Here is a 56601-nt window from a genome sequence, read left to right as displayed (position 1 = left end):
CTCGGACCTCGAAGCCGGCCCGCTCACGGGACAGACCGCCGGGGCCCAGCGCCGACAGGCGGCGCTTGTGGGTCAGGCCCGAGAGCGGGTTGTTCTGGTCCATGAACTGCGACAGCTGGCTGGTGCCGAAGAACTCCTTGATGGAGGCGACGACCGGCCGGATGTTGATCAGGGTCTGCGGCGTGATCGCCTCGACGTCCTGGGTGGTCATGCGCTCGCGGACGACGCGCTCCATACGAGCCAGACCCGTGCGGACCTGGTTCTGGATGAGCTCGCCGACGTTGCGCAGACGACGGTTGCCGAAGTGGTCGATGTCGTCGGTCTCGACCACGATCGAACGGCCGGACTCGCCGATCGTCTCGGTCTCGCCGGCGTGCAGCTTGACCAGGTACTTGATCGTGGCGATGACGTCGTCGGTGGTGAGCACGCCGGCGTCGAGCGGCTCGTCGGCGCCGAGCTTCTTGTTCACCTTGTAGCGGCCGACCTTGGCGAGGTCGTAGCGCTTGGGGTTGAAGTAGAGGTTCTCGAGCAGCGTCTGAGCGGCCTCACGGGTCGGCGGCTCGCCCGGGCGCAGCTTGCGGTAGATGTCGAGCAGCGCGTCGTCCTGACCCTGGGTGTGGTCCTTCTCCAGGGTGGCGCGCATGGACTCGTACTCGCCGAACTCCTCGAGGATCTGCTCGGTGGTCCAGCCGAGAGCCTTCAGGAGGACGGTGACGGACTGCTTGCGCTTGCGGTCGATGCGGACGCCGACCATGTCGCGCTTGTCGATCTCCATCTCCAGCCAGGCACCCCGGGAAGGGATGATCTTGGCGGAGAAGATGTCCTTGTCGGACGTCTTGTCGATGGAGGAGTCGAAGTAGACACCGGGGGAGCGGACAAGCTGCGACACGACGACACGCTCGGTGCCGTTGATGACGAAGGTGCCCTTGTTGGTCATGAGCGGGAAGTCGCCCATGAAGACCGTCTGAGACTTGATCTCTCCGGTCTCGTTGTTCGTGAACTCGGCAGTGACGAACAGCGGAGCCGCGTACGTGAAGTCGCGCTCCTTGCACTCGTCGACGGAGTTCTTCGCCGGCTCGAAACGGTGGTCGCGGAAGGTCAGCGACATCGACCCGGAGAAGTCCTCGATCGGCGAGATCTCCTCGAAGATCTCTTCCAGACCGGACTTGGTGGGGACGTCCTGTCCACTCTCAAGCGCCGACTCGACGCGAGACTTCCAGGCGGCGTTGCCGAGAAGCCAGTCAAAGCTCTCGGTCTGCAGCGCCAGGAGGTTCGGAACCTCGAGGGGCTCCTTGATCTTTGCAAAGGAGATGCGCAGCGGGGCGGTGCTGGCACCGTTGTTCGTATTGGTCGAGGCGTTGCGCGAGGCGGCCAAGAGGGGGTCCTTCCGAGGGCTCGGACTCACTACGCGCGTACCGGTCCCAGCAGACACAGAAGACAAGCCCCCCGAATCCAACCGAAAAGGCCAGGTCAGGGTGGATCAATCAAGTGTGCTCAAGCGTGGGCATGTCCCTGGCGACGGGCAGGGGACAGCTAACAGGCAGCGCAAAGGGTCAGTGTAGCCACTCGGCTCACTGATGTCCAGACCAGGTTTCCGGAAACCGGCAACAGGCCTTCCCCATGTCGTTAAACCCTGCGTCCAACGCTGCCGCTCTCGTGCACAGAGCGCGTATCAGTACTGCCCTCTTCGTAGTCGATCCATGCCTCGGATCTCGGATCGAGGCGGCCGACCTCTCGACGGGTCTGAGAATTGCGCGCCGCGACCCGTTCGTCAAGGCCCCCTGCTCCGAGCGGATCATCTCCGGACCCTGCGTCGGGGCAACGATGATCACCCTACTCCCCAACGAGACCAGGGCAAGTCAGGCACTGCGAATACGCCAAAGGGCGACCACCCTTACGGGTGATCGCCCTCGGCTGAGGCCTCAGGAAGGCCTCAGAGGTGTTACTTGACCTCGACGGCCGCACCGGCGCCCTTGAGGGCCTCGGCGGCCTTCTCGGCGGCGTCCTTGGCGACCTTCTCGAGGACCGGCTTCGGGGCGCCGTCCACGAGGTCCTTGGCCTCCTTCAGACCCAGGGAGGTCAGCTCACGCACGACCTTGATGACCTGGATCTTCTTGTCGCCCGCACCGGTGAGGATGACGTCGAACTCGTCCTTCTCCTCCTCGGCCTCGGCAACGGCACCCGGGCCGGCCGGGCCGGCAACGGCGACGGCCGCGGCGGCGGTGACGTCGAACTTCTCCTCGAAGGCCTTCACGAACTCGGAGAGCTCGATGAGGGTCATCTCCTCGAACTGGGCGAGGAGGTCGTCCTGAGAGAGCTTCGCCATGATGGGCGATCCTTCCACTAATTCGGCAGGTGCCGATGTGTCTATAGAGGCGGGCGTAACGGCCCGCTACGACCCGCGCACTAGGCGGCGCGGATCAATGCGCGAGCCGAATTACTCGGCACCGCCCTGCTCGGCGAGCTTGACGCGAAGCGCTTCCGCGGTGCGGACGAACTTCGACGGCAGCGCCTGGAAGAGCGAGGCAGCCTGGGACTGCTTGCCCTTGAACGCGCCGGCCAGCTTGCTGAGCAGAACCTCGCGGGACTCGAGGTCCGCAAGCTTCTTGATGTCATCGGCGGAGAGCGCCTTACCATCAAGGACACCCGCCTTGATGATCAGGTTGGGGTTGTCCTTGGCGAAGTCACGCAGGCTCTTCGCCGACTCCACCGGGTCACCGGTGATGAAGGCGACCGCGGTCGGACCAGCGAAGTGCTCGTCCAGCGCGGTGATCCCGGCCTGGTTGGCCGCAATCTTGGTCAGCGTGTTCTTCACCACGGCGTACTGGGCGTTCTCACCAAGGGAGCGACGCAGCGTCTTGAGCTGCGCGACGGTGAGACCCCGGTACTCGGTCAGCACGGCGGCGTTGGAGCTCTGGAACGCGTCCTTGAGCTCGGCCACCGATGCAGCCTTGTTGGGCGTCGGCATGGTGCGTTCGCCTCCTTCCGGGTGATGAGGACCGCTCAGAAGGGGCTGGAAAGACGAAACGCCCCGGCGCAGGCGCCAGGGCGTGGCTCAACCGGAACGAATTCCGGGAACCTTCCACAGTCACCTGCGCGGGTCGTCCGCATCCAGCGGATCCTTCGGCCACCGCACCCTTGCGAGCACGGCAACGACCAGCGGTCTTTGGCTTCCGGGGAAGACTACGTGAAGGGTTCCGGTCGAGGCAAATCGGTCAGCGGCCGGTCACTGGCGAAGGCCGGGCAGCCCGGCGTCCCGCAGCGTCTTGTCGGCCTCCTCCAGGTCCTTGTCGGCCTGTGCGAGGTCCTTGTCGACCTGTTCGAGGTCGGCATCGACGCCGTTCATCACGGCGTCGAAGGTGACGACCTGGTCGGCCGGCGGGGGCTGGACGGCGGCGGCCTTGCCGAAGTCGGAGAACTTCGCCGTGGTCTTCGACGTGCCCTTGCCGTCCGTGCTGGAGCTGTCGACGCGGACCGGGTAGCCGTCCGCTCCGATCCAGAGGTCCACCTCGAAGGCGGTGATGTGCTTCACGGCCTCGTGGAGGTACTGGCGGTTCTTCTCCTCCATGGCCCTGGTGGACTCGTCCGCCATGAGCAGGTCCGCGTTGGTGAAGCTGCCCTTGTAGTGCTGGGCGTCGACGCCGTCGGTCTTCTCCGCCCCGACGTGCGCGAGCTTCTCCTGGCCGAGCAGGATCGCGAGGTACTCGGCCGGATCCTGGTTCAGCCGGACCCCCGGCTTGCCGTCCTGGGACAGGTCCATCTGCATCCAGGCCTTGCCCTTGAGGGGCTTGGCCAGCTGGCTGTAGATGGTGTCGCCCATCATGATCGAGCGGGTGTCGGGCTTGCCCTCACCCCTGTCCTTGAGCATCACGTCGTGGGCGGCCGGATACCAGCCCTTCGTACCGGACTCGCGGACGGTCCTGCCGTCGGTCCCGGTGGTGGCCACGTCCGCCTTGGCGAACCTGGCGGCCACCGTCTTCAGGTAGGACGCCTTCACGGCCTCCACGGGGTTGTGCGCCTTCGCGTCGGCCCCCTTGCCCCCGTCGGCCCCGCCGCAGGCCGTGAGGCCGCCCACCAGAAGTGCGGTACCGGCCATCGCCACGCCGGCCCGGGTCCGGACAGCGCTGTTCATCTGCTTCTCCCCCATGAATGATTGCTGCGCGCCGCGCCGCCGCCGTGGATCGGCGGCGGCGCGGCGGTACTGCGGTCGTACGGTGCTGCTGCGGCGGCGGTCAGGCGGAGCCCTCGCCGCCCTTCATCATCTCGGCGAGGTCCATGACCTGCTCGGCCGGCGGCGCGGTGACCTCGACGGGCTTGTTCACGTCCAGGAACTTGATGGTGATGTCCATCGGGCCGGAGGTGCCGGTGCCCCTGGTGCGGACCTGCTTCGCCTGGTCGTTCTCGTCGATCCAGAGGTCCATGGTCAGGGTCTTGATGCCCTGGGCCTCCAGTGCCGCGATGTTCTTCTCTTGGCGCTCCTTGGCCTCCGGGGTGGCGGCGGCGCTGCGGGCCCGCAGCTCGTCGACCGAGACGGTGCCGCTCAGGTGCGTCGTCTTCTGGCCGTCCACGGTCTCCTCGCCGACCGTCTTGAGGTCCTTGGCGGCGCTCAGGCTGTCGGCCGTGTCGGCCGGGTTCTGGCCCTGCTGGGAGGATCCGAGCGAGTCCAGCTGCTTGGCCTGCTCCGGGGCCAGGGCCTTGAGGTCGAACTTCAGCCACTTGCCCTCGGCGCCCATGAACATGGCCCCGTCGATGAGGCGGATGTCCACCTTCTCGCCCGGCTTCTCGGGCGAGTCCATCGTCATCGACATGGCCACCGTCGGCTTGATCCGCATGGCGGCCTCGCCGGTGATCTTCTGGCCCGCCGCCTCGCCCGCGATGGAGTAGCGCAGGGAGGTGATCTCCTCGGACTTCTTCTTCGTCTTCTCCAGGTACGCGGCCGGCGTGACCTCCGCCGGCTTCTCCGCGGCCTTGGCCGGTGCGGACGCCCCCGTGTCCTTCTTCGCGCCGTCGCCGTTCTCGCAGGCCGTGGCACCTCCGGCGAGCAGGAGGGCGGCCAGGACGGCCACGACGGTCTTCTTGCGGTATGCGTTCATGCGTTCCCCACCCCGTGTTTTGGTGCAGCGCATGGTCTCCGGCGCTCGTCGCCTACGGCGCTGCCCGTACGACTGTACGACCCGGCGTCGACAGCGGACGCACAGGACTGGCACAGGCGCCTCACGGGGAACGGAAAAACGGGCCCCTCGCCGCCCGTGAAGGGGGCGAGGGGCCCGTTCAGTCACTCGGTGAGCCGTGAGGCTCAGCCCAGTCAGACTGCGGCCGGGTCTTCCTCGACGAGGAGGTTCCGGGTGCGGTTCGGGTCCAGCTGGATGCCGGGGCCCATGGTGGTGCTCAGGGCGGCCTTCTTCAGGTACCGGCCCTTGGCGGCGGACGGCTTCAGACGAAGGATCTCGTCCAGGGCCGCGCCGTAGTTCTCGACGAGCTGCTCATCGGAGAAGGAGACCTTGCCGATGATGAAGTGCAGGTTCGAGTGCTTGTCGACGCGGAACTCGATCTTGCCACCCTTGATCTCGGTGACAGCCTTCGCGACGTCCATCGTGACGGTGCCGGTCTTCGGGTTCGGCATGAGGCCACGGGGACCGAGCACGCGGCCGAGGCGGCCGACCTTGCCCATGAGGTCCGGGGTGGCCACGACAGCGTCGAACTCGTTCAGGCGGTTGCCCTTGGCGATCTCGTTGATCAGCTCGTCGTCGCCGACAATGTCGGCGCCGGCGGCTTCCGCGGCCGCTGCACGGTCACCGGTCGCGAAGACCAGGACCCGGGCGGTCTTGCCGGTGCCGTGCGGGAGGTTCACGGTGCCGCGGACCATCTGGTCGGCCTTGCGCGGGTCGACACCCAGGCGGAAGGCGATCTCGACGGTGCTGTCGAACTTGGTGGCGGAGGTCTCCTTGGCGAGACGGACGGCCTCGAGCGGGGCGTAGAGCTTGTCCCGGTCGACCTTGGCGTCCGCAGCGCGGAGAGTCTTGCTGCGCTTCACTTCTGCTCCTGTGTTGTGGCTTCAGGCATGGAGTCGTGGTGCGGACCAGCGCTTGGTCCTACCACTGATGGTGCGAGGGGGGCTGGATCAGCCTTCGACGGTGACGCCCATCGAACGCGCGGTGCCGGCGATGATCTTGACGGCCGCGTCGATGTCGTTGGCGTTCAGGTCGGGCATCTTCAGCTCGGCGATCTCCTTGACCTGGGCAGCCGTGAGCTTGGCGACCTTGGTCTTGTGGGGCTCGCCGGAGCCCTTCTCGATGCCCGCGTGCTTCAGGATGAGGCGCGCCGCCGGCGGAGTCTTGGTGATGAAGGTGAAGGAGCGGTCCTCGTAGACCGTGATCTCCACCGGCACGACCATGCCACGCTGCGACTCGGTCGCGGCGTTGTAGGCCTTGCAGAACTCCATGATGTTGACGCCGTGCTGACCGAGCGCGGGGCCGACCGGCGGAGCCGGGTTGGCCGCACCGGCCTTGATCTGGAGCTTGATAAGCCCCGTGACCTTCTTCTTCTTGGGAGGCATTGCTCTCTCCGGGTCCTAGTGAGAGTTTTCAGCCGCCGATCCGGTCATCCGGATGGAGGCATACCGCACCACGATAACGGGTATCAGTGCGGGGCTAAAAACCGAGCAGGTCAGACCGCCCTCGAGGGGTGGTCTGACCTGTCCGGAAGCTGTGGCTCAGAAGCCGTGATCCAGGGGGTGGATCAGTTCTTCTGGATCTGGTCGAAGCTGAGCTCGACCGGGGTCTCGCGGCCGAAGATCTCGACGAGGCCCTTGACCTTCTTCGAGTCGGGGTTGATCTCGTTGATGGTCGCCTGGAGCGTGGCGAACGGGCCGTCGGTGACGGTGACCGAGTCGCCGACCTCGAAGTCCAGGACCTCGATGGTGCGCTTGACGGCGGGCGCGGGCAGGCCGGCCTCTTCCGCGGCGGCCTTGGCGGCCTTCTCCTGCGCCTCCGGGGCGAGCATCTTGACGATCTCGTCCAGGGTCAGCGGGTACGGGTCGTACGCGTTGCCCACGAAGCCGGTGACGCCCGGGGTGTTGCGGACGACGCCCCAGGACTCGTTCGTCAGATCCATGCGGACGAGAACGTAGCCGGGCAGCTTGTTCTGCCGGACGTTCTTGCGCTCGCCGTTCTTGATCTGGACGATCTCTTCCTCGGGCACCTCGGCCTGGTAGATGAACTCCTCGACGTTCAGCGAGACGGCGCGCTGCTCCAGGTTGGCCTTCACGCGCTTCTCGTAGCCGGCGTAGGTGTGGATCACGTACCACTCGCCGGGGAGGAGGCGCAGCTCCTCGCGCAGGGCCTGGATCGGGTCCACCGGCTCGGCGGGCTCGGCCTCTTCGGCCTCCTCCGCGGTCTCGGCGTCGTCGTCGGCGGCCTCTTCGAGCTCGGTGTCGGCCTCGACCTCGTCCGTCTCGACCTCGTCCGCCTCGTCGTCGGAGACGTGCAGCGCGGCCTCCTCGGCGGCGTCATCCGCCTCGACGTCGGCGAGCTCGGCCTCGTCGGGGTCCACAGCGTCTGCCGCCTCGACGATGTCGAGCTCGTCCTCGACGGACTCGACGGAGTCGTGGCTCGCGTTCAGGTTCGGGTCAGACACGGTGGCTGCTTCTTCCTGGATACAAAAGGTGGTGGAACATGCGAAAACGGGCGACACCCATCAAGGCGCCGCCCTCCGCGGGGATCAGCCGAAGACGAACTTGATGGCTTTTTCGAACCCAAAGTCAATCACGGTCACCAGACCGATCATGATGACCACGAAGACAATCACCACGGTGGTGTACGTCGTGAGCTGGTTGCGAGTGGGCCAGACAACCTTGCGGAGTTCCGCGACAATCTGGCGGTAGAAAAGCGCGAGGCGGCCCAGAGGGCCCTTCTTGCCGCGCTTGCCGCCCTTGCGGGCCTTCTTCTCGCGCGTCTCGTCCTCGGCGTCAGGCATGTCGATGGAGCCCAGGGCGTCCGTCACGTCTCTCACCTGAATCCGGGTCGTGGCCGTACCGCGCCCGGTTGCGCCGCACGGCGTTGCATCTAAGTACGTACCTGCGCACACACGTCCGAGAAGGAGTGTGGAGCAGGGCCGGAGGGACTCGAACCCCCAACCGCTGGTTTTGGAGACCAGTGCTCTACCAATTGAGCTACGACCCTTTGCGTCCCCCAACCTACCGCATCCGGGCGAGTGCACGGAGTGCTCACGCTTTGCAGCGGCTGGCGAGGTCCAACGACAGGTGAGTGTACGTGAACTGGGCCGTGACGTCGAACAGCACCCGGCCTGACATGCTCCAGTCCGTTCACTGAAACGGTGTGCGGCGCTTCTGCGCGGTCTGGGACGATTGCTCGTATGACCTCTGCAACGCCTTCCTCCGAGCGCCGGGTGTCCGCCCGTATCGGCGCCATTTCCGAGTCCGCCACCCTCGCCGTGGACGCCAAGGCCAAGGCCCTCAAGGCCGCCGGGCGCCCGGTGATCGGCTTCGGTGCGGGCGAGCCCGACTTCCCGACCCCGGACTACATCGTCGAGGCCGCGGTCGAGGCCTGCCGCAACCCCAAGTACCACCGCTACACGCCGGCCGGCGGTCTGCCGGAGCTGAAGGCCGCCATCGCCGCCAAGACGCTGCGCGACTCCGGCTACGAGGTCGAGGCGTCGCAGGTCCTGGTGACCAACGGCGGCAAGCAGGCGATCTACGAGGCCTTCGCGGCCGTCCTGGACCCGGGTGACGAGGTCATCGTCCCGGCCCCTTACTGGACCACCTACCCGGAGTCGATCCGTCTCGCCGGCGGTGTCCCGGTCGAGGTCGTCGCCGACGAGACCACCGGTTACCGGGTCTCCGTCGAGCAGCTGGAGGCCGCGCGCACCGAGCGCACCAAGGTCGTCCTCTTCGTCTCCCCGTCCAACCCGACCGGTTCGGTCTACAGCGAGGCCGACGCGAAGGCGATCGGCGAGTGGGCCGCCGAGCACGGCCTGTGGGTGCTGACGGACGAGATCTACGAGCACCTGGTCTACGGCGACGCGAAGTTCACCTCGCTGCCGGTCCTGGTTCCAGCCCTGCGCGACAAGTGCATCATCGTGAACGGCGTCGCCAAGACGTACGCGATGACCGGCTGGCGCGTGGGCTGGGTCATCGCCCCGCAGGACGTCATCAAGGCGGCGACCAACCTGCAGTCGCACGCCACCTCCAACGTCTCCAACGTGGCCCAGGTCGCCGCGCTGGCTGCCGTCTCGGGCAACCTGGACGCGGTCGCCGAGATGCGCAAGGCCTTCGACCGCCGCCGCCAGACGATGGTCAGGATGCTGAACGAGATCGACGGCGTCTTCTGCCCGACCCCCGAGGGCGCGTTCTACGCGTACCCGTCGGTGAAGGAGCTCATCGGCAAGGAGATCCGCGGCAAGCGCCCGCAGTCCTCCGTCGAGCTGGCCGCCCTGATCCTGGACGAGGTCGAGGTCGCGGTCGTCCCGGGCGAGGCCTTCGGCACCCCCGGCTACCTGCGCCTCTCGTACGCCCTGGGCGACGAGGACCTGGTCGAGGGCGTGTCCCGCATCCAGAAGCTCCTGGCCGAGGCCAAGGCCTAGGCCTAGGGCGGCCCGCAGCACGAACTGGGCGGCGGCACCCCGCGGGGTGCCGCCGCCCAGGCGTGTGCGGACCCGCGGGCTCACCCGGCCCCGCCGGCGTTTGAGGCGCGGGTCCGGACAACACCCGGAAGGCCCCGCGCAGCGGTTCCGGCGACCGGTCACACGTTCGCGCAAGGCCCCGATCGGTAAAACCCCCTCCCGCCGGGCGCAGCGGTACGGCAGGATCACCAGATGGAGCACGTACGCGATCTCACGCTTCTGCCGAAGGCCCACCTCCACCTGCACTTCACCGGGTCGATGCGACCATCGACCCTCCTGGAGCTCGCCGACAAGTACGGCGTGCGCCTTCCCGACGCCCTGACCGCCGGGGAGCCGCCCAAGCTGCGCGCCACCGATGAGCGCGGCTGGTTCCGCTTCCAACGGCTCTACGACGCCGCCCGCTCCTGCCTGCGCGAGCCCGACGACATCCGGCGCCTGGTCCGCGAGGCCGCGGAGGAGGACGTCCGGGACGGCAGCGGCTGGCTGGAGATCCAGGTGGATCCCACCTCCTACGCCCCCCTGCTCGGCGGGATGATCCCGGCCGTCGAGATCATCCTCGACGCCGTCGACGCGGCCTCCCGCGAGACCGGTCTCGGCATGCGGGTGCTCATCGCCGCCAACCGCATGAAGCACCCCCTCGACGCCCGCACCCTGGCCCGGCTCGCCGTGCGCTACGCCGACCGCGGCGTCGTCGGTTTCGGCCTCTCCAACGACGAGCGGCGCGGCATGGCCCGCGACTTCGACCGGGCCTTCGCCATCGCCCGCGACGGCGGCCTCCTCGCGGCCCCGCACGGCGGCGAGCTCACCGGCCCGTCCTCGGTCCGCGACTGCCTCGACGACCTGCACGCCGCCCGCATCGGCCACGGCGTACGGGCCGCGGAGGATCCCCGGCTGCTGAAGCGGCTCGCCGACCGGCAGATCACCTGCGAGGTCTGCCCGGCGTCCAACGTCGCCCTGGGCGTGTACGAGCGGCCCGAGGACATCCCGCTGCGCACGCTGTTCGAGGCCGGGGTGCCGATGGCGCTGGGCGCGGACGACCCGCTGCTCTTCGGGTCACGGCTCGCGGCGCAGTACGAGATCGCCCGCCGCCACCACGGTTTCACCGACGCGGAGCTCGCCGAGCTGGCCCGCCAGTCGGTGCGCGGGAGCGCCGCGCCGGACGATGTGCAGGCCAAGCTGCTGGCCGGGATCGACCAGTGGCTCACCGGGTGAGCCGCAGGTCTCCCTCGTAGCAGTCGGCGCGCACCCGGCGGCCGTTCGGGAAGCCGATCTCCAGGTGGGTGCGCCCCTGCTCGGGCAGCGCGAACTCGGCGACCGAGGAGACCGTCTCGCCCAGGTGCCGCAGGAAGGGGTGGTCGCCGAGGTCCTCGCCGACCTCGATGCGGCCCCACTCCCCCATGTCGTAGGGCGCGTGGGGCGGGGCGGACTCGACGATGAGGCACTGGTCGGAGCCGGTGGTGATCCGGATGGTGTCGCCGACGCTGTCGATCAGCCAGACGTCGAGGGGGGACTCGGAGCGTTCGCCGTCACTGACGTGCCAGGACGCGACGACCCTGCTGAGCGTGCGACCCACGAGCCGAGTGGGGTCCGTACCGGCCCCGTGACGGGGACAGAGCATGGGCGGCCGGAGCTCCTCAGATGCTGACGCCGACCGTCACCGGCTCGTTGACGAGGGTGACGCCGAAAGCCGCGTGGACGCCCGCGACCACCTCGCGGGCCAGGGTGAGGAGGTCCTCGGTGGTGGCCTCGCCGCGGTTGGTGAGGGCGAGGGTGTGCTTGGTGGAGATGCGTGCCGGGCCGGTGCCGTAGCCCTTGGTGAAGCCGGCCCTGTCGATGAGCCAGGCGGCGCTGGTCTTCGTACGGCCGTCGCCGGCGGGGTACGCGGGCGGGGCGGTGTCGGGGCCGAGGCGGTCCTGGACGCGGGCGAGGAAGGCGGCGTAGGCCTCCTCGGTCAGGATCGGGTTGTGGAAGAAGGAGCCGGCCGACCAGGTGTCGTGGTCGGCGGGGTCGAGGACCATGCCCTTGCCGGCGCGCAGTCGCAGCACGGTCTCGCGGGCGGTGGCGGCGGGGACCCGGTCGCCGGCCTCGACGCCGAGGGCGCGGGCGGTCTCGGGGTACTTGATCGGCGCGGAGAGGCCGCCGGCGTCCTCCAGTGCGAAGCGCACGCGCAGGACGACGTAGCGGTCGGGCTGGTCCTTGAAGGTGCTGTGGCGGTACCGGAAGGCGCACTCGGCGGCGGTCAGGGTGACCGTTTCGCCGGTGGTGCGGTCGTAGGCGACGACCTCGGTGATGGTGTCGCAGACCTCCTGGCCGTACGCCCCGACGTTCTGGATCGGGGTGGCGCCGGCCGAGCCGGGGATGCCCGCGAGGCATTCGATGCCGGCGAGGCCGGCCTCCACGGTGCGGGCGACGGCGTCGCTCCAGTTCTCGCCGGCGGCGAGCTCCAGCCGCGTCCCGTCCAGGTGGAAGCCGGTGGTCGCGATGCGCAGGGCGGTGCCGTCGAAGCCGCGGTCGCCGATGACCAGGTTGCTGCCGCCGCCGATGACCAGGAGCGGGGTGCCGCTCTCGTCCGCGGCGCGGACGGCGGCGACCACCTCGGCGTCGGTGGTCGCGGTGACCAGGCGGGCGGCGGGACCACCGAGACGGAAGGTGGTCAGCGGGGCGAGGGGGGCGTCGTGGAGTTCCTGCACGTGGACAAGAGTACGGTCCGTGCCCCTCGCATCCCTGCGGGGCCACGGACCGTCCTCGCTCGTCCCCCGTGCCGGCGGGGTCAGCGGCCCGTCTTCTGCTCGGAGAGGCGGCGCTCGGCCTCGGCCCAGCCGAGGGGCAGCTCGGTGGCGGGCACGGTCCAGTGGGTGAAGACGGATTCCCGCATGTACGCCGCGGCGGCGCGGGAGCTGGTGCGGTGGGGCTCGCTGCGGGCGAAGCGGTACAGCGCGTCCCGGTCCTCCCATGCGGAGAGGGTGAGGAAGGTGCGGCGCAGGACCCGGGCCCGCAGGGCGACACCGTGGGCCCCGGGGGCCCGGCGCATCTGGCGGATGATGCCGGGCGCCTTGAGGAGGAACCTGACGGCGCCGGTGAGGGTGGCGGTCTCGAAGCGGGAGGCCATGACGTGGACCTCGGCTCCGGGGGCGGCCGGAGTGGGCGTGGACCAGGGGATGTCGGGCATGACGTGCTCTCCTTCCGTGGTGCGGCTAAGGGGCTTCTCGTCGGTCGGGCCGGATCAGGGAGCGGCGGTCATCGGACGGCCGGGACCTTGTCCGCGGGCCCGGCCGCGACGGCGGCGGCGGGGACCGCCGCGGGGGCGGCCGCGTCCTTGGCCTTGCGGGGCACGAGGAGGGCCAGGGCGGCGGCGAGGGCGACCGCGCCGGCGCCGATCCACAGGGCGGGGACGGTGCCGTCGGTGAAGGCCTGCGGGGATTCGTAGCCGCCCTGGGCGGAGAAGACCGAGGCCAGGACGGCGACACCGAGGGCTCCGCCGACCTCGCGCAGGGCGTTGTTCGTGCCGGAGGCCTTGCCCTGGTCGGCAGGGCTCACGGTGGACATCAGGACGTTGGCCGCCGGGGCGAAGTAGAGGGCCATGCCGATGCCGCTGAGGATCAGCGGCGGCAGCTGCGCGGCGTACGAGACGTCCGTGTTCAGGATCGCGGCGAACCAGCCGAGGCCGAGTGCCTGGAACGCCAGGCCGGCGGCGACCACGGGGCGGCCGCCGATGCGGTCGGAGAGGATCCCGGCCAGCGGGGCCACGATCATCGGCATGCCGGTCCAGGGGAGCATGCGCAGGCCGGCTTCGGTGGGCGAGTAGCCGACGACGCCTTGGAGGAACTGGCTGAGCAGGAAGATCGAGCCGAACATGCCGAGGAACATCAGCAGGCTGGCCAGGTTGATCCCCAGGAAGCCGCGGTCACGGAAGAGCCGCATCGGGAGCATGGGGTTGGCGTGGGTGAAGCCGTGGCGGACGAAGCCGGCGACGAGGGCGGTGCCGACGATCAGGCCGGTGAGGACGGGGGCGCTGGTCCAGCCCTCGGAGTTGGCGTTGACCAGGGCGTAGACGATGCCGAAGAGGCCGCCGCTGATGAGCAGGGTGCCGGGGAGGTCGAGGCGGGCGCCCGGGGCGGTGGACTCGGCGAGGCGCAGGCGGGCGAGCGGTATGAGGGCCAGGCCTATGGGCACGTTGAGCCAGAAGATCCACTGCCAGGAGATGTGCTCGGTGAGGCTGCCGCCGATGAGGGGGCCGCTGGCGACGGCGAGGCCGGTGACGGCGCCGTAGATGCCGAGGGCCATGCCGCGGCGGGCGGCCGGGACGGCGGCGGTGAGCAGGGTGAGGGTGAGCGGCATCATCACGGCGGCTCCCACGCCCTGCACGGCGCGGGCGGCGATGAGCTCGTCGATCCCGGGTGAGAGGGCGGCCGCGGCGGAGGCGGCGGTGAAGACGGCGAGGCCGGCGATGAACAGCCGGCGGCGGCCGAAGCGGTCACCGAGGGCGGCGCCGAACATGAGGAGGACGGCGAAGGTGAGCGTGTAGGCGTTCACCGTCCATTCCAGGTCCTCCAGCCCGCCGCCGAGGTCCGCGCGGATGGCGGGGAGGGCGGTGGTCACGACCAGGTTGTCGAGTGCGGCCATGAAGCTGGCCACGCCGGTGAGGACGAGGGCCCAGACGGCGGGCCCGCGGAGCTTGGTGTCGACGTCTTGCGTGTGCACGATTTCCCCCTGCGATTTGTTAGTTATTGCTGACTAACTTTGCTGCCCGTGCGGATGCGCGCGAGATCGCGCGCATCCTTCACTTCTCCTGACGGCCGGCGGTGCGGGCCGACGGGTAGAACCCCTCCCACACCCGGTGCCCGGGCGGGAATCCCATCGCGGCCAGCGTGTTGATCAGCATTCCGTAGGCCATGAAGGTCGTCGTCTCCCGCGGGTCCGCACCCAGCGGCAGATGGACGGTGTCCCACAGCTCCATCCAGCCCTGGCGGACCAGCTCGCCGAGCTCGTGATCGCCGGCCGCCTCGGCCGCCGCGACCGTGACGTACATCTGGAGCTGCATCTGGAGCTTGTCGGGATCCTCCGTGATCAGCCGGGTGTAGGCGTGGGCCATGGCGTGCTCGGCCTCCTCGCCGCTCAGCCCCTCGACGGCGGCGGCGAACACGGCACGCGTGTCCCGCAGACAGCGCTCCGACGCGGCCAGGAAGATCGCCTGCTTGTTGGGGAAGAGCCGGAAGAGGTACGGCTGCGAGACACCCACCCGCTTGGCGATCGCCTCGGTGGACGTCCCGTAGTACCCGCCCCGGGCGAACTCGTGCATCGCCGCCCGAATGACGCTCTCGCGCCTCTCTTCTGCGCTCATCCTTGCCATACGACGAAGTTAGTGCTCAATCACTAACTTCGTCAAGCGTCCGCTGCGGCCGCAACCGACGGAGGCGGGAGGGGGAAGGCGGGAGGCCGGAGGCGGGAGGCCGGAGGCGGGAGGCCGGAGGCGGGAGCGCCGAGGGGGCGGATGTTCCGGCCCCCTCGGCGTCTGCCCGCTCAGGCGAGGGCGACCACCGCGCGGGACATGCCGAGCACCTTCTGACCGGCGCTCATGGCCGTCAGGTCGACGCGCACCCGGTTGTCGTCCAGCTTCGCCGCGACCTTGGCGGTGACCTCGATCAGGCCGCCCCGGTCGTCGTTGGGGACCACGACGGGCTTCGTGAAGCGCACGCCGTACTCGACCACCGCGCCCGGGTCGCCCGCCCAGTCGGTGACCACGCGGATCGCCTCGGCCATGGTGAACATGCCGTGCGCGATCACGTCCGGCAGCCCGACCTCCTTGGCGAACTTCTCGTTCCAGTGGATCGGATTGAAGTCGCCCGAGGCGCCGGCGTACTGCACGAGCGTGGCGCGCGTCACGGGGAAGGACGCGGCGGGCAGCTCGGTGCCGACCTCGACGTCGGCGTACTTGATCTGCGCTGCCATGTCAGGCCTCCTCGGGGGCGCGGGAGACGAGCTTCGTCCAGGCCGTCACCACGTGCTCGCCGGTCTCGTCGTGGACCTCGCCGCGGATGTCGATGATGTCGTTGCCCGCGAGCGACTTCACGGCCTCGATGGTGGAGGTCACCGACAGGCGGTCACCGGCACGCACCGGGCGGGAGTACGCGAACTTCTGGTCGCCGTGCACGACGCGGCTGTAGTCCAGCCCCAGCTGCGGGTCCGCGACGACCTGGCCGGCCGCCTGGAAGGTGATGGCGAACACGAAAGTCGGCGGCGCGATCACATCGGAGTGGCCGTAGGCCTTGGCCGCTTCGGGGTCGGTGTAGACGGGATTGGCGTCACCCACCGCGACCGCGAATTCGCGGATCTTCTCCCGGCCGACCTCGTACGGATCGGTGGGCGGGTAGCTCCGCCCCACGAAGGACTGGTCGAGAGCCATGACTCACTACCTCCTGTTGAAGGGACACGAAACACACAGGGACAAACACGGGAACGGGCACGGAAACGACACAAGGCCGCCCCCCAATGAAGGGGACGACCTCATGACGGTGCCTGTTATTCGAGACTTCGCTGGGGTCAGCGGGTCTCGCGGTGCGCGGTGTGCGAGTTGCAGCGCGGGCAGTGCTTCTTCATCTCCATGCGGTCCGGGTTGTTACGCCGGTTCTTCTTGGTGATGTAGTTCCGCTCCTTGCACTCCACGCAGGCCAGCGTGATCTTCGGGCGGACGTCGGTGGCAGCCACGTGAGTGCTCCTTGACGGACTATGGGACGGATGAACGCATAAAAGAGTAGCCGATCGGGAGACCGACCCCGCAATCGGCTACTGTGGGTAGCGGCGACCGGACTTGAACCGGTGACACAGCGATTATGAGCCGCTTGCTCTACCGACTGAGCTACGCCGCTTTGATGTGATCGGCTCCCCACCCGAGGGTGGGGGGCCTCTCTCACCAGAGCCCCAATGCGGAATCGAACCGCAGACCTTCTCCTTACCATGGAGACGCTCTACCGACTGAGCTATTGGGGCGAGCGATGAAGACATTACACGGTTGCCCGCCGATCGCCCAAATCCTTTGCGGGGACAGGGCTCCGAGGGGGTTCGGAAGCCTCTCTTGATCAACCCGTCGGCCACTCCCGCCCCGCTTTTCCCCCCGTTTGTGTGCGGGCTCACACGGGGCGCGCCCGCCGCGGGTCCCGCGGGCGCCGTGGCGCGGGGGCACCACACCGGTACGACTATTGCGCTCTTCCGCGAAGCGGAGTGCGCCGCGCCCTAGGCTCTGAGCACGCTGCGTGATCTTGGGCCGCGGGCCGCGGCCACGGCCCCAGGAACCGCCCGAGCCACCGCAGGAGCGCGATGTCCGACAGCCAGCCGCAGCAGCCGTCCCACTCCCCACGCAGCGGCAACGGCAACGGCAACGCGGCCGCCGCCGAGGCCACCACCCTGCTCCTCTCCGGAGCCCGCCTCAACGACGGCCGTACCGTCGACGTCCGCCTCGGCGGCGGCCGGATCCAGGCCGTCGGGACCACGGGCAGCCTCTCCTCCCCCGTGCTCTCCCGGGTGGACCTCACCGGCTATCTGCTGCTCCCCGCCCCCGCCGAGCCGCACGCCCACGGGGACACCGCGCTGACCGCCGACGGCGACGGGCCGGTCTCGTACGCCCCCGACGAGGTGCAGCGCCGCGCCACCGAAGCGGCCCTGCTCCAGCTCGGCCACGGCGCGACCGCCATGCGCTCGCACGTGCGCATCGGCGACGTGCACGGCCTCGGCCCCCTGGAGGCCGTGCTCCAGGCCCGGCGCTCCCTGCGCGGGCTCGCCGACCTGACCGCGGTGGCCGTGCCCCGGCTGCTGACCGGCGCGGCCGGGGCCGACGGGCTCGCCATGCTGCGGGACGCGGTCAAGATGGGCGCCTCGGTCATCGGCGGCTGCCCTGACCTGGACCCGGACCCGACGGGCTTCCTCGAAGCCGTCCTGCAGCTGGCCGACGAGCACGGCTGCCCCGTGGACCTGCACACGGACGGTGACGACCCCGCACGCCTCTCCCGGCTCGCGGCGATGGCGGGCGGCCTGCGCCCCGGAGTGACCATCGGCCCCTGCGGCGGCCTCTCCCGGCTCCCGCTGGACGCGGCGGCCCGTGCCTGCGACCAGCTCGCGGCGGCCGGCGTACGGGTGACCTGCCTGCCCCAGGGCGACTGCGCGGCCCTGGAACGCCGCGGTCTGCGCACCGCCCCCGTACGGCTCCTGCGGGCCGCCGGCGTACGGGTCGCGGCCGGCAGCGGGGCCCTGCGGGACGCCGGGAACCCGGTCGGCCGCGGCGACCCGCTGGAGGCCGCGTACCTGCTGGCCTCCCAGGGCGGGCTGCGTCCCGGCGAGGCCTACGAGTCCGTCAGCGCCTGCGCCCGCGAGGCCATGGGCCTGCCGGAAGTACGGGTGGAGGCGGGTTTCCCGGCCGAGCTGCTCGCCGTGCGCGGCGACCGGATCGCGGGCGTGCTGTCCCTCGCGTACAGCCGGATCGTGATCCACCGCGGGCGGGTGGTGGCCCGGACCAGCGCGGTGCGGGAGTACTGCGACTCCGCCGTCGCGGTGGCCCTGGACCTCCCCCGGCAGGGGCGCACGGAGCCCGGCCCCTGAGGGGGTGTCTTCCCGGGCGGGGGCGCCCGGCTCGTCGTACCGTCGGGGCATGCGCATCGTCATCGCGGGTGGACACGGTCGGATCGCGCTGCGGCTGGAGCGCCTGCTCGCCGCGCGCGGGTACGAGGTCGCGGGCATCATCCGCGACCTCGAACAGGGCGACGACCTCAGGGAGGCGGGCGCCGAACCGGTGCTCTGCGATCTGGAGTCGGCCACGGTGGAGCACGTGGCGGGGATCCTGCAGGGCGCGGACGTGGCGGTGTTCGCGGCGGGCGCCGGACCCGGCAGCGGGGCCGGGCGCAAGGACACCGTGGACCGGGGCGCGGCGGTGCTCTTCGCCGACGCGGCCGAACGGGCGCGCGTACGCCGCTTCCTGATGGTCTCTTCGATGGGCGCGGACGCCCATCACGAGGGCGACGAGGTCTTCGACGTCTACCTGCGGGCGAAGGGCGAGGCCGACGACCACGTACGGACCCGGCTGGGCCTGGAGTGGACGGTCCTGCGCCCGGGCTCGCTGCTCGACGAGGCCGGTAAGGGCCAGGTCCGTCTGGAGGCGCGGACGGGCCGGGGTGCGGTGCCGCGCGACGACGTGGCGGCGGTTCTGGCCGAGCTGGTGGAGACGCCCGCGACGGCGGGCCTGACCCTGGAGCTGGTCTCCGGCTCGACCCCGGTCCAGGTGGCCGTCAAGGACGTGGCGGGCAACTGACGGCCCGGCGGGGGGGGCCGGCTCCCGGCCGGCCTCCCCGCCCGCGGCTCAGAACTGCGCTTCCAGCTTGTCGTCGGAGCGTCCCACCGAGTCCTGCTGGTAGCGGCTCTCGTACGCGTCGCGGATCCGCTCGATGCGGACGCTGCGGTCCTCGGCCTCCTTCTCCGGGTACAGCAGGACCACTTCGTAGGAGGTCTCGCGGACGATCTTGCCGTCTGCGCCTCGCCACTGGCCGTACCCGTCGTGGAGGGTCAGCCCCTCGGGGAAGGCGGGGGTGATCTCCCGGTCCAGGAAGCGCATGAACTCCCCTTCCGCGACCGGGCCCCCGCCGTCGGCCCGTTCGGTGCCGAAGTACAGCCGGGTCTCCCGGTAGGGCTCCCCCGCGTCCGTGTGCAGGGCGGCTCCCATCAGAGCCGGGATCCCCGCGCCGAGCAGGGCCATCAGCACCCCGCCGCCGACCTTCCCCCGCGTGTCAGATGTCCATTTCACCCCCGGAGAACGACCGGGAGCCCCCGACGATGCGGCCGACTCCCCGCGTCGCTTCCGGGAATGCGAAAGAACCCCCGTTCACTGCGTTTCCGCAGATGAACGGGGGTTCCACTCGCGTGGCGGCGCCAGGGTTCGAACCTGGGTAGGCTGAGCCGGCAGATTTACAGTCTGCTCCCTTTGGCCACTCGGGCACACCGCCAAGAGATGCTGCCGTTTTTTCCGCCTTGCGGCGGCGCTCCCCGGCAACGACGTAAACGATACCTGATGACCGGGGGTGCTTCGCCACCGGATTGATCAGCGCCGGGGGTGGGCGCCGAGGCCGGTGCCGTGACCGCAGAGGTTCACCGGCTCGCGGCGCCCGGCATGGCACCTCGCCGCGTCGTCGGACCGCGCACATACGTCCCGTACGGGCCGTGGCCCTGCGCCCATCGCCTTGCGATCCACCGCACCGGACACCACGACCCGGCAAACCCTTCCGGCCGCAGCACTAGGCTTTGCCGAGCGGTCCGGGGATGTCCGGCCGCGCCCTCCGGGGCGATCGCAATCGACTTCAAGGAGCCACAGCACATGGCCGACTCCAGTTTCGACATCGTCTCGAAGGTCGAGCGGCAGGAGGTCGACAACGCCCTCAACCAGGCCGCCAAGGAGCTCTCGCAGCGCTACGACTTCAAGGGCACCGGTGCCACCATCGCCTGGTCCGGCGAGAAGATCCTGATGGAGGCGAACTCCGAGGAGCGCGTCAAGGCCGTCCTCGACGTCTTCGAGACCAAGCTCGTCAAGCGCGGCATCTCGCTCAAGGCACTCGACGCCGGTGAGCCGCAGCTGTCCGGCAAGGAGTACAAGATCTTCGCCACGATCGAGGAAGGCATCTCCCAGGAGAACGCCAAGAAGGTCGCGAAGATCATCCGTGACGAGGGCCCCAAGGGCGTCAAGGCCCAGGTCCAGGGCGAGGAACTGCGCGTCAGCTCCAAGAGCCGTGACGACCTCCAGGCCGTCCAGGCCCTCCTCAAGGGCAAGGACCTGGACTTCGCGATCCAGTTCGTGAACTACCGCTGACGCAGGTCCGCGACCTGTCACCACGCCGGCCCGGCGGTCTTCACCGACCGCCGGGCCGCGGTGGTTGCGGGGTGCGTGGGGTGTGTGTGCCGGGCGCGTGCGGCGCGCGCGCTGCCGCGGGCTTCCGTGGGCACTTGGGGGGCGGGGAGTGCGCCCAGCACGGTGGGTGGCATCACATCACCGCGTGGCAGGGGGTTCTCGCATGCCTGGGGCCGGCACGTTTCGCGAAGACTTCGGGGCGTCCGTCGTCGTCGCACTGGTCGCCATCCCCCTGTGCGTGGGGGTGGCGGTCGCCTCCGGGGTGCAGGCCGAGCTGGGGATCGTCACCGGCGTGGTCGGGGGGCTGGTCACCGGCTGGTTCCGCGGGAGCTCCCTGCAGGTGAGCGGGCCCGCGGCCGGGCTCACCGTGCTCGTCTACGAGGCGCTGCAGACGTACGGCACGGCCGCCCTCGGGGTGCTGGTGCTGGCCGCCGGCGCGCTGCAGCTGGGCATGGGGGTGCTGCGGCTCGGGCGGTGGTTCCGGGCGATCTCCGTGGCCGTCGTGCACGGGATGCTGGCAGGCATCGGGCTCGTGCTGATCTCCGGGCAGCTGTACGCCCTGGGCGACGCGGAGGCTCCCGGGCAGACCCTGGCGAAGCTGGGCGGGGTGCACGGGCTCGCGGCGCGGGCCGACTGGGCCGCGGTACTGCTCGGGGTCGCGACCATCGCCGTCATGGTGGCGTGGCGCCGGGCGCCCGCCCGTCTGCGGCTGCTGCCGGGCGCGCTGGTCGGGGTGGCCGCCGCGGCCACCGCGGCCGCACTGCTGCGGCTGCCCGTCGAGAAGGTGCGGGTGACGGGGGTCCTTGAGGCCGTGTCCCCGCCCGCCTGGGGCGAGTTCGGGGTGCTGGCGTCCTTCGGCGCGGCCGGGACGGTGGTCGCGCTGGCGCTGATCGCGTCCGCCGAGACGCTCTTCAGTGCGGCCGCCGTGGACCGGATGCACGACGGGCCCCGGACGGAGTACGACCGGGAACTGATCGCCCAGGGCGTGGGCAACAGCATCTGCGGGCTGCTCGGGGCACTGCCGATGACCGCCGTGATCGTCCGCAGCGCCGCCAATGTGGAGGCCGGAGCCCGTACCCGTGCCGCCCGGGTGATGCACGGCGGGTGGCTGCTGCTCTTCGCCGTGGCCTTCCCCCAGGTGCTGGAGCTCGTGCCGCTGGCCGCTCTGGCCGGGGTGCTCCTGTACGCGGGGTGGAAGCTGCTGCCGGTCAGGGCGGTGGCGGCGCTGTGGCGCACGCACCGGGGCGAGGCGGTGGTGCTGGTGGCCACGGCCGGCGCGATCGTCGTCACCAACCTCTTCGAGGGGGTGCTGGTCGGGCTGGGGCTGGCCATCGCCAAGGCCGCCTGGGAGACCTCCCACGTGCACATCGAGGAGGTGTGGGTGGACGAGGAGCTCTGCGTGCGGGTCATGGGGAACGCCAGCTTCCTGCGGCTGCCCAAGCTGCTCGACGCCCTGGACGCGCTGCCCCACGGGCAGCCGGTGCGGCTCGACCTGAGCGGTCTGCGCCATCTCGACCACGCCTGTCTGACCGCCCTGGAGGGCTGGGAGCGCACCCGGACGCCACTCCCCGGCCGGGAGGGCGTCATTTAGCCCGGTTACCCTCCCCCGGTGGAGAACGAGCTGAAGCGCACCCTGGGGGTCTTCGACGCGGTCGTCGTCGGGCTCGGAGCGATGGTCGGCGCCGGGGTCTTCGCGGTGTTCGCCCCGGCCGCCCGGGCCGCGGGCGGGGCGCTCCTCGCCGCCCTCGCGGTGGCGGCTCTCGTGGCCTACTGCAACGCGCACTCCTCGGCGCGGCTGGCCGCCCGGTATCCGGCCTCCGGCGGCACCTACGTGTACGGGCGGGAGCGGCTCGGCCCCTTCTGGGGCTACCTGGCCGGCTGGGCGTTCGTGATCGGCAAGACCGCGTCCTGCGCGGCCATGGCACTGACGGTGGGTGCCTACGTGTGGCCCGGGCGCGAGCACGCCGTGGCCGTGGCGGCGGTGGTGGCGGTCACCGCCGCGAGCTACGGCGGTGTCCAGAAGTCGGCCCGGATCGCCCGGCTGATCGTGGCGGCGGTCCTGGCGGTGCTGGCCGGGGTGGTCGTGGTGTGCCTGTCCTCGGGTGCGGCCGCACCCGAGCGGCCCGCCGGGGCGGACTGGTCCCTCTTCGGGCTGTTGCAGGGCGCCGGCCTGCTGTTCTTCGCCTTCGCGGGCTATGCGCGGATCACCACCCTGGGCGAGGAGGTGCGTGATCCGGAAAGGACGATCCCGCGGGCGGTGCCGCTCGCGCTGGGGATCGCGCTGCTGGTGTACGCGGCGGTGGCGGTGGCGGTTCTCCCGGTGCTCGGGGTCGAGGGGCTGGCCGGGTCGGCGGCCCCGCTGGCCGACGCGGTCCGGGCGGCGGGCGCGCCGGAACTGGTGCCGGTCGTCCGGGTGGGTGCGGCCCTGGCCGCGGTGGGCTCGCTGCTGGCCCTCGTGCTCGGGGTGTCGCGGACGGTCCTGGCGATGGCCCGGGACGGCCGTCTGCCGCGCGCGCTGGCCGCCGTACACCCCCGCCGCCGGGTGCCGCACCATGCCGAGCTCGCGGTGGGCGCGGTCGTGGCGGTGCTCGCGGCCACCGCCGATCTGCGGGGCGCGATCGGTTTCTCCTCCTTCGGAGTGCTCGTCTATTACGCGATCGCGAACGCTTCTGCGTGGACTCTCGATTCAGCTGTCAAGGGGCGGGCCGTGGCAGCGGTCGGGCTGTCCGGCTGTGTGGTGCTGGCGTGTGCGCTGCCTCTCGCGTCGGCGGTCGCGGGGGCCGCGGTGCTGGCTCTGGGCGCCGTGGCGTACCGGGTGCGAGGCGGGCTCAGATCCGGGATCTGAACTCCGCCCAGGGCGCGAGTTCCAGGTCGTGGTCCTCCCCCAGGACGGACTCCTCGCAGAACCACGCCGTGCCGTCGAGCCAGCCGCGCAGCCAGCCCGTCAGGCCCGGTGCGTCGACGGACCAGGCGAGGTCCGGCTCCCCGGGATTCGGGTCGAACAGCAGGACCTGGGCGGTTTCGGATCTGCAGTCGACGCAGGCGTACATGGCACAGCCGAGGTCGGCGACGGGCAGGACCGCCTCGGGCCACCGCCAGCCGGAGGCCCGCTGGGCCTCGTACGCCCCGAGGGCCTGACGCAGCGGCAGGAGCCCGTGCTCCGGGCCGAATCCGCCGTCCCCGACGCGGGTGTAGAGCCGGGCGAGCAGGGGCGGCAGGGCGAAGCCGAGTATGCCCTCGGCTCGGGCGATCTCCCCGGCGCCCAGCGGCCTGGGCAGGGGCTTTCCCTGGGCCCGTGCGGAGTTGCGCGCACGGTCTGCGACTTGCTCCAGCAACTGCTCGGTCTCGTCCATGCATTCATGGTGACGCACACCACTGACAACCCGCGTCCCCTGTGGACAACTGCGCCGCGGACGGGTCTGGCCCGTCCGCGGCGCGGTGTCGAACGATCGGTTGCGTGTGGTCAGCGGGAGGCGAACGGGGCGTCCGTGGGGACGATTTCGCGGCCCAGCGGGAGCAGGGACAGCGGAACCATCTTGAAGTTGGCGATGCCGAACGGGATGCCGATGATCGTGACGCAGAGGGCGATGCCGGTGACGATGTGGCCGAGGGCCAGCCACCAGCCGGCGAGCACCAGCCACAGGACGTTGCCGATGCAGGACGGCGCGCCCGCGTCGTGGCGCTCGACCGTGGTGTAGCCGAACGGCCAGAGGGCGTAGACCGCGATGCGGAAGGCGGCGATGCCGAACGGGATACCGATGATGGTGATGCAGAGGAGCACACCCGCGAGCAGGTATCCCAGGAACAGCCAGATGCCGCTGAGGATGAGCCAGATGACGTTCAGGATGGTCTTCATTGGCGGCGGCCTGCCATCTGTTCGAGCCGGGCGATGCGCTCGGCCATCGGAGGGTGGGTGGAAAACATCTTGGAAAGGCCCGCACCTGGCCGGAACGGGTTGGCGATCATCATATGACTCGCTGTTTCCAGACGCGGCTCCGGCGGCAGCGGGAGCTGCTTGGTGCCCGCGTCGAGCTTGCGCAGGGCACTGGCCAGGGCGAGCGGGTCTCCGGTGAGCTGGGCTCCTGAGGCATCCGCCTCGTACTCGCGCGAGCGGCTGATGGCCAGCTGGATCACCGAGGCGGCCAGCGGGCCCAGGATCATGATCAGCAGCATGCCGAGCAGGCCGGGGCCCTCGTCGTCGTTCGACCGGCCGATCGGGATGAGCCAGGCGAAGTTCACCAGGAACATGATCACCGAGGCGAGTGCCCCGGCCACCGACGAGATGAGGATGTCCCGGTTGTAGACGTGGCTGAGCTCGTGGCCGATGACCCCGCGCAGCTCGCGCTCGTCGAGGATGCGCAGGATGCCCTCGGTGCAGCAGACCGCGGCGTTGCGCGGGTTGCGGCCGGTGGCGAAGGCGTTCGGGGCCTCGGTGGGTGAGATGTAGAGCCGTGGCATGGGCTGGCGCGCGGACGTGGAGAGCTCGCGCACCATGCGGTAGAGCTGGGGGGCCTCGAACTCGCTGACGGGGCGGGCGCGCATCGCGCGTAGAGCCAGCTTGTCGCTGTTCCAGTACGCGTAGGCATTCGTCCCTAGAGCAACGATGACGGCCACGATCAGGCCGGTCCGTCCGAAGAAGCTGCCGATGAGGATGATGATTGCGGACAGCCCGCCGAGGAGTACGGCGGTCTTGAGCCCGTTGTGCCGGCGGTGCACGGTACGCCCTCCAAGTGGTGCGGCAGGGGAGCCCGTCATGGATTTGAGGGTCTACGGTCCAGTGGACCCTCCCTTCCTGGTCAACGCGAGGTGAGGGCGTCTGGTTCCCAGGGCGTGCCGGATCGGCGGCCCACCGCCGCCCCCTCGGCGGGGGTGGCGGGGCCGCCGCGTGCGTTACTCCGTACGGGGCAACCGCCCGGGTACGGGCTACTGCGTGGCTACTGCGTGAAGAGGCTCCCCGATGCGACGCGCAGGACGAGCTGCGGGGCGCCCGAGAGGACGACCGCGGTGATCGCGGTCGCGACGATGGCCGCAGCGACCGGCCAGGGGGCCTTCGTACGGGCTCCCGCGCCCTCCGAGCCCTCCGCGCCCTCGGGCGCACGGAAGAGCAGCGCCGTCCAGCGCAGGTAGTAGTACAGGGCGATGACGACGTTGATCGCCATGAGCACGGCCAGCCAGCCCAGGCCCGCGTCGACGGCGGACTGGAAGACGGTGACCTTGGCGAAGAGCCCGATGATGCCCGGCGGCAGGCCGGCCAGGCAGAGCAGGAAGAAGGCCAGGGACAGTGCGGCGAGCGGGCGCTCGGCGTACAGGCCGCGGTAGTCGCTGATGCGGTGGAGCGGCTTGGTGCGGGCGACGAGGGCGGCCACCGCGAAGGCGCCGAGGTTCACCGCGGCGTACATGAGGGCGTAGGCGAGGGTGGAGCCGATCTGGTCGCGCTCGGAGTAGGCGGCCGCGGCGATCGGGACCAGCAGGTAGCCGGCCTGGCCGACCGAGGACCAGGCGAGCAGCCGTACGGCGCTGTTCGGGCGGTCCGCGGACTGGCGCACCGCGGCGGCGTTGCCCAGGGTCATGGTCAGCGCGGCGAGGACGGCGACGGCCGGGCCCCAGACCTGCGAGTACGCCGGGAAGGCGATCACCGTGACGAGGATGAGGCCGGTGAAGCCCACGGCCTTGCCGATCACCGAGAGGTAGCCGGCGATCGGCAGGGGGGCACCGACGTAGGTGTCGGGGACCCAGAAGTGGAAGGGGACGGCCGCGGTCTTGAACGCGAAGCCGACCAGGGTGAGCGCGACACCGGCCATGGCGAGGGTGTCGAGCTGCCCGGGGACGTCCTCCAGCCGGTCCGCGACCTGGGTGAGGTGCAGCGATCCGGTGACGGCGTAGACGAAGCTGATGCCCATCAGCGACACGGCGGTGGCGGTGACGGAGGACAGGAAGAACTTCAGGGCGGCCTCGGAGGAGAGCCGGTCGCCGCGGCGCATGCCCACGAGCGCGAAGGCGGGCAGGGACGCGACCTCCAGCGCGACGATCAGGGTGGCGAGGTCGCGGGAGGCGGGCAGCAGGGCGGCGCCGGCGGCGGAGGAGAGCAGCAGGAACCAGTACTCGCCGGCGGGCATCCGCGTGTCGCGCACGGCGGTGACCGACAGGAGGGCGGTGAGCAGGGCGCCGGCCAGCACCAGGAACTGGACGACCACCGTGAAGTGGTCGGCGACGTAGCTGCAGGCCTCCGGGTCGGCGGTGAGGCAGAAGGTGGAGCGGTCGCCGGCGCGCAGCGGCAGCAGGCCGGCGGTCGCGGCGGCGAGGCCGGCCACCGAGATCCAGCCGAGGACCGGCTTGTGCCGCTCGGCGACGAAGAGGTCGGCGACGAGGACGGCCAGGCCGACGACGGCGGTGATCACCACGGGTGCGACGGCGAGCCAGTCGACGGACTGGACCAGGCTGGGGGTCTCGGCCGCGAGGACCGTCAGGGCCGTCATGAGTTGCCTCCTGCGAGGAGCTGCTGAACGGCCGGGTCGGTCAGGCCGAGGAGGAGCGCGGGCCACAGGCCGGCGAGGACGGTGAGGGCGACGAGGGGGGTCCAGGCGGCGAACTCGTACCGCTGGACGTCCGCGACGGCGAGCTCGGGGCCGGCCTTCGGGTCTCCCATGCAGACGCGCCGTACGACGACCAGCAGGTAGGCGGCCGTGAGCAGGGTGCCGAACGCGCCGATGGCCGTGTACGTGAGGAACGCGGCCCGGGGCAGGCCCCCGGCCGGGTCGAAGGCGCCGAAGAGGGCCAGCATCTCGCCCCAGAAGCCGGCCAGGCCGGGCAGGCCCAGGGAGGCGACGGCGGCGAAGGCGAGGAGCGCTCCGAGGCGGGGGGCGCGGCCGTAGAGGGCGGCGCCGGTGGCTCCGGCGAGGGTGTCGAGGTCGGCGGTGCCGTAGCGGTCCTTGAGGGCGCCGACCAGGAAGAAGAGGAGGCCGGTGATCAGGCCGTGGGCGATGTTGGCGAAGAGGGCGCCGTTGACTCCGGTGGGGGTCATGGAGGCGATGCCGAGGAGGACGAAGCCCATGTGGCCGACGGAGGAGTAGGCGATGAGGCGCTTGAGGTCGCCCTTGTTCCCCTTGCGGGCCAGCGCGAGACAGGCGAGCGATCCGTAGATGATGCCGACGGCGGCGAAGGCGCCCAGGTAGGGGGCGAAGGTGGCCATGCCGTCGGGGGTGATGGGGAGCAGGATGCGGACGAACCCGTACGTGCCCATCTTGAGCAGGACGCCGGCCAGGAGGACGGATCCGACGGTGGGGGCGGCGGTGTGGGCGTCGGGCAGCCAGCTGTGCAGGGGCCACATCGGGGTCTTGACGGCGAGGCCGAGGCCGATGGACAGGACGGCCAGCAGCTGGGTGGTGTGGGACAGTTCGCGGCCGTTGTCAGAGGCGAGTGCCACCATGTCGAATGTGCCCGCCGTCACACCGATGAGGAGGAGGCCGAGCAGCATGACGACGGAGCCGAGAAGCGTGTAGAGGATGAACTTCCAGGCGGCGGCCTGCCGCTGGGCACCGCCCCAGCGGGCGATGAGGAAGTACATCGGGATGAGGACCATCTCGAAGGCGAGGAAGAAGAGCAGCAGGTCGAGGACGGCGAAGGTCGCGAGGGTGCCGGACTCGAGTACGAGGAGCAGCGCGACGAAGGCCTTCGGGGACGGGCCTGCGGGGAGCTTGAAGTAGCTGTAGAGCGCGCAGAGGAAGAACAGCAGCGCGGTCATCAGGAGGAGGGGGAGCGAGATGCCGTCGACACCGAGGTGGATCCGGACGTCCAGCGCCGGGATCCAGCTGATGTCCGTCGTCGCCTGGAAGCGGGACGGGGCGTCGTGGTCGAAGCCGAGGGCGAGGGCGATCGCCGCGGCGAGGATCACGCCGGTCACGGTCACGCCGTGGCGGAGCACGGCCTGCTCGGGGCTGCGGCCCTTGAGGCCGGGCGGGGCCGGCAGGAGGGCCGCGGCGGCGCCGAGGAGCGGTGCGGCCACGATGAACGCCAGAAGGAACTGCATCACGGACGGGCTGATATCAATCACGGCTGACTCACGGCTCACGATCCGGCGTTGACGTTGGCGAGGACGGCGGTGGCGATCGCCAGGACCACGGCGCCGGCGAGCAGGGCGCTCAGGTAGCTCTGCACGTTGCCGGTCTGGGCGCGGCGTACGAGGCTGCCGAGCAGCCGGGTGCCGGTGCCCGCGCCGCGGACGTACGTGTCCACGACCTCACGGTCGAGGAAGCGGACGAGGCTCGCCGCGCCGCGGACGGGGCGGACGAACAGCCGCTCGTAGACGGCGTCGAGGTGGAAGCCGTCGGCCGCGTGGCGGTGCAGGGGGCCAAGGAGGGCCCGGCCGGGGTCGGCGGCGGGACCCGCCGGGACGGCGGGGTGCTCGTGGGTGACCTCCGCGACCTCGGGCGTCTCGGCCGCGGACTCGGCGGCCGCGGTGGCTGCGGACACCGTGGCGGCGACGGCGGCGGGCTGCTCGGCGGCGGCGGCGCTGCGGGCGGGTCCGGCCGCGGGGGCCGTGGCGGCCTTGACCGTCGCGCGCTGCCAGAGGGCGTAGGTGAGCATCGCGCCGATGACGGCGGCGCCCGTGCCGAGGACCGATGTGGCCAGCGTCGGGGTGAGTGCCCTGCCGTCGAACCAGTCGGCGAGGGAGTCCGCCGCGAGGCCGAGGCCGACCGACGGGATGGCCAGCAGCCACAGCACGCCGGTCATGGCGAAGGGCTCCTTGCCGTGGTCGGGGGCGGCCGCGCCCCGGCCGCGGAAGGCCATCAGCCACAGCCGGGCGGCGTAGGCGGCGGTGAGCAGGGCGGTGAGTACGCCGGCGATCAGCACCAGCCAGCCGGCGGCACTGGGGGCGAGGTCGGAGTGGCCGGTGGCGGTCTGCTCTGCGGCGACGAGGACGGCTTCCTTGGAGAAGAAGCCGGCGAAGGGCGGGATCGCGGCGAGTGCGAGCAGCCCGATCGTCATCGTCCAGAAGGCGTCGGGAATGCGCTTGGCCAGGCCGTCCATCCGGGACATGGCGGCCAGGGAGTTCGTACCGGCGGCGTGGATGATCACGCCCGCGCCCAGGAAGAGGAGCGCCTTGAAGGCGCCGTGGGACAGGAGGTGGAAGACGGCCGCGCTGCGGTCGGCGACGGCCAGGGCGCCGGTCATGTAGGCGAGCTGGCCGATCGTGGAGTAGGCGAGCACCCGTTTGATGTCGTCCTGGGCGAGGGCGGCGAGGCCGGAGCCGACCATCGTGACGGCCGCCATGACGGCCATGACCACCAGTGCGGCGGCGGAGGCCGCGAAGACGGGCAGGAGGCGGGCGATGAAGTAGACGCCGGCGGCGACCATCGTCGCGGCGTGGATCAGCGCGGAGACGGGTGTGGGGCCGGCCATCGCGTCGGGAAGCCAGGTGTGCAGCGGGAACTGCGCGGACTTGCCGGCGACTCCGGCGAGCAGGAGCAGCGCGATCAGCGTCGGGTGGTCGAGTCCGCCGGCGGCGACGGTCCCGAGGATCTTCGTGATCCGGAAGGAGCCGGCGTCGGTGGCGAGCGCGAACAGGCCGATGAGGAAGGGGACGTCGCCGAGCTTGGTGACGAGGAAGGCCTTCAGGGAGGCGGACCGGGCCGCTTCGGTCTCCCAGTAGTGGCCGACGAGGAAGTACGAGCAGATGCCCATGACTTCCCAGCCGACCAGCAGCACCATCAGGTCGCCGGAGTAGACGACGAGCAGCATGGCGGAGGTGAACAGCGAGACGAGGGCGGCGTACGAGGGGTAGCGCGGGTCCTCGCGGAGGTACGCCGTCGAGTAGAGCTGTACGCAGGTGGCGACGACCCCGACGAGGACGGCGACCAGTGCGGCGAAGCCGTCGATGTAGAGCGAGAGGTCGATCGGCACCGAGCCGGTCGGGGTCAGCTCGGTCGCGGTGCTGATGGGCTGCCCGCCGCCCTGGCGGGCGGCGACGGTCACGGCCAGGACGGCGGCGGCGAGCGTCGGCAGGATCGCGAGCGGGCGGACGAAACCGGGGGCGGTGCGGCCGAGCAGCAGGCCCGCGACCGCGCCCAGGAAGGGGAGCAGCGGGACGAGGACGGCGAGGGTCGTGGTGCTCACGCGGCGACCTCCGGCCGGGCGGTGCTGGTGCTGTCGCTGGTGTCGTTCGGGCCGGGCTCGTGGCCTTCGGCGGTGTCGCGCAGGCGGTCGACGTCCGCGGTGCCGCGGTTGCGGTACACCATCAGCACGATCGCGAGGCCGATGCCGATCTCGGCAGCGGCGATGGCGATGGTGAAGAGGGTGAGGGCCTGGCCGGCGTGCAGGGTGTCGCGCAGCCATACGTCGAAGGCCACCAGGTTGAGGTTGACGGCGTTGAGCATCAGCTCGACGGACATCAGGACCAGGATGGCGTTGCGGCGGGCGAGCACTCCGTACAGGCCCGTGCAGAAGAGCAGCGCCGCGAGCACGGCGGGGTAGGCGAGGTGCATCAGCGCTTCCCCTTGTCACGGGCGTCGGTGTCACGGGCGTCGGTGTCACGGGCGTCGGCGGGGTCGTTGCGGCGGGACAGCACGATGGCGCCGATCAGGGCGGCGAGGAGGAGGACCGAGAGTGCCTCGAAGGGCAGCACCCAGTGTTGGAAGAGGATCTCGCCGGAGACCTTCGTGGAGCCCTGGACCGGCCCGTCCAGGTCGATCCAGGTGGTGCGGAAGGCGTCGACGACCACCCAGACCAGGGCCACGGCCGCGGTGACGGCGACGCCGAGCGCGACCCACCGGTTGCCGGAGTCCGCGTCCGGGGAGCGGCCGATGGGGGCCTTGGTGAGCATCAGCCCGAAGAGGAGGAGGACGACCACGGAACCGAGGTAGATCAGGACCTGGACCCAGGCGATGAACTCGGCGGTCAGCAGCAGGTACTCGACGGCGATGCCGCCGAGGGCGACGACCAGCCAGAGGGCGGCGTGCACCAGCTGCTTGGTGGTGACCGTGACGAGGGCCGCGCCGAAGGTGGCGAGGCCCACGAGGAGGAAGGCGATCTCGACGCCGGTCGGGGACAGGAAACCGGGCCCGGTGGTGGCGGCTGCGGCCACGGTGGCGGCGGGGGTCACGCGTCTGACTCCGGGGTCGGGGTGGTCGGCGGTTCGGTCTCGGCAGCCTGGGCGGCGGCTTCAACGGCGGCGGCCGCCGCGGCGGCCGCGGCTGCTGCTTCGGCCTTCTCCACCGCCTTGCGGGCGGCGGCGATCTCCTTGGGCTCCTCGGCCCGCGGGTCGAGGGCGGGCGGGGCGGGGACGGTCCACATCCACTCGCGGAGCTTGTCGCGCTCGTGGGTCAGCTCGTGGATGTCGGTCTCCGCGTACTCGAACTCCGGCGACCAGAAGAGGGCGTCGAAGGGGCACACCTCGATGCAGATGCCGCAGTACATGCACAGGGAGAAGTCGATGGCGAAGCGGTCGAGCACGTTGCGGCTGCGCTCGCGGCCGCCGGGGGTGGAGGCGGGGACCGTCTCCTTGTGGGAGTCGATGTAGATGCACCAGTCGGGGCACTCACGGGCGCAGAGCATGCAGACCGTGCAGTTCTCCTCGAACAGGCCGATGACCCCGCGGGAGCGGGGCGGGAGTTCGGGCTGGACGTCGGGGTACTGGGCCGTGTGCGAGCGCTTCGTCATCGTGCGCAGGGTGACGGCCAGGCCCTTGGCGAGGCCGGATCCGGGGATGGGCATTACTGGATCGCCACCTTCACGATGCCGGTGAGCGCGATCTGGGCGAGCGCGAGCGGGATGAGTGCGGTCCAGGCGAGCTTCTGGAGCTGGTCCTCGCGCAGGCGCGGGTAGCTCACGCGGAGCCAGATCACGACGAAGGCGAGGAGTGCGGTCTTGAGCAGGGTCCAGACCCAGCCGAGGCCCTCGGCGCCGAAGGGGCCGTGCCAGCCGCCGAGGAACAGGACGGTGGTGAGGAAGCAGAGGACGACGATGCCGGCGTACTCGGCGAGCAGGAACAGCGCGAAGCGCAGGCCCGTGTACTCGGTGTACGCGCCGAAGATGATCTCGGAGTCGGCGACGGGCATGTCGAAGGGGGGCCGCTGCAGTTCGGCGAGGCCGGCGGTGAAGAACACCAGGGCGCCGACGATCTGCCAGGGCAGCCACCACCATGCGAAGGCCTCCACGATGCCGGGGAGGGAGACCGTCCCGGCGGCCATGGCCACGGAGGCGGCGGCGAGCAGCATGGGGAGTTCGTAGGCGAGCAGCTGTGCGGCGGTGCGCAGGCCGCCGAGCAGGGAGAACTTGTTCGCGGAGGCCCAGCCGGCCATGAGGGAGCCGAGGACTCCGACGCCCATGACGGCGAGGACGAAGAACAGGCCGGCGTCGATGACCTGGCCGACCGCGCCCTCGCCCGGGCCGATGGGGATGGCGAGGAGGACGAGGAGGTACGGCAGCAGGGCGACGGCGGGGGCCAGCTGGAAGATCCGGCGGTCGGCATTGGCCGGGACGATGTCTTCCTTCTGCGCGAACTTCACGCCGTCGGCGACGAGCTGGGCCCAGCCGTGGAAGCCGCCGGCGTACATGGGGCCGAGGCGGCCCTGCATGTGGGCCATCACCTTGTGCTCGGTCTGCCCGACGACGAGCGGGAGCACGAGGAAGACGGCGAAGACGACGATCAGCCGCAGGGCGACGTCGAGGACGTCGTTCACGCCGTGCCTCCGGTGTCGGTGGTGGGGTCGGTCTCGGTCTCCGGCTCGGCCGGGCGCCGCTCGGGGGCGGTCTCGGCCTCCGGGGCGGGCCGGGGTTCGGGTTCGGGTTTCGGGGCCTTGGGGTCCGGTGCGGGCGCGGCTCCCGGCTCGGGGGCGGGTTGGGCCGGCGCGTCGAAGGCGGGCTTCGGGTCGTGCCAGGGCGCATCGGAGCTGCGGGGGCCGGTGCGGCGCGACGGCGCCGACTCGCCTGCGGCCTGGCTCGCGGAGCCGTCGGCCGCGGAACGGGTACGACGGGCGGGGCGGGCCGCAGGCTCCGTCCCCGGAGCGGCATCGTCCGTGGCCCCGGCCCCGGCCCCGGCGGCCGGGGCCTGGCTCGCGGAGCCTTCGGCGGCGGAGCGGGTGCGGCGCGCCGGGCGGGCCTGGGCTTCGGGGGCGTTCGTGGCCGGAGGGGCCTCCGCGGCCCGGCTCGGGGAACCGTCGGCCGCCGGGCCGGTGCGGGGGGCCGGGGCCCCGGGAGCCCCGGCGCCCGAAGGGGCCGCCGCCTCGGCGGCCTGGCTCGCCGAGCCTTCGGTGACCGAGCGGGTACGGCGTGGCGGGCGGGCCGGGCTCTCCGGGGTGGCGGCTTCGACGGCCTGGGTGGCCGAGCCCTCGGCGACCGAGCGGGTCCGGCGGACGGGGGCGCCCTCGCGCGGGGCGCGGGCGGCGGCGCCGGCCGCTCCGGCGGCGCGCGGGGTACGGGCGGGGCGGGCCGGGGCCGGCGGGAGCTGGCCCTTCATCGGTCCCCAGTCGTTGGGGTCCGGCACGCCGGGCGGCAGCATCTGACGGCGCTTCGGGGCGTCGGGGTCGTGGGCCTCGCCCGGCTCCTTCGCACCGGGCCAGGCCTTCGCGACGCGCGCGGCCAGCACGAAGTCCTTGCGCAGCGGGTGTCCCTCGAAGTTCTCCGGGAGGAGGAGGTGCACCAGGTGCGGGTGGTCGGTGAAGGTGATCCCGAACATCTCGAACGTCTCGCGCTCGTGCCACTCCGCCCCCGCGTAGACGGCGACGGCCGACGACAGGGACGGGGCGGTGTGCGGGACGGTCGTGCGGAGCAGGAGCCGGCGTACGCGGTGGTTCTCCAGCGAGGCGACGTGGGCGCAGACCCGGAAGCCGGTGCCGGGCTCGTCCACGGCGCTCAGCCAGTCGAAGTACGTGCAGCCCAGCTTGTCCCGGGCGATCTCCAGGGCGGAGATCCAGCTCCCGACGGGCACGTCCACCGTGAGGACGTCGTAGGAGAGCTCGGCGACGGCCTCGGCGCCGAAGACCGCCGGCGCGGCGTCGGGGAGGGAGTCGTAGAGGTTCACGCGCCGGCCCCCTGCCCGGGTGCCGGCGGGGCCGTGACCAGGCCGCTGGTCAGCTGCGAGACGGACGGCCCCGAGGCGTAGCGATCGGCCAGCGACTCGCGGGCGATCTTCTCCTGGAGCTTGAGGATGCCCTGGAGGAGCGCCTCCGGGCGCGGCGGGCAGCCGGGCACGTAGACGTCGACGGGGATGATCTGGTCGACGCCCTTGGTCACCGAGTACGAGTCCCAGTACGGGCCGCCGCAGTTGGAGCAGGCGCCGAAGGAGATGACGTACTTCGGCTCGGGCATCTGCTCGTAGAGCCGCTTGACGGCGGGGGCCATCTTATCCGTGACGGTGCCCGAGACGATCATCAGGTCGGCCTGGCGCGGACCCGGTGCGAAGGGGATGACGCCGAGGCGGATGAAGTCGTGCCGGGCCATGGAGGCGGCGATGAACTCGATCGCGCAGCAGGCCAGGCCGAAGTTGAAGACCCACAGGCTGTACCGGCGGCCCCAGTTCAGGACCACCTTCATCGGTTCCGGGGCCAGACGGGAGAGGACTCCGAGGCGCTTGGGCTCCGGGAGCAGCTCCGGCTGAGGTGTCACGTCCATTCGAGGACGCCCTTCTTGTACGCATAGAGCAGGCCGACGGCCAGGAAGCCCAGGAAGATGAACATCTCGACCAGGGTCGTGGCGCCGTAACCGGCGGCGGCGAACACCGTCGCCCACGGGAACAGGAAGATCGAGTCGACGGCGAAGATGACGTAGAGGAAGGCGTAGACGTAGTAGCGGACCTGGGTGTGCGCCCAGCCCTCGCCGACGGGGTCCACGCCGCATTCGTACGTCAGCAGCTTCTCGGGGGTCGGGACGACGGGCCGCAGGAGGCGGCCCGCGCCGAAGGCGACGGCCACGAAGAGCACACCGAGGACCGCCAGCAGGCCGACGACCGAATAACTCCGGAAGTAGTCCGCCGCGAGCACGGTTACGGTCGATACCGTTGGTTCGGGCACGTCCGTTCCTCGCTCCTCGGTCACTGTCGACGATCTGGTACGGACGGGAGTCTAGGGCCTGCCTCACACGGGGTGGGGTTATCCCCCGTTCACAGCACCCCGGCCACCCCATGGCATCAGCGAGCCGCGCTTGACAGGCTGTGGCGCATGACCATGAGCCATGCCATCGCCGACAACGACAGCCCTCCTCGCGTGCGGCCCGTATTCAGCGCCGCCACGTGGAAGGAAATCGCCCATCTGGTGACCAATCTGCCTGAGGCGATCCTGGGTTTCGTTTACGCGGTGGTCATGGTTTCCACCGCGGGCGGTCTTTCCGTGACCGCGATCGGACTTCCTTTGCTTGCGGTCGGTCTGTTTTTGTCCCGGCAATGGGGACGGCTGGAGCGGGCCCGCGCCCGACTGCTCCTGGGCGTACGGGTGGAGGAGCCGACTCCGATCCCCGGTCCGCGGCGGTCCGGCGGATTCTTCCCCTGGCTGTGGACGAGCATCAAGGATCCGGTCGCCTGGCGGACCGTGCTGTACCAGCTGATCCGGCTGCCCTGGGCGGTGCTCACCTTCACGGTAGTCCTGACCGGGTTGTTCGTGCTGTGGCCGGTGCTGCCGTATCTGGTGCGGCTGCTCGCGAACGCGGACCGCGCGATGGTACGGGGCCTGCTGTCGCCCTCCGACGACCTGGAGCGGCGCATCGCGGAGCTGGAGTCGGACCGGGGCGTCGTCGTCGACACGGCGGCCGCCGACCTGCGGCGCATCGAGCGGGATCTGCACGACGGGGCGCAGGCGCGGCTGGTCTCGCTGGCGATGGGGCTGGGCCTGGCGAAGGAGAAGCTGCTGGAGGACCCGGAGGGCGCGGCGGCGATGGTCGACGAGGCCCACGGGGAGGTGAAGCTGGCGCTCCAGGAGCTGCGGGACCTGGCCCGCGGGATCCACCCGGCCGTGCTGACCGACCGGGGGCTGGACGCGGCGCTGTCGTCGGTGGCGGCGCGGTGCGTGGTGCCGGTGAAGGTGCTGGTGGACCTGCCTGCGGGGCAGGAGGCCCGGCCGGCGGAGGCGATCGAGGGGATCGCGTACTTCGTGGTGTCCGAGCTGCTGCAGAACGTGAGCAAGCACGCGAGGGCGCGGGGCGCGACGGTGGAGGTCTGGCGGGCGGGGGCCCGGCTGATCATCCGGGTGTCGGACGACGGGCGGGGCGGGGCCGATACGACCGGCGGGAGCGGGCTGGCGGGGCTGGCGGAGCGGCTCGGCGCGGTGGACGGGGTGCTGGTGGTGGACTCCCCCGAGGGGGAGGGGACGGTGGTGACGGCGGAGCTGCCGTGGCGTGACCGGGTCCCGGGCCGGGGCCGGGGCTGAGGCCGCGCCGGCCGTAGCCGGTGGCCAGGCTGAGCGGGGCTCCCGTCCGGGGTGGGCGGGGGTCCCGTTCGTGCGTCCGGCTGCCCGCCGTCTCCGGGGCTCGGCCCCGCGCCCCGCGCCTCAAACGCCGACGGGGCTGGAGGGTGCGGCGGAGGGTCCGGGGGTCCGGGTCGCGGGACCCCCGGCGGGCTGAATCGGTCCGGAGGGGGCAGGTGGCGGGCCCGGAGGCCGAAGGCGCCGGGGTGGTGGGGTTATCCCCCGGGTGGAGAGGCCTACCCGCCGGATGGTTGCGGGGTGGGGGCGGACGGGAGGGTTGGGGTGTGGCCGAGGAGCGGAAGGGCGGGGTCGGAACATGAACGACGGCAAGGGCAGGCGTGGCGGTGTCGGCGCGGTGCTGCGGGCCCCGGTGGCGGGGCGGACCTGGCGGGAGTTCGCGTACCTGCTGGTCGGGCTGCCGCTGAGCACCCTGTACTTCTCGCTCGCCATCGCCGGCGTGAGCCTGGGGGCCGGGCTGCTCGTCACCTTCGTCGGCGTCCCGGTCCTGGCGGGCGTCCTCGCCATGTGCCGCGGGTTCGGCCGGGTGGAGCGGGCCCGGGTGCGCGCGCTGCTCGGGGCCGGCGTCATCGAGCCCGCGCCGATCCGGGCGAAGAAGAGCGGGGCGCTCGCCGCCATGGGCGCGGTGCTCAAGAGCGGCAGCGCCTGGCGGCACGTGCTGTACTCCGTGATCCACTTCCCGTGGGCGGTGTTCGGTTTCTGCCTGGCACTGACGTTCTGGGCGGCAGGTTGGGCGTACCTGCTGTACCCGCTGTGGTTCTGGGTCTTCCCGGCGTACACCGACCAGCCCGGGCTCCAGCTCTTCCAGAACGGCGACTACTCCTTCTACCTCGACTCCCCGGCGGAGATCGCCCTCACCTGCCTCGTCGGGCTGGCCCTCACCCTCGCCACCCCATGGCTGATCCGAGCCCTGACCACCGTGGACCGGGTGATGGTCGGCGGGCTCCTGGGGGCGTCGCGGCTGGACAGCCGGCTCACCGAGCTGGAGTCCGACCGGGGGGTGGTCGTGGACACCGCGGCCGCCGACCTGCGGCGCATCGAACGGGATCTGCACGACGGCGCGCAGGCCCGGCTGGTGGCGCTGGCGATGGACCTGGGGCTGGCGAAGGAGAAGCTCGGCGAGGACCCGCGGGCCGCCGCCCGCATGGTGGACGAGGCCCACGGCGAGGTGAAGATCGCCCTCCAGGAGCTGCGGGACCTGGCCCGCGGGATCCACCCGGCGGTGCTGACGGACCGCGGACTGGACGCGGCGCTGTCCGCGGTGGCGTCGCGGTGCACCGTGCCGGTACGGGTGGCCGTGGACCTGCCGGCCCGGCCGGCCGCGGCCATCGAGGGGATCGCGTACTTCACGGTCTCGGAGCTGCTGCAGAACATCAGCAAGCACGCCGCTGCGCGGTCCGCCTCGGTGGACGTGTGGAAGTCCGGGGGGCGGCTGCTGCTCCAGGTCGCCGACGACGGCCGGGGCGGCGCGAGCCTGCGGGACGGGACGGGGCTGGCGGGGCTCGCCGAGCGGCTGGACGCCGTGGACGGGGTGCTGGTCGTCGACTCCCCCGACGGCGGGGGGACGACGGTCACCGCCGAGCTGCCGTGGCGGGCGTAGCCGCAGCAGCCGGATCCGGATGCAGGCCGGGACTCCCGTCCGGGGTGGGCGGGGGTCCCGCGCGCGTCCGGGGCGGCGCCGCTTCCCGGTGCGCCGGCCCCGGGCCCGACGCCTCGGACTCCCCCGGGCGCCGCGCCCCTGCGAAGCAGGCGCAGGCGCATCCGCATGTGAAAACTCCCCCCGTACGCCCACGTGTTGTCCCGGCTCTGCCTTCACCGGGACTCAAGGCTGGGATGCTTGGCTGAGTCGGGCAGTACGGGAACGAGTGGATGCGGGAGCTGCTGAATCGTGGACGACAGGGTGCGGGTGGTCATCGCCGAGGATTCAGTGCTGCTGCGCGAGGGCCTGACCCGGTTGCTGACCGACCGGGGGCATGACGTCGTGGCGGGCGTCGGGGACGCGGAAGCCCTGATCAAGACGGTGGCGGACCTCGCCGCCGAGGATGCGCTGCCGGACGTGGTGGTGGCGGACGTGCGGATGCCGCCGACGCACACCGACGAGGGCGTGCGGGCCGCCGTACGGCTGCGGCGCGACCACCCCGGGATAGGTGTGCTCGTGCTGTCGCAGTACGTGGAGGAGCAGTACGCCACCGAGCTCCTGGCCGGTTCCAGTACCGGAGTGGGGTATCTGCTGAAGGACCGGGTGGCCGAGGTGCGCGAGTTCCTGGACGCGGTGGTCCGGGTGGCCCGGGGCGGTACCGCCCTGGACCCCGAGGTCGTCGCCCAGCTGCTCGGGCGCAGCCGGAAGCAGGACGTGCTGGCGGGTCTGACGCCGCGCGAGCGCGAGGTGCTCGCTCTGATGGCCGAGGGGCGCACCAATTCCGCCGTGGCGAAGCAGCTGGTCGTGAGCGACGGCGCGGTGGAGAAGCACGTCAGCAACATCTTCATGAAACTGGGCCTGTCGCCGAGTGACGGGGATCACCGGCGTGTACTGGCCGTTCTCACCTACCTGAAGTCTTGATCGACTGACACTCTGTCAGATACGGCATACCGGCAGGGCTGTCTCAAGGGGCGGTCCTACGGTCCAGAATGTGGGCGCTCCTGGGGGCCTGATCCCTACCGACGTAGGGTGGGTCATGGGGGTGCGCACGCCTCGAAGGAGGTCCGGTTCAGTGACCAGCCAGGTCAGCAGCCCAGCGGAACAGGCCGACGGGTCCGGGGGTGCGGTTGTCGGTGGACAGCGCACTCCGGGGAGTCCGGACGGCAAGGAAGTACGGCGCCTCGATCGGGTGATCATCCGGTTCGCGGGTGACTCCGGTGACGGTATGCAGCTCACCGGTGACCGGTTCACCTCGGAGACGGCGTCGTTCGGGAACGACCTGTCGACGCTGCCGAACTTCCCGGCCGAGATCCGCGCCCCCGCCGGCACCCTGCCGGGCGTCTCCTCCTTCCAGCTCCACTTCGCCGACCACGACATCCTGACGCCGGGCGACGCCCCGAACGTGCTGGTGGCGATGAACCCGGCCGCTCTGAAGGCCAACATCGCCGACGTACCGCGCGGCGCGGAGATCATCGTCAACACGGACGAGTTCACCAAGCGCCCCATGGCCAAGGTGGGGTACGAGACCTCGCCGCTGGAAGACGGCTCGCTGGCCGCCTACAACCTGCACCCGGTGCCGCTGACCACGCTGACGGTGGAGGCGCTGAAGGACTTCGGGCTCTCCCGCAAAGAGGCCGAGCGCAGCAAGAACATGTTCGCGCTGGGCCTGCTGTCGTGGATGTACCACCGGCCCACCGAGGCCACGGAGAGCTTCCTGCGGCAGAAGTTCGCGAAGAAGCCCGAGATCGCCGAGGCGAACATCGTCGCCTTCCGGGCCGGTTGGAACTTCGGCGAGACGACGGAGGACTTCGCCGTCTCCTACGAGGTGGCGCCCGCGACCCAGGCCTTCCCCACCGGCACCTACCGCAACATCTCCGGGAACCTGGCCCTCTCCTACGGGCTCATCGCCGCGAGCCAGCAGGCCGACCTGCCCCTCTACCTGGGCTCCTACCCCATCACCCCGGCGTCGGACATCCTGCACGAGCTGTCGAAGCACAAGAACTTCGGCGTACGGACCTTCCAGGCCGAGGACGAGATCGCCGGCATCGGGGCGGCGCTCGGCGCGGCCTTCGGCGGGGCGCTCGGGGTCACCACCACCTCCGGGCCGGGCGTGGCGCTCAAGTCGGAGACGATCGGCCTCGCGGTGTCGCTGGAACTCCCGCTGCTGATCGTGGACATCCAGCGCGGCGGCCCCTCGACCGGCCTGCCCACGAAGACCGAGCAGGCGGACCTGCTCCAGGCCATGTACGGCCGCAACGGCGAGGCGCCGGTCCCGATCGTGGCGCCGCGGACGCCGGCGGACTGCTTCGACGCCGCCCTCGACGCGGCCCGGATCGCGCTCACCTACCGGACTCCGGTCTTCCTGCTCTCCGACGGCTACCTCGCCAACGGGTCCGAGCCGTGGCGGATCCCGGAGGTCGCGGACCTGCCGGACCTGAAGGTCAAGTTCGCCGCCGCCACGAACCACACGCTCGCCGACGGCACCGACGTCTTCTGGCCCTACAAGCGGGATCCGCAGACCCTGGCCCGGCCCTGGGCGGTCCCCGGCACCCCCGGCCTGGAACACCGCATCGGCGGCATCGAGAAACAGGACGGCGCGGGGAACATCTCCTACGACCCGGCCAACCACGACTTCATGGTCCGCACCCGCCAGGCCAAGGTCGACGGCATCGAGGTGCCCGAACTCGACGTCGACGACCCGGACGGCGCCGGCACCCTGGTCCTCGGCTGGGGTTCCACCTACGGCCCCATCACCGCCGCGGTCCGCCGGGTCCGGGGCGCCGGACTCCCCGTCGCGCAGGCCCACCTGCGCCACCTCAACCCCTTCCCCAGGAATCTCGGCGAGGTCCTGGAGCGTTACGAGAAGGTAGTGGTGCCGGAGATGAACCTCGGGCAGCTCGCCACCCTGATCCGGGCGAAATACCTGGTCGACGCCCAGTCGTACAACCAGGTCAACGGAATGCCGTTCAAGGCCGAGCAGCTCGCCACGGTTCTCAAGGAGGCCATCGATGACTGAGGTGACGGAGGCGACCGACGGGGCGCGGACCCTGCTCTCGCTGGTACCCAAGGCCGAGAGCAAGCAGTCGATGAAGGACTTCAAGTCGGACCAGGAGGTCCGCTGGTGCCCGGGCTGCGGCGACTACGCCGTGCTCGCCGCCGTCCAGGGCTTCATGCCCGAGCTGGGGCTGGCGAAGGAGAACATCGTCTTCGTCTCCGGCATCGGATGCTCCTCCCGCTTCCCGTACTACATGAACACCTACGGGATGCACTCGATCCACGGCCGCGCCCCCGCCATCGCGACGGGCCTCGCGACCTCCCGCCGCGACCTGTCGGTGTGGGTGGTAACGGGTGACGGCGACGCGCTGTCCATCGGCGGCAACCACCTGATCCACGCCCTGCGCCGCAACGTCAACCTGAAGATCCTGCTCTTCAACAACCGGATCTACGGGCTGACCAAGGGCCAGTACTCCCCCACCTCCGAGGTCGGCAAGATCACCAAGTCGACGCCGATGGGCTCGCTCGACGCGCCCTTCAACCCGGTGTCGCTGGCGATCGGCGCCGAGGCCTCGTTCGTCGCCCGCACCGTCGACTCCGACCGCAAGCACCTCACCGAGGTGCTGCGCCAGGCGGCCGACCACCAGGGCACGGCGCTCGTCGAGATCTACCAGAACTGCAACATCTTCAACGACGGCGCCTTCGAAGTCCTCAAGGACAGGGACCAGGCGCGCGAAGCGGTGATCAGGCTGGAGCACGGCCGGCCGATCCGCTTCGGCGCGGACGACGAGAAGGGCGTGGTGCGCAATCAGGCCACCGGGGACCTGGAGGTCGTCGATGTGACCCCCGCCAACGAGGGACAGGTCCTGGTCCACGACGCCCGGACCGCCAGCCCCACGACGGCGTTCGCGCTCTCCCGCCTCGCCGACCCGGACACCCTGCACCGGACGCCGATCGGCGTCTTCCGCAGCGTCGAACGGCCGGTCTACGACACGCTCATGGCCGACCAGCTGGACGCGGCCATCGACCGCAGCGGCAAGGGCGACCTGGGCGCGCTGTTGAACGGGAGCGACACCTGGACCGTCGTCGGCTGACCCGCCCGCGCGACACGGCCGCCGGAAGCCCGGACCCCTCAGGGGCCCGGGCTTCGGCATGCACCCCCTCCACCGCAGCGCTTTCTAAAAGTTAGCGCTTACCGTAGGCTGGTGCTGTCGTCCCACGAGGAGAGCACCCATGAGCATCGTCGTCACCGCCGCCACCGGAGCCCTCGGCCGACTCGTCGTCGAGGAACTGCTGGCACGCATCCCCGCCGACCGCGTCGCCGTCGTCGTCCGCAACGAGGAGAAGGCCGCCGATCTGGCCGCACGCGGGGTCGAGGTGCGCGTCGCCGACTACGGCGACCCGGCGGCCCTGGCGCGCGCCTTCGAGCCCGGCGACCGGGTGCTGCTGATCTCCGGCAACGAGATCGGGCGGCGCGTCGCGCAGCACACCGCCGTGATCGACGCGGCGAAGGCGGCGGGCGTGGCACAGCTGGCCTACACCGGCATACTCGGCGGCCCGGAGGCCGACTTCGAGCTGGCCGCCGAGCACACCGCCACCGAACAGGCCGTCCTCACCTCCGGGCTCCCGTACACCTTCCTGCGCAACGGCTGGTACCACGAGAACTACACCCGCGACCTGCCGTCCACCCTCGGGCACGGAGCGGTCGTGGGCAGCGCGGGCGAGGGCCGGATCGCCTCGGCGGGGCGCGCCGACTACGCGGCCGCCGCGGCCGTCGTGCTCACCGGCGAGGGGCACCTCGACGCGATCTACGAGCTCTCCGGCGACACCGCGTGGAGCCTCGCGGAGTACGCGGCCGAGGTGTCGGCGCAGAGCGGCAAGGAGATCGCGTACACCGAGGTCCCGGCCGACGAACACCTGAAGATCCTGACGGGCGCCGGGGTGCCCGAGGGCTTCGCGGCGATCATCGTCGACGTGGACGCGGCGATCGCGCGCGGCCGGCTGGCCGGTACCGGTGGGGACCTCGCCCGGCTGATCGGACGGCCGACGACCCCGGTCGCCGAGGCGATCGGCGCCGCACTGGCCTGACCCGGGCGGCCCGCGCATCCATCGGACCCGGCGCCCCTGGAAGATGTCATGAGTATCTCGCAATGACGGGCATGACATCTGGGCCGCGCGGCGATACCGTCGTGAAGTTGGCTGGAAGTCGCACAGGAGGCCCCGTGAAGGCACAGAACGAGCAGCGCACGGGTTTGCTCTACGGATTCGGCGCCTACGGGATGTGGGGGCTGGTCCCCCTCTTCTGGCCGCTCCTGATGCCTGCCGGAGCCGTCGAGATCCTCGCCCACCGCATGACGTGGTCCCTGGCCGTGGTCGGGCTGGCGCTGCTCGCGGTGCGCCGCTGGGGCTGGATACGCGAGCTGCTGCGGCAGCCGCGCAAGCTGGGCCTGACCGCGCTGGCCGCGTCGGTGATCAGCGTGAACTGGGGCCTGTACATCTGGTCGGTCAACAACGGCCACGTCGTCGAATCGAGCCTCGGCTACTTCATCAACCCGCTGGTCAGCATCGCGATGGGCGTGCTGGTCCTGGGTGAGCGGCTGCGCCGCGCGCAGTGGGTGGCCGTCGGCCTCAGCTTCGTCGCCGTGCTCGTGCTCGCCATCGGCTACGGGCGGCCGCCGTGGATCTCGCTGGTCCTGGCCTGCTCCTTCGCGACGTACGGCCTGATCAAGAAGAAGCTCAACATGGGCGGGCTGGAGTCGCTGGCCGCCGAGACGGCCATGCTGTTCCTGCCGGCCCTCGGCTACCTGCTGTGGCTGGGCGCGCAGGGGCAGTCCAGCTTCACCTCGCAGGGCGTCGGCCACGCGCTGCTGCTGGCCGCGACCGGCCTGGTCACGGCCATCCCGCTGGTGCTCTTCGGGGCGGCCGCCATCCGGGTCCCGCTGTCGACCCTCGGGCTGCTCCAGTACATGGCCCCGGTGTTCCAGTTCGGGCTCGGCGTCCTGTACTTCCACGAGGCCATGCCGCCCGAGCGCTGGGCCGGCTTCTCCCTGGTGTGGGCCGCGCTGGCCCTCCTGACCTGGGACGCGCTGCGGACGGCGCGACGCTCCCGGACCCGGCTGTCGGCGGCCCCCGTGGTCGCCCCGGCGCCCGCCCGCGAACCCGCGTAACGAACCGCCCGCAGGGCCCGCAACAGCAAACGCTCCGCCCTCACGATCCCCGGTACGGACCCTCCGTACCGGGGATCGTCCGTTTTCCGAACTACCATGACCGAATTGAGGTCTTGACGGACAGTCACACTCTCGCTGACCATCAGGCTCGCACTGACGCACTAACGCTCACATGCTCTATCTCGCTCGTTCCGTCATATCCCCAGCGGAATCCCGGAGCCCCCACATGAGCCTGTCCGTCTCCCGGCGCCTCGCTGCCGTGACCGCCCTCGCGGTCGCCGGCCTGTTCGCCTCCGCCGCCCCCGCCGCACTCGCCGCCCCCACGGCGGTCGCCGCGGCGCCGACCCCACCCGACATCCCGCTGGCCAACGTCAAGGCCCACCTGTCGCAGCTCTCGACGATCGCCGCCAACAACGGCGGCAACCGCGCCCACGGCCGGGCCGGCTACAAGGCCTCGATCGACTACGTGAAGGCCAAGCTCGACGCCGCGGGCTTCACCACGACGCTGCAGACCTTCACCTCCAGCGGCGCCACCGGCTACAACCTGATCGCCGACTGGCCGGGCGGCGACCCCAACTCCGTCCTGATGGCCGGCGCGCACCTCGACTCCGTCACCTCGGGCGCGGGCATCAACGACAACGGCTCCGGCAGCGCGGCCGTCCTGGAGACGGCCCTCGCCGTCTCCAGGGCCGGGCTGCAGCCCACCAAGCACCTGCGCTTCGGCTGGTGGGGCGCGGAGGAGCTGGGCCTGGTCGGGTCGAAGTACTACGTCAACAACCTGCCGACAGCCGAGCGGGCCAAGTTCGCCGGGTACCTGAACTTCGACATGATCGGCTCGCCGAACCCGGGCTACTTCGTCTACGACGACGACCCGACGATCGAGCAGACCTTCAAGAACTACTACGCGGGCATCGGCGTCCCGACCGAGATCGAGACCGAGGGCGACGGCCGCTCCGACCACGCCTCCTTCAAGAACGTGGGCATACCGGTCGGCGGCCTGTTCACCGGGGCCAGCAACACCAAGTCCTCCGCACAGGCGCAGAAGTGGGGCGGCACCGCCGGCCAGTCCTTCGACCGCTGCTACCACTCCTCCTGCGACAACACGGCGAACATCAACGACACCGCCCTGGACCGCAACTCGGACGCCGTCGCCTACGCGATCTGGAACCTGGGCGCCTCCACCCCGGTCCCGCCCGGCCCGTCCTTCGAGAACACGGCGGACGTGAACATCCCGGACTCCCCCGCCGCCGCGGTCAACTCGCCGATCGCGGTCTCGGGTGTCGCGGGCAACGCCCCGGCCACCACCAAGGTGGACGTGAACATCGTCCACACCTACCGCGGTGACCTGGTGGTCGACCTGGTCGCCCCGGACGGCACGGTCTACAACCTGCACAACCGCTCCGGCGGCAGCGCCGACAACATCGTGGGCTCGTACACCGTCAACGCCTCCAGCGAGGTCGCGAACGGGACCTGGAACCTCCGGGTCAAGGACGCGGCCGCACAGGACGTCGGCTACATCAACAGCTGGAAGATCACCTTCTAGGCGGCCGGCCCTCCCGGTCTCCCCAGGGCTCCGGCATGATCCGCGCGGATCGTGCCGGAGCTCAGCCGTCCTCGGCGCGGCCCCGGGACGAGGCCTCCAGCGGCTCCTTCATACGGGCCCGCAGCTCCTCGGCCACGGCCGCGACGTCCGCGCGGCCCAGCTTCGCCGCCTCGACCAGATCGCCGAGCTCCTCCGGCGAAGGCAGTTTCGCGGCTCCGGCCACCCGCAGGTACGAGCGGGTCGCCGCGGCCGCGTAGAACTCGTTCATCGGCGATTCCAGCGCCGGGCAGACCGCGAGGGTGTGCAGAAACGCGGCGGCCCGCCACGCGGTGTCCGGGGCGGGCTGTTCTGGCACCAGGACCAGGTCGTTCTGGTGCCGGGCGACCGCGGCGGCCACCCCGGAGGGATCCCACACCGCGGGATCTGACGGGAGATGGTGGGCCAGAGCGGTCCAGGCCCACTCCATGGTGATCTTCAATTGCCGAACCGCTCCTGGAAGTAGCCCCAGTGATCGGCGAACTCCTCTATGCCGGAGAGGAAGTTCTTCCGGTCCTCGTCGAGTTCGCGTTCGGTGACCTCGGTGATCAGCGCGGTGACCGTCGTCCCCAGCGCCGCCGCGCGCGCCTTGAGGCGCTCGTGGAACTCTTCGTCCAGGCGGATGGTGACGTGTCTCGACATGCCCAACACCGTACAGCGGCCGCGCTGTACGGGCAGCAGTAACGCAGCAAGGGTGGGCAGGGACACAGTCCCCGCCCACCCTCGGTCGCCCGTGACCGGTACGGCTACTTGTTGGCGTCGGCGGCCTTCACCAGCGCGTCCTTGGTGACCGCGCCGGCGTAGACCTTGCCGTCGTCGGTGACCAGGACGTTGAACAGGCGGGTCGACAGGACGCGGCCCTCACCGAACGACCCGTTGACCTTGTCCCCGAGGGAGTCGAGGAACTGCTTGGCCTCCTTCGGGGCGTTCTTGTCGTTCTCCAGGTCCTTGAGGCTCTTGCCGGCGCCGGAGTCGATCCGCGCGATCGTGGCCCAGCCCTCGCCGAGCACCTTCACGTCGCCCTTGCCGCCCGGACCGCCGGCCAGCCCGTCCAGACCCGGGAAGGACTCCAGCGCCTTGAACGCGCCGTCCTTGTCGCCCTTGCCGTGGCCGTCCGCGCCCTCGGTCACCTTGGCGCCCTTGGGCGGGGTGAAGGTGAAGGTGTCGGCGGACGGCTTGGCGAAGTCCACCTTGGTGAAGCCGGCGTCCACGATCGGCTTGCCGCCCTGGGCCGAGAGCAGCTGCACGCGCAGCGGCACGCCGTTCTTGGCGTCCACCGCGATCTGCACCGATCCGACGGTCGAGCCGGCCTGCTTGGGCTTGAGCACCAGCTGGTAGGCGTCGCGCCCGGCCACCTGCGCGGTCTCGCCGACGCTGACGTCCGTGGTGGGGCCGGCGGCCGCGAGGATCTCCTCGGCCAGCTTCTGGGGGGAGGCGTTCATCCGGTCGCCGGTCTTGTGCTCCTTGCCCTGGCCGGCGCGCTGGTCCGACGGGGACGCCTTCTCGTGGAAGACCTCGTTCGACTTGGAGTCGTAGCCCCACACGTCGTCGCCGTTGTGGATGAGGCTGTACTCGTCCTTGCCGTCCAGGAAGGTGAGCTTCTGGCGGTCCTCGCCGTCGGCCGCGACGCGGAGGGTGTGCGTGCCGTTCGCCAGCTGCGCGACCTTGTCCTCCGGGTTCGCCGAGCCGCCCGTGACACCGCCGCCGCCGAGCAGGCCGGACGCGATCTTCGGCAGGCCCAGGTCGGTGCTGATCTTCGCCGTGCCCGACAGCTGCTCCACGTCCGAGGCGGCGACCTTCTCGATCAGCTGCTGCGCCGTCACCTTGGGCAGGTCGGGCCCGCCGGCGTTGGCGAAGGCCGGGACCATCGCCACGGTCGCCGCGGCGACGCCCGCCACCGCCACCGGTACTGCGTACCGGGCGACCTTGCGAGAAGTCTTCGTGTTCGCTGCCATGTCAGTGCCCTGCCCTCTGTGTCGACGGCGGCGATCCGCATGTCGCCGCGCTCACCCGATCTGGTGGGGTTTGATGACTCCATCTGACCAAATCGGCGGCGTCGGGGCGTCAGTCCCCGGAAGCAACTGGACGTACGACCGTGGGATGACACGGAAGGGGCCCTCCTCCCCCGACCCGTAGGGGTCGGCGGGCGGAGGGCCCGTCCGGTGTCCTCGGGCGCGGGCGCCCGGCGTGAGGCCGTCAGCCCGCGCGGTGCACCACCGCGTCGCACAGCTCCTCCAGAGCCGCCTTCGCGAAGCACTCGGGCAGCGGCGCGAGCGTGGCCCGCGCGTCCTCCGCGTACCGGACGGTGTCGCGGCGGGCCTGCTCCAGGGCGGGGTGCGCCCGCAGCCGGGTGAGCACCTCGGCGTGGCGGGCGTCGTCCGTCAGGTCGCCGTCCAGCAGTTCGACGAGTTCCAGGTCCTCCGGACGGCCGTCCCGCGCGGCCATCTCGCGCAGCCGCAGCACGGGCAGCGTCGGGATGCCCTCGCGCAGGTCGGTGCCCGGGGTCTTGCCGGACTCGTGCGCGTCGGAGGCGATGTCGAGGACGTCGTCGGCGAGCTGGAAGGCGGTGCCGAGCCGCTCTCCGTACTGGGTCAGGATGTCGACGACCGACTCGTCGGCGCCGGACATCAGCGCGCCGAAGCGGCCGGAGACCGCGATCAGCGAGCCGGTCTTGCCGGCGATGACGTCGAGGTAGTGGGCGACGGGGTCGCGGCCGTCGCGCGGACCGGCCGTCTCCAGGATCTGGCCCGTCACGAGCCGCTCGAAGGCCTCCGCCTGGATGCGTACGGCCTCCGGCCCGAGGTCGGCCAGGATGTGCGAGGCACGGGCGAAGAGGAAGTCACCCGTGAGGACGGCAACCGAGTTGCCCCAGCGGGCGTTGGCGCTCTCCACACCGCGGCGCACGTCCGCCTCGTCCATGACGTCGTCGTGATAGAGCGTCGCCAGGTGGGTGAGCTCGACCACCACGGCGGACGGGACGATCCCGGGCGCGTAGGGGTCGCCGAAACGGGACGCGAGCATGACGAGCAGCGGCCGGAACCGCTTGCCTCCGGCGCGCACCAGGTGCTGTGCGGCCTCGGTGATGAAGGGGACTTCGCTCTTGGTGGCTTCCAGCAGACCCGCCTCGACGGCGGCCAGTCCGGCCTGGACATCGGTCTCAAGAGCCTGGTCCCGCACGCTCAGTCCGAACGGCCCGACGACGGTCACGAGGGGTACTCCTGTCTGCTGACGATCACGCTGACGATCACATGGATTGTCGATGTGTCGCTGCCATCACTCAAGCCAGCGTATCGGGTCTGTTTTCGATCACCGAGAGGGCCTTCCCGGCCACCCTCCCCACACTGCCCGATGAGCACCGGTATGTTCGGGAGGAGCCAAAACAACCGGAGAGTACGTTTTGCCCAGAACTGCGACCGAGATGGACGAACCCGCGGAGCCGTCGGCCGACCAGCCACCGCCCGGGGACGACCACGCCTTCCTCGGCCACCCGCGGGGCCTCGCGACCCTCTCCGGGCTGGAGGTCTGGGAGCGGTTCTCCTTCCTCGGCATGCAGGCCATCCTCGTCCTCTACTTCGCCGACACCGTGGCGGACGGCGGCCTGGGCATGGCCCCGGGCACCGCCGCCTCCGTCGCCGCGGCCTACGGGACCATGGTCTACCTCGTCTCCGTCGCCGGCGGATGGCTCGCCGACCGGATGCTCGGCTCCTACCGGGCCGTCCTGTGGGGCGGCATCCTCATCGCCTGCGGCCACTACGCCATGGCCGTGCCCGCCACCGCCATGACCTGGACCGGCCTCGGCCTGATCAGCGCCGGCACCGGCCTCCTCAAGCCCAACGTGGCCACCATGGTCGGCAAGCTGTACCGCACGGACGACGACCGGCGCGACGCCGGCTTCGCCCTCTACTACATGGCCATCAACATCGGCGCCTTCGCCGGACCGCTGGTCACCGGCTGGCTCGGCGAGCACAAGGGCTGGCACTGGGGCTTCTCCGCCGCCGCCGTCGGCATGACCGCCGGCCTGGTCCAGTACGTCCTCGGCCGCCGCCACCTGGCCGGGCGCAAGCGCTCCGCCGAATACGCCCTCGCACCCGACGCGATGCGCCGCGCCGTGTGGTGGATCACCGGCGGCCTCCTCGCCGCCGCCGCCATCGCCACCCTTCTGGCGGTCGCCGGGTGGCTGACGATGGACCGCTTCGTCGACCTGCTCACCCTCGTCTCGGTCGTCGCCCCGGTGGCCTACTTCGCGGTGATGTTCCGCAGCCCCCGGGTGACGGCCGAGGAGCGCGGACGGCTGCGCCCGTACGTGGTCCTCTTCCTGGCCTCGGTCGCCTTCAACTTCATCCTCTTCCAGGCCTACTCGACGATGATGCTGCTGGCCTCCACCAACGCCGAGACCACGATCCTCGGCTTCGACTTCCCGGCGAGCTGGTACGCCTCGGCGCTCGGCGCCTTCGAGGTCGCGCTGGCCCCCGTCGTCGCCGCGCTCTGGGCCAGGATGGGCCACCGCCAGCCGCACGCCTCCAACAAGATCGCCATCGGGGTGGTGCTGGGCGGCCTGTCCTTCCTGCTGATGGTGATCCCGACGTCGGGCCGCGACGGGGACGCGTACACGATGGCCGCCTGGTGGATCGTCGGCTCCTACCTGCTCCTCGGCCTCGGCGACGTCCTCCTGGAGACCTCGGGCATGTCGGCCACCTCCAAACTCGCGCCGAGGGCCTACCGCAGCCAGACGATGGCGCTCTGGTTCCTCTCCCTCGCCCTGGCCAACGGCATCCAGGCCCAGGTCGTCAAGGTCTACGGCCACGTCTCGACCCCCGTGTACTTCGGCGTCAACGGCGCCGTGGCCGTGGCGGCCGGCCTGACCGTGATCGCACTGGCGCCGTGGCTGCGGCGCACGATGCACCCCGTCCACTGAGGCTGCGGCCGAGGCGATTGGTGGCAGAACCCGATGATCATCCGCACCGAGTTCCCCTACGGAACCACCCACGAGGATGTCCGGATCCCGCTCCCCGACGGAGTGGAGCTGTACGCGCGGATCTGGCGCCCCGTGACCGACGAACCCGTCCCGGCCCTGCTGGAGTACCTCCCCTACCGGCTCACCGACTGGACCGCGCCGCGCGACTGGCAGCGCCATCCCTGGTACGCGGGGCACGGCTACGCCTCCGTACGCGTGGACGTGCGCGGGCACGGGTGCAGCGGCGGCCTGCCCGGCGACGAGTACGACGCCCGCGAGCTCGCCGACGGGGTCGCGGTGGTGGAGTGGCTGGCGGCGCAGGAGTGGTGCACGGGATCGGTGGGGATGTTCGGGATCTCGTGGGGCGGCTTCAACTCCCTCCAGATCGCCGCCCTGGCCCCCGAGCCGCTGAAGGCTGTCGTCACCGTCTGCTCGACCGACGACCGCTACGACAACGACGTGCACTACATGGGCGGCTCGGTGCTCGCCGTGGACATGCACGCGTGGGCGGCGACCATGCTGGCCTTCGCCGCCCGGCCGCCGGACCCGCGCTACGCCGGCGACGGCTGGCGCGCGCAGTGGCTGGACCGGCTGGAGGCGGTGGAACCGCTGATCCACACCTGGCTCTCGCACCAGACCCGCGACGCCTACTGGCGCCACGGCAGCGTCTGCGAGGACTACGGGGCGATCGGCGCGGCCGTGCTCGCGGTCGGCGGCTGGCACGACCCGTACCGGGACACCGTCCTGCGGCTGGTCCGGCACCTGCCGTCGGCGCGCGTCCGGGGCCTGATCGGCCCCTGGTCGCACCAGTACCCGGACCGCGGGCTGCCGCCGGGACCCGCGATCGGCTTCCTCCAGGAGACCCTGCGCTGGTGGGACCACTGGCTGAAGGGGGCCGACAACGGGGTGATGGACGAGCCGCTGCTGCGTGCCTGGATCAGCGAAGCGCACCCGCCGGCGACCGTGTACGAGGAGCTGCCGGGGCGCTGGGTCGGCGAGGAGGCCTGGCCCTCGGCACACGTGATCCCCGTCCCGTACGTGTTCCAGGGCGAGCCGGTGGCCGTCGCCTCCCCGCAGCACACCGGGCTGGACGCGGGCCGCTTCTTCCCCTTCGGCAACGACGCCGACCTGCCGCCGGACCAGCGGGAGGAGGACGCCAAATCGGCCTGCTTCGAGTTCCCGGTGGGCGGCGGTGAGCCGGTGGAGATCCTGGGCCGGCCGTCGGTGACCCTGCGGCTGCGGCTCGACGTGCCGTACGGGCAGGTCGTGGCCCGGCTGTGCGACGTCGCCCCGGACGGCTCCTCGACGCTGGTCACGCGGGGCGCGCTGAACCTGTCCGCCCGCCAGGGGCGCGACCGTGCCGTCCCGTGGCCGGTGGGCTCGTACGAGGACGTCACCTTCGAGCTGAACGGCATCGGCCACGCCTTCCCGCCGGGGCACCGGATCCGCCTCGCGGTGTCCTCCGCGTACTGGCCCTGGATCTGGCCGCGGGCCGGGTCCGAGGCCGGCTGGACCCTGGACCCGGCGGGCAGCTCGGTGACCCTGCCGGTCCGGGCGGCGTCCCCGGCCGGGGAGGGCGGGATCGTCTTCGATCCCCCCGAGCAGTCGGAGCCGCTCGGTGTCTCCTTCCCGGCCACCCTGGACGACCCGCGCCCGGAGCGGCTGGTCGTACGGGACGTCGCGCGCGGTACCTGGCGGCTGGAGGTGGACCCGCGGTACGGGGGCACCAGGGTCTACCCGGACGGCCTGGAGTACGGCGAGGACGCCACGGAGGTGTACGAGATCCAGGACGGGGACCCGCTGTCGGCCCGGACCCGCTCGCAGTGGCGGATCCGGCTGCACCGGCCGGAACTGGGCTGGGACGCGCGGGTGGAGACCACCTCGGAGATCCGCTGCGACGAGGGCGGCTTCGTGACGTCGAACGAGGTGGTCTGCCGGGAGGGCGGCGAGGTGGTCTTCCACCGCACGTGGGAACGCCGGCTGCCGCGCGCGGCGGGCTGACCCGGCCCCCACGGGCAGTGTCCGCCGGGTGGCGCCGCCGTGCAGGCGGGACTCCGCCTCCGGCGCCACGGGGCCTCTTCGGACCGGCAACGCCGCGCAGCACGGTGCCGGGAGCCGCAGGCCACGGGCCGGGCGCCGCAGGCCGGGCGCCGTGGGCCCGGGGGCCGGGAGCCGCAGGCCACGGGCCGGGCGCCGTGGGCCCGGGGCAGGGCGCCGTGGGCAGGGCGCCGTGGGCCGGGCGCCGGGGGCCGGGGCTTCGCGGAGGCGACCGGGGCGGGCGGTCAGCCGAACAGCCGCTCCAGGACCACCGCGATGCCGTCGGCCTCGTTGGACAGCGTCAGCTCGTCGGCCACCGCGACCAGCTCGGGGTGGGAGTTGGCCATGGCCACCCCCCAGGCCGCCCACGCGAACATCGGGATGTCGTTCGGCATGTCCCCGAAGGCGATCGTGCGGGTGGCGCAGACGCCCAGGACGTCGGCCGCCCGCACGAGACCGCTGGCCTTGTCGATGCCCGGCGGCTGGAGTTCCACCGTGTGCTCGCCCGCCATCGTGACGTTCACCAGGTCGCCGACCACCGACCGCGCCACCCGTGTCAGCTCGTCGTCGTCCAGTTCCGGGTGCTGGAGCAGCACCTTGTTGATCGGGGCCGACCACAGGTCGGAGCGCCGGGCCACCCGCACCGTCGGCAGGTGCGGGTGCCACATCCGGTAGCCCGGCCCCATCAGCATCTCCGCGTCCAGGCCCTCCTGATTGACCGCCGCGTAGACCTCGCCGATCTCCGCCTCGATCTTGCCGAGGGCCACCTCCGCCAGCTCCCGGTCCATGGAGACGGAGTGCAGGAGCCGGCCGCGCGCCGCGTCATACACCTGCGCGCCCTGCGCGCACACCGCGAGCCCCGTGTACCCGAGTCCGTCGAGGACGTGTCGGACCTGGGGAACGGGACGGCCGGTGACGATGATGTGCCGGGCGCCGGCCGCGCGCGCGGCCGCGAGCGCCCCGGAAGAACGGGCTGAAACGCTGTCCCCGGCACACAGCAGGGTCCCGTCCAGGTCAGTTGCGATCAAGGCATAGGGGAGGGCCGGAAGTGGCGCGGAAGTCACGGCGTCAAGGATACGGACCCCAGCGGACAAGTCCTACAAATAGAGCGCGAATCCGGCCTCCCACGCGCCCCCCTAGCCACGTAACGTGTCAACCAGCCCCCGGGACACCCCCGGACCGCGTCGAAAGCGAGGCAGTACCCCATGCCCCAGCAGAGCCCCCTCGATGTCCCCGAGGGCGACCCGTTCGGGCCGCACAACCTCCCCTACGGCGTCTTCTCGACCGCCGGCGAGGAACGCCGCCGGATCGGTGTGCGCATCGGCGGGCACGTGCTCGACGCGGGAGCGGCCGCGGTCGCGCTCGGCTCCCCGTACGCCGGGCTGCTCGGCCGGTCCTCCCTCAACCCGCTGCTGGCCGCCGGGCGCACCGCCTGGCGCGACGTGCGGCGCGCGCTGACCGCCTGGGTCACCGACCCCGGCCACCGCCCCACCGTCGAGCCGCACCTGCTGCCGCTGGACGAGGTCACGCTGCACCTGCCGTACGAGGTCGCCGACTACGTCGACTTCTACGCGAGCGAGCACCACGCCACCAACGTCGGGCGGATGTTCCGCCCGGACGGCGACGCGCTGACGCCCAACTGGAAGCACCTGCCGATCGGTTACCACGGCCGCTCCGGCACCGTCGTGGTCTCCGGGACCGACGTCGTACGGCCCTCCGGGCAGCGCAAGGCGCCCACCGACCCGGCGCCCGTCTTCGGCCCGTCCGTCAAGCTCGACATCGAGGCCGAGGTCGGCTTCGTCGTCGGCGCCCCGTCCGAGCTGGGCCGCCCGGTGCCGCTGGGCGCGTTCGAGGACCACGTCTTCGGTCTGTTCCTGCTCAACGACTGGTCGGCGCGGGACATCCAGGCCTGGGAGTACGTGCCGCTCGGCCCCTTCCTCGGCAAGTCCTTCGCCACCTCCGTCTCCGCCTGGGTGACGCCGTTGGAGGCCCTGGACGCCGCCCGCGTCACCCCGCCCGCTCGGGACTTCCCGCTCCTGCCGTACCTGGACGACGCCGCCGTCGACCGCCCCGGCGGCTTCGACCTGCACATCACCGTCTCCATCAACGGCCAGGAGGTGGCGCAGCCGCCGTTCTCGACGATGTACTGGACCGCCGCCCAGCAGCTCGCGCACATGACCGTCAACGGCGCCTCCCTGCGCACCGGCGACGTCTTCGGCTCGGGCACCGTCAGCGGCCCCGAGGTCGGCCAGCGCGGCTCGCTGCTGGAGCTCACCTGGAACGGCCGCGACGCCATCGAGCTCGCCGACGGCAAGCGCACCTTCCTGGAGGACGGGGACACCGTCACCCTCACCGCCTGGGCCCCCGGCCCGGACGGCACGCGCGTCGGCCTCGGCGAGGTCACCGGCCGCATCACGGGCGCCGCGCAGTAGTTCCCCTCGGGCCACCTCGCGCCTCCGGACGGGACGCCCCCCGTTCGGAGGCGCGCCGCGTGCGGCGCGCGGGGCGGGCCGGGATGGTGGACGGACGCGGGAACCCGTACCCCGTATCCCCACCGCGAGGAGCCGCCGCCATGACCGTACGCAGCCTGAGGACCCTCGTCACCTGCGCGGCCGCCGTGTCGCTCGGCCTGACCGCCGTGGCCCCGGCCCACGGGGTCGAGGGGCCCGCGCCCGACCCGCGCAACGCGAAGGCCATGCGGGACATGGCGACGGCGATGGCGGCGACCGCCAAGTACGCGGACGAGCGGCAGGCCATCAAGGACGGGTACGTCCCGAAGGGCCAGGAGTGCATGACCAACCCGTTCGGCGTGGGCGCCATGAACTACCACTACGTCAAGCAGGCCAACTGGGGTTCGAAGGACCCCGCGAGGCCCACCGCGCTCCTCTACAGCCGGGAGAAGGACAAGAACGGCCGCCGCAGGCTGGAGACGGTGGAGTGGATGTCCACCGACCGGGACCAGGACCTGAAGACCGCCGACGACCGGCCGAGCATGTTCGGTCTGCCCTTCGACGGCCCCATGCCGGGCCACTGGGCGGGCATGCCCAAGCACTACGACCTGCACATGTGGGCGTACAAGAAGAACCCGGCCGGCCGCTTCCACAACTGGAACACGGCCCTGACCTGCCCGTACAAGGCCCCCGTCCCGGGCAAGCCGGCCGACGCCCACGCGCACGGCCACTAGTAGTGCTTTGTTAGCTGGTCTTGTCGCGGTGGGTGTCTGGTAGTTCGCTGGTTGTATGAGGGCGGGTGAGCTTGCTGAGTGTCGGGGCCGGTTGGAGGAGTTCGCCGGGGAGGTGTTAGCGCC

The 56601-nt window shown here is 71.3% G+C and carries 55 protein-coding genes and 4 tRNA genes (1 of these 59 only partly in view); 19 read left to right on the top strand and 40 right to left on the bottom strand.

Translation table 11 applies throughout. The annotated features are described in order from the left end of the window. From rpoB to E6U81_RS09495, 10 genes are all read right to left on the bottom strand, one after another. On the bottom strand, positions 1-1375 hold the beginning of the coding sequence (gene rpoB / locus E6U81_RS09545) for a DNA-directed RNA polymerase subunit beta (RefSeq protein WP_136229668.1). Its footprint begins 2108 nt before the window's first position; the window shows 1375 of its 3483 coding nt (coding positions 1-1375); the start codon lies at positions 1373-1375; its stop codon lies beyond the left edge, outside the window. Positions 1376-1942: 567 nt separating this feature from the next. After that, entirely contained in the window at positions 1943-2326 is a 384-nt protein-coding gene (rplL, locus tag E6U81_RS09535) for a 50S ribosomal protein L7/L12 (RefSeq protein WP_030154668.1), read from the bottom strand. A gap of 111 nt (positions 2327-2437) precedes the next feature. After that, positions 2438-2968, bottom strand: coding sequence for a 50S ribosomal protein L10 (gene rplJ / locus E6U81_RS09530; RefSeq protein ID WP_030653597.1), 531 nt, complete (start codon positions 2966-2968; stop codon positions 2438-2440). Between the two features lie 258 nt (positions 2969-3226). Continuing rightward, positions 3227-4132 carry a hypothetical protein gene (locus tag E6U81_RS09525; protein ID WP_136229667.1) on the bottom strand — a complete coding sequence of 302 codons (906 nt, stop codon included), beginning with the start codon at positions 4130-4132 and terminating at the stop codon, positions 3227-3229. 100 nt (positions 4133-4232) lie between these two features. Continuing rightward, on the bottom strand, positions 4233-5093 hold the full coding sequence (locus E6U81_RS09520; protein WP_136229666.1) for an LppX_LprAFG lipoprotein: 861 nt from the start codon (positions 5091-5093) through the stop codon (positions 4233-4235). A 212-nt stretch (positions 5094-5305) separates the two neighbouring features. Further along, positions 5306-6034 carry a 50S ribosomal protein L1 gene (gene rplA / locus E6U81_RS09515; RefSeq protein ID WP_031152690.1) on the bottom strand — a complete coding sequence of 243 codons (729 nt, stop codon included), beginning with the start codon at positions 6032-6034 and terminating at the stop codon, positions 5306-5308. Between the two features lie 87 nt (positions 6035-6121). Next, positions 6122-6556 carry a 50S ribosomal protein L11 gene (gene rplK / locus E6U81_RS09510; RefSeq protein WP_136229665.1) on the bottom strand — a complete coding sequence of 145 codons (435 nt, stop codon included), beginning with the start codon at positions 6554-6556 and terminating at the stop codon, positions 6122-6124. 182 nt (positions 6557-6738) lie between these two features. Beyond that, complete coding sequence (gene nusG / locus E6U81_RS09505) at positions 6739-7635, bottom strand: transcription termination/antitermination protein NusG (RefSeq protein WP_136229664.1); 897 nt, start codon at positions 7633-7635, stop codon at positions 6739-6741. A gap of 84 nt (positions 7636-7719) precedes the next feature. Further along, on the bottom strand, positions 7720-8001 hold the full coding sequence (gene secE, locus E6U81_RS09500) for a preprotein translocase subunit SecE (RefSeq protein ID WP_030388883.1): 282 nt from the start codon (positions 7999-8001) through the stop codon (positions 7720-7722). Between the two features lie 106 nt (positions 8002-8107). Beyond that, positions 8108-8180: transfer RNA gene (locus E6U81_RS09495), tRNA-Trp, on the bottom strand. A gap of 193 nt (positions 8181-8373) precedes the next feature. On the opposite strand from E6U81_RS09495, the gene E6U81_RS09490 reads away from it, so the two are divergent. After that, on the top strand, positions 8374-9600 hold the full coding sequence (locus E6U81_RS09490; protein WP_136229663.1) for a pyridoxal phosphate-dependent aminotransferase: 1227 nt from the start codon (positions 8374-8376) through the stop codon (positions 9598-9600). A gap of 231 nt (positions 9601-9831) precedes the next feature. Then, on the top strand, positions 9832-10851 hold the full coding sequence (locus E6U81_RS09485; protein ID WP_136229662.1) for an adenosine deaminase: 1020 nt from the start codon (positions 9832-9834) through the stop codon (positions 10849-10851). On the opposite strand, the gene E6U81_RS09480 is transcribed toward E6U81_RS09485, so the two are convergent. The 10 genes from E6U81_RS09480 to E6U81_RS09435 all read right to left on the bottom strand — a co-directional run bounded on the left by E6U81_RS09480 (position 10841) and on the right by E6U81_RS09435 (position 16626). After that, positions 10841-11212 carry a hypothetical protein gene (locus E6U81_RS09480; protein ID WP_240803734.1) on the bottom strand — a complete coding sequence of 124 codons (372 nt, stop codon included), beginning with the start codon at positions 11210-11212 and terminating at the stop codon, positions 10841-10843. The two genes, E6U81_RS09485 and E6U81_RS09480, sit on opposite strands and share 11 nt — an antisense overlap. A gap of 61 nt (positions 11213-11273) precedes the next feature. Then, positions 11274-12413, bottom strand: coding sequence for a UDP-N-acetylmuramate dehydrogenase (locus E6U81_RS09475; RefSeq protein WP_276615802.1), 1140 nt, complete (start codon positions 12411-12413; stop codon positions 11274-11276). Beyond that, positions 12410-12808 (bottom strand): DUF3291 domain-containing protein, encoded by a 399-nt coding sequence (locus E6U81_RS09470; protein ID WP_136229659.1) that lies wholly within the window; start codon positions 12806-12808, stop codon positions 12410-12412. Before E6U81_RS09470 ends, E6U81_RS09475 begins: the two co-directional genes overlap by 4 nt. A 68-nt stretch (positions 12809-12876) precedes the next feature. After that, positions 12877-14340: a DHA2 family efflux MFS transporter permease subunit gene (locus E6U81_RS09465; protein ID WP_240803733.1), complete on the bottom strand. Its 1464-nt coding sequence runs from the start codon at positions 14338-14340 to the stop codon at positions 12877-12879. A gap of 79 nt (positions 14341-14419) precedes the next feature. Then, positions 14420-14989 (bottom strand): TetR/AcrR family transcriptional regulator, encoded by a 570-nt coding sequence (locus tag E6U81_RS09460; RefSeq protein ID WP_136229658.1) that lies wholly within the window; start codon positions 14987-14989, stop codon positions 14420-14422. A 170-nt stretch (positions 14990-15159) separates the two neighbouring features. Next, entirely contained in the window at positions 15160-15588 is a 429-nt protein-coding gene (locus E6U81_RS09455) for a MaoC family dehydratase (protein ID WP_136229657.1), read from the bottom strand. Between the two features lies 1 nt (position 15589). Next, on the bottom strand, positions 15590-16042 hold the full coding sequence (locus E6U81_RS09450) for a MaoC family dehydratase N-terminal domain-containing protein (protein WP_136229656.1): 453 nt from the start codon (positions 16040-16042) through the stop codon (positions 15590-15592). A gap of 137 nt (positions 16043-16179) precedes the next feature. After that, positions 16180-16344, bottom strand: coding sequence for a 50S ribosomal protein L33 (gene rpmG, locus E6U81_RS09445; protein WP_007265873.1), 165 nt, complete (start codon positions 16342-16344; stop codon positions 16180-16182). A gap of 88 nt (positions 16345-16432) precedes the next feature. After that, positions 16433-16505: transfer RNA gene (locus tag E6U81_RS09440), tRNA-Met, on the bottom strand. Between the two features lie 48 nt (positions 16506-16553). After that, positions 16554-16626 (bottom strand) — tRNA-Thr (locus E6U81_RS09435). A gap of 327 nt (positions 16627-16953) precedes the next feature. Between E6U81_RS09435 and E6U81_RS09430 the strand changes: the two genes are divergently transcribed. Continuing rightward, on the top strand, positions 16954-18228 hold the full coding sequence (locus E6U81_RS09430; protein WP_136229655.1) for an amidohydrolase family protein: 1275 nt from the start codon (positions 16954-16956) through the stop codon (positions 18226-18228). A 49-nt stretch (positions 18229-18277) separates the two neighbouring features. Further along, positions 18278-18934, top strand: coding sequence for an SDR family oxidoreductase (locus E6U81_RS09425; RefSeq protein ID WP_136229654.1), 657 nt, complete (start codon positions 18278-18280; stop codon positions 18932-18934). A 48-nt stretch (positions 18935-18982) separates the two neighbouring features. On the opposite strand, the gene E6U81_RS09420 is transcribed toward E6U81_RS09425, so the two are convergent. Continuing rightward, positions 18983-19423: a DUF3574 domain-containing protein gene (locus E6U81_RS09420; protein WP_240803732.1), complete on the bottom strand. Its 441-nt coding sequence runs from the start codon at positions 19421-19423 to the stop codon at positions 18983-18985. Positions 19424-19540: 117 nt separating this feature from the next. Further along, positions 19541-19622: transfer RNA gene (locus tag E6U81_RS09415), tRNA-Tyr, on the bottom strand. Positions 19623-19990: 368 nt separating this feature from the next. On the opposite strand from E6U81_RS09415, the gene E6U81_RS09410 reads away from it, so the two are divergent. The 3 genes from E6U81_RS09410 (at position 19991) to E6U81_RS09400 (ending at position 23363) form a co-directional block, all read left to right on the top strand. Continuing rightward, positions 19991-20479 carry a YajQ family cyclic di-GMP-binding protein gene (locus tag E6U81_RS09410; RefSeq protein WP_030653550.1) on the top strand — a complete coding sequence of 163 codons (489 nt, stop codon included), beginning with the start codon at positions 19991-19993 and terminating at the stop codon, positions 20477-20479. Between the two features lie 202 nt (positions 20480-20681). Continuing rightward, positions 20682-22109: a SulP family inorganic anion transporter gene (locus E6U81_RS09405; protein WP_136229653.1), complete on the top strand. Its 1428-nt coding sequence runs from the start codon at positions 20682-20684 to the stop codon at positions 22107-22109. A gap of 18 nt (positions 22110-22127) precedes the next feature. Next, positions 22128-23363 (top strand): amino acid permease, encoded by a 1236-nt coding sequence (locus E6U81_RS09400; protein WP_136229652.1) that lies wholly within the window; start codon positions 22128-22130, stop codon positions 23361-23363. Here E6U81_RS09400 and E6U81_RS09395 read toward each other — a convergent pair. The 13 genes from E6U81_RS09395 to E6U81_RS09335 all read right to left on the bottom strand — a co-directional run bounded on the left by E6U81_RS09395 (position 23347) and on the right by E6U81_RS09335 (position 35523). Next, on the bottom strand, positions 23347-23871 hold the full coding sequence (locus E6U81_RS09395; RefSeq protein ID WP_136229651.1) for an SMI1/KNR4 family protein: 525 nt from the start codon (positions 23869-23871) through the stop codon (positions 23347-23349). The two genes, E6U81_RS09400 and E6U81_RS09395, sit on opposite strands and share 17 nt — an antisense overlap. Before the next feature lie 110 nt (positions 23872-23981). Beyond that, positions 23982-24374 carry a YccF domain-containing protein gene (locus E6U81_RS09390; protein ID WP_030842592.1) on the bottom strand — a complete coding sequence of 131 codons (393 nt, stop codon included), beginning with the start codon at positions 24372-24374 and terminating at the stop codon, positions 23982-23984. Further along, on the bottom strand, positions 24371-25234 hold the full coding sequence (gene htpX, locus E6U81_RS09385) for a zinc metalloprotease HtpX (protein WP_060179538.1): 864 nt from the start codon (positions 25232-25234) through the stop codon (positions 24371-24373). The genes E6U81_RS09390 and htpX overlap by 4 nt, the downstream gene beginning before the upstream one ends. 218 nt (positions 25235-25452) lie before the next feature. Beyond that, entirely contained in the window at positions 25453-26994 is a 1542-nt protein-coding gene (locus E6U81_RS09380) for an NADH-quinone oxidoreductase subunit N (RefSeq protein WP_136229650.1), read from the bottom strand. Continuing rightward, on the bottom strand, positions 26991-28544 hold the full coding sequence (locus tag E6U81_RS09375) for an NADH-quinone oxidoreductase subunit M (protein WP_136229881.1): 1554 nt from the start codon (positions 28542-28544) through the stop codon (positions 26991-26993). Before E6U81_RS09375 ends, E6U81_RS09380 begins: the two co-directional genes overlap by 4 nt. A 38-nt stretch (positions 28545-28582) precedes the next feature. Beyond that, positions 28583-30631, bottom strand: a complete 2049-nt coding sequence (locus tag E6U81_RS09370; RefSeq protein WP_136229649.1) for an NADH-quinone oxidoreductase subunit L — start codon at positions 30629-30631, stop codon at positions 28583-28585. Beyond that, on the bottom strand, positions 30628-30999 hold the full coding sequence (nuoK, locus tag E6U81_RS09365) for an NADH-quinone oxidoreductase subunit NuoK (RefSeq protein ID WP_136229648.1): 372 nt from the start codon (positions 30997-30999) through the stop codon (positions 30628-30630). The genes E6U81_RS09370 and nuoK overlap by 4 nt, the downstream gene beginning before the upstream one ends. Further along, the gene (locus E6U81_RS09360) at positions 30999-31598 is read right to left on the bottom strand and encodes an NADH-quinone oxidoreductase subunit J (protein WP_136229880.1); all 600 of its coding nucleotides are present in this window, start codon (positions 31596-31598) and stop codon (positions 30999-31001) included. Before E6U81_RS09360 ends, nuoK begins: the two co-directional genes overlap by 1 nt. A 14-nt stretch (positions 31599-31612) precedes the next feature. Next, entirely contained in the window at positions 31613-32227 is a 615-nt protein-coding gene (locus E6U81_RS09355; RefSeq protein WP_136229647.1) for an NADH-quinone oxidoreductase subunit I, read from the bottom strand. Further along, positions 32227-33195 carry a complex I subunit 1 family protein gene (locus tag E6U81_RS09350; RefSeq protein ID WP_136229646.1) on the bottom strand — a complete coding sequence of 323 codons (969 nt, stop codon included), beginning with the start codon at positions 33193-33195 and terminating at the stop codon, positions 32227-32229. The genes E6U81_RS09355 and E6U81_RS09350 overlap by 1 nt, the downstream gene beginning before the upstream one ends. Beyond that, a complete protein-coding gene (locus tag E6U81_RS09345; RefSeq protein WP_136229645.1) occupies positions 33192-34535 on the bottom strand; it encodes an NADH-quinone oxidoreductase subunit C in 1344 nt (447 codons plus the stop codon). Before E6U81_RS09345 ends, E6U81_RS09350 begins: the two co-directional genes overlap by 4 nt. Continuing rightward, positions 34532-35125, bottom strand: a complete 594-nt coding sequence (locus tag E6U81_RS09340) for an NADH-quinone oxidoreductase subunit B (protein ID WP_037918876.1) — start codon at positions 35123-35125, stop codon at positions 34532-34534. The genes E6U81_RS09345 and E6U81_RS09340 overlap by 4 nt, the downstream gene beginning before the upstream one ends. After that, positions 35116-35523, bottom strand: a complete 408-nt coding sequence (locus E6U81_RS09335) for an NADH-quinone oxidoreductase subunit A (RefSeq protein ID WP_030388327.1) — start codon at positions 35521-35523, stop codon at positions 35116-35118. The genes E6U81_RS09340 and E6U81_RS09335 overlap by 10 nt, the downstream gene beginning before the upstream one ends. Positions 35524-35670: 147 nt before the next feature. Here E6U81_RS09335 and E6U81_RS09330 point away from each other — a divergent pair, with 147 nt between their 5' ends. The 8 genes from E6U81_RS09330 to E6U81_RS09295 all read left to right on the top strand — a co-directional run bounded on the left by E6U81_RS09330 (position 35671) and on the right by E6U81_RS09295 (position 46267). Beyond that, complete coding sequence (locus tag E6U81_RS09330; RefSeq protein WP_136229644.1) at positions 35671-36870, top strand: sensor histidine kinase; 1200 nt, start codon at positions 35671-35673, stop codon at positions 36868-36870. A gap of 352 nt (positions 36871-37222) precedes the next feature. Further along, positions 37223-38524: a sensor histidine kinase gene (locus E6U81_RS09325; RefSeq protein WP_240803731.1), complete on the top strand. Its 1302-nt coding sequence runs from the start codon at positions 37223-37225 to the stop codon at positions 38522-38524. Positions 38525-38824: 300 nt separating this feature from the next. After that, a complete protein-coding gene (locus E6U81_RS09320) occupies positions 38825-39484 on the top strand; it encodes a response regulator transcription factor (RefSeq protein ID WP_136229879.1) in 660 nt (219 codons plus the stop codon). A 151-nt stretch (positions 39485-39635) separates the two neighbouring features. Beyond that, the gene (locus tag E6U81_RS09315) at positions 39636-41579 is read left to right on the top strand and encodes a 2-oxoacid:acceptor oxidoreductase subunit alpha (protein WP_136229642.1); all 1944 of its coding nucleotides are present in this window, start codon (positions 39636-39638) and stop codon (positions 41577-41579) included. Beyond that, entirely contained in the window at positions 41572-42651 is a 1080-nt protein-coding gene (locus tag E6U81_RS09310) for a 2-oxoacid:ferredoxin oxidoreductase subunit beta (protein WP_136229641.1), read from the top strand. Before E6U81_RS09315 ends, E6U81_RS09310 begins: the two co-directional genes overlap by 8 nt. A gap of 139 nt (positions 42652-42790) precedes the next feature. Continuing rightward, positions 42791-43645 carry an SDR family oxidoreductase gene (locus E6U81_RS09305; RefSeq protein ID WP_136229640.1) on the top strand — a complete coding sequence of 285 codons (855 nt, stop codon included), beginning with the start codon at positions 42791-42793 and terminating at the stop codon, positions 43643-43645. A 134-nt stretch (positions 43646-43779) separates the two neighbouring features. Then, positions 43780-44724 carry an EamA family transporter RarD gene (gene rarD / locus E6U81_RS09300; protein ID WP_136229639.1) on the top strand — a complete coding sequence of 315 codons (945 nt, stop codon included), beginning with the start codon at positions 43780-43782 and terminating at the stop codon, positions 44722-44724. 226 nt (positions 44725-44950) lie between these two features. Further along, entirely contained in the window at positions 44951-46267 is a 1317-nt protein-coding gene (locus E6U81_RS09295) for a M28 family metallopeptidase (protein ID WP_136229638.1), read from the top strand. A gap of 61 nt (positions 46268-46328) precedes the next feature. Here the strand turns inward: E6U81_RS09295 and E6U81_RS09290 are convergent, their stop codons facing one another. The 4 genes from E6U81_RS09290 to E6U81_RS09275 form a co-directional block, all read right to left on the bottom strand. Beyond that, positions 46329-46745, bottom strand: a complete 417-nt coding sequence (locus E6U81_RS09290) for a hypothetical protein (RefSeq protein ID WP_240803730.1) — start codon at positions 46743-46745, stop codon at positions 46329-46331. Continuing rightward, positions 46742-46945, bottom strand: coding sequence for a ribbon-helix-helix domain-containing protein (locus E6U81_RS09285; RefSeq protein WP_225884906.1), 204 nt, complete (start codon positions 46943-46945; stop codon positions 46742-46744). Before E6U81_RS09285 ends, E6U81_RS09290 begins: the two co-directional genes overlap by 4 nt. Before the next feature lie 104 nt (positions 46946-47049). Further along, the gene (locus E6U81_RS09280; protein ID WP_136229636.1) at positions 47050-48258 is read right to left on the bottom strand and encodes a sigma-E factor regulatory protein RseB domain-containing protein; all 1209 of its coding nucleotides are present in this window, start codon (positions 48256-48258) and stop codon (positions 47050-47052) included. Between the two features lie 241 nt (positions 48259-48499). Continuing rightward, complete coding sequence (locus E6U81_RS09275) at positions 48500-49510, bottom strand: polyprenyl synthetase family protein (protein ID WP_136229635.1); 1011 nt, start codon at positions 49508-49510, stop codon at positions 48500-48502. 211 nt (positions 49511-49721) lie between these two features. Between E6U81_RS09275 and E6U81_RS09270 the strand changes: the two genes are divergently transcribed. Beyond that, positions 49722-51218: a peptide MFS transporter gene (locus E6U81_RS09270; RefSeq protein WP_136229634.1), complete on the top strand. Its 1497-nt coding sequence runs from the start codon at positions 49722-49724 to the stop codon at positions 51216-51218. Positions 51219-51251: 33 nt separating this feature from the next. Continuing rightward, the gene (locus E6U81_RS09265; protein WP_136229633.1) at positions 51252-53258 is read left to right on the top strand and encodes a CocE/NonD family hydrolase; all 2007 of its coding nucleotides are present in this window, start codon (positions 51252-51254) and stop codon (positions 53256-53258) included. Positions 53259-53539: 281 nt separating this feature from the next. On the opposite strand, the gene E6U81_RS09260 is transcribed toward E6U81_RS09265, so the two are convergent. Beyond that, positions 53540-54358, bottom strand: coding sequence for an HAD family hydrolase (locus tag E6U81_RS09260; protein ID WP_136229632.1), 819 nt, complete (start codon positions 54356-54358; stop codon positions 53540-53542). Between the two features lie 141 nt (positions 54359-54499). Here E6U81_RS09260 and fahA point away from each other — a divergent pair, with 141 nt between their 5' ends. Together fahA and E6U81_RS09250 are read left to right on the top strand one after the other, a co-directional pair. Then, the gene (gene fahA, locus E6U81_RS09255; protein WP_136229631.1) at positions 54500-55726 is read left to right on the top strand and encodes a fumarylacetoacetase; all 1227 of its coding nucleotides are present in this window, start codon (positions 54500-54502) and stop codon (positions 55724-55726) included. Positions 55727-55866: 140 nt separating this feature from the next. Next, positions 55867-56478, top strand: coding sequence for a hypothetical protein (locus E6U81_RS09250; protein WP_136229630.1), 612 nt, complete (start codon positions 55867-55869; stop codon positions 56476-56478). Positions 56479-56601: the final 123 nt, after the last annotated feature.

This window comes from Streptomyces sp. A0592 (genome assembly GCF_004795115.1).
Taxonomy (GTDB): domain Bacteria; phylum Actinomycetota; class Actinomycetes; order Streptomycetales; family Streptomycetaceae; genus Streptomyces; species Streptomyces erythrochromogenes.
The sequence above is the reverse complement of the archived record's forward strand: the minus strand, read 5'-3'. Positions and strand labels throughout refer to the sequence as shown.

Coding starts and splice junctions, on each gene's coding strand:
- rplL (WP_030154668.1), bottom strand. CDS start 2,326: ATGGCGAAGCTCTCTCAGGACGACCTCCTCGCCCAGTTCGAGGAGATG.
- rplJ (WP_030653597.1), bottom strand. CDS start 2,968: ATGCCGACGCCCAACAAGGCTGCATCGGTGGCCGAGCTCAAGGACGCG.
- E6U81_RS09525 (WP_136229667.1), bottom strand. CDS start 4,132: ATGAACAGCGCTGTCCGGACCCGGGCCGGCGTGGCGATGGCCGGTACC.
- E6U81_RS09520 (WP_136229666.1), bottom strand. CDS start 5,093: ATGAACGCATACCGCAAGAAGACCGTCGTGGCCGTCCTGGCCGCCCTC.
- rplK (WP_136229665.1), bottom strand. CDS start 6,556: ATGCCTCCCAAGAAGAAGAAGGTCACGGGGCTTATCAAGCTCCAGATC.
- E6U81_RS09490 (WP_136229663.1), top strand. CDS start 8,374: ATGACCTCTGCAACGCCTTCCTCCGAGCGCCGGGTGTCCGCCCGTATC.
- E6U81_RS09485 (WP_136229662.1), top strand. CDS start 9,832: ATGGAGCACGTACGCGATCTCACGCTTCTGCCGAAGGCCCACCTCCAC.
- E6U81_RS09470 (WP_136229659.1), bottom strand. CDS start 12,808: ATGCCCGACATCCCCTGGTCCACGCCCACTCCGGCCGCCCCCGGAGCC.
- E6U81_RS09460 (WP_136229658.1), bottom strand. CDS start 14,989: ATGGCAAGGATGAGCGCAGAAGAGAGGCGCGAGAGCGTCATTCGGGCG.
- E6U81_RS09455 (WP_136229657.1), bottom strand. CDS start 15,588: ATGGCAGCGCAGATCAAGTACGCCGACGTCGAGGTCGGCACCGAGCTG.
- E6U81_RS09450 (WP_136229656.1), bottom strand. CDS start 16,042: ATGGCTCTCGACCAGTCCTTCGTGGGGCGGAGCTACCCGCCCACCGAT.
- E6U81_RS09430 (WP_136229655.1), top strand. CDS start 16,954: ATGTCCGACAGCCAGCCGCAGCAGCCGTCCCACTCCCCACGCAGCGGC.
- E6U81_RS09425 (WP_136229654.1), top strand. CDS start 18,278: ATGCGCATCGTCATCGCGGGTGGACACGGTCGGATCGCGCTGCGGCTG.
- E6U81_RS09410 (WP_030653550.1), top strand. CDS start 19,991: ATGGCCGACTCCAGTTTCGACATCGTCTCGAAGGTCGAGCGGCAGGAG.
- E6U81_RS09405 (WP_136229653.1), top strand. CDS start 20,682: ATGCCTGGGGCCGGCACGTTTCGCGAAGACTTCGGGGCGTCCGTCGTC.
- E6U81_RS09395 (WP_136229651.1), bottom strand. CDS start 23,871: ATGGACGAGACCGAGCAGTTGCTGGAGCAAGTCGCAGACCGTGCGCGC.
- E6U81_RS09390 (WP_030842592.1), bottom strand. CDS start 24,374: ATGAAGACCATCCTGAACGTCATCTGGCTCATCCTCAGCGGCATCTGG.
- E6U81_RS09380 (WP_136229650.1), bottom strand. CDS start 26,994: ATGACGGCCCTGACGGTCCTCGCGGCCGAGACCCCCAGCCTGGTCCAG.
- E6U81_RS09375 (WP_136229881.1), bottom strand. CDS start 28,544: ATGCAGTTCCTTCTGGCGTTCATCGTGGCCGCACCGCTCCTCGGCGCC.
- nuoK (WP_136229648.1), bottom strand. CDS start 30,999: ATGCACCTCGCCTACCCCGCCGTGCTCGCGGCGCTGCTCTTCTGCACG.
- E6U81_RS09355 (WP_136229647.1), bottom strand. CDS start 32,227: ATGCCCATCCCCGGATCCGGCCTCGCCAAGGGCCTGGCCGTCACCCTG.
- E6U81_RS09340 (WP_037918876.1), bottom strand. CDS start 35,125: ATGGACGTGACACCTCAGCCGGAGCTGCTCCCGGAGCCCAAGCGCCTC.
- E6U81_RS09330 (WP_136229644.1), top strand. CDS start 35,671: ATGACCATGAGCCATGCCATCGCCGACAACGACAGCCCTCCTCGCGTG.
- E6U81_RS09325 (WP_240803731.1), top strand. CDS start 37,223: ATGAACGACGGCAAGGGCAGGCGTGGCGGTGTCGGCGCGGTGCTGCGG.
- E6U81_RS09310 (WP_136229641.1), top strand. CDS start 41,572: ATGACTGAGGTGACGGAGGCGACCGACGGGGCGCGGACCCTGCTCTCG.
- E6U81_RS09305 (WP_136229640.1), top strand. CDS start 42,791: ATGAGCATCGTCGTCACCGCCGCCACCGGAGCCCTCGGCCGACTCGTC.
- E6U81_RS09295 (WP_136229638.1), top strand. CDS start 44,951: ATGAGCCTGTCCGTCTCCCGGCGCCTCGCTGCCGTGACCGCCCTCGCG.
- E6U81_RS09285 (WP_225884906.1), bottom strand. CDS start 46,945: ATGTCGAGACACGTCACCATCCGCCTGGACGAAGAGTTCCACGAGCGC.
- E6U81_RS09280 (WP_136229636.1), bottom strand. CDS start 48,258: ATGGCAGCGAACACGAAGACTTCTCGCAAGGTCGCCCGGTACGCAGTA.
- E6U81_RS09270 (WP_136229634.1), top strand. CDS start 49,722: ATGGACGAACCCGCGGAGCCGTCGGCCGACCAGCCACCGCCCGGGGAC.
- E6U81_RS09265 (WP_136229633.1), top strand. CDS start 51,252: ATGATCATCCGCACCGAGTTCCCCTACGGAACCACCCACGAGGATGTC.
- fahA (WP_136229631.1), top strand. CDS start 54,500: ATGCCCCAGCAGAGCCCCCTCGATGTCCCCGAGGGCGACCCGTTCGGG.
- E6U81_RS09250 (WP_136229630.1), top strand. CDS start 55,867: ATGACCGTACGCAGCCTGAGGACCCTCGTCACCTGCGCGGCCGCCGTG.